The 57,671-nt window shown below is 72.0% G+C and carries 47 protein-coding genes (1 of these 47 running past the window's edge); 24 read left to right on the top strand and 23 right to left on the bottom strand.

Annotated features, from left to right (window positions below; all coding sequences use genetic code 11):
* Both AB0J86_RS20185 and AB0J86_RS20180 read left to right on the top strand, forming a co-directional pair.
* Nucleotides 1-302, top strand: the 3' portion of a protein-coding gene (locus tag AB0J86_RS20185; RefSeq protein ID WP_363859094.1) for an ROK family protein. The gene continues 682 nt to the left of window position 1, outside the view; only the last 302 of its 984 coding nucleotides appear in the window; the start codon falls outside the window, past its left edge; its stop codon occupies nucleotides 300-302.
* Between the two features lie 229 nt (nucleotides 303-531).
* Nucleotides 532-1,785: a DMT family transporter gene (locus AB0J86_RS20180; protein WP_363859093.1), complete on the top strand. Its 1,254-nt coding sequence runs from the start codon at nucleotides 532-534 to the stop codon at nucleotides 1,783-1,785.
* Here the strand turns inward: AB0J86_RS20180 and AB0J86_RS20175 are convergent.
* From AB0J86_RS20175 to mfd, 3 genes are all read right to left on the bottom strand, one after another.
* Complete coding sequence (locus tag AB0J86_RS20175; RefSeq protein ID WP_363859092.1) at nucleotides 1,737-2,720, bottom strand: nucleoside triphosphate pyrophosphohydrolase; 984 nt, start codon at nucleotides 2,718-2,720, stop codon at nucleotides 1,737-1,739. The two genes, AB0J86_RS20180 and AB0J86_RS20175, sit on opposite strands and share 49 nt — an antisense overlap.
* On the bottom strand, nucleotides 2,717-3,433 hold the full coding sequence (locus AB0J86_RS20170; RefSeq protein ID WP_363859091.1) for a hypothetical protein: 717 nt from the start codon (nucleotides 3,431-3,433) through the stop codon (nucleotides 2,717-2,719). Before AB0J86_RS20170 ends, AB0J86_RS20175 begins: the two co-directional genes overlap by 4 nt.
* A 182-nt stretch (nucleotides 3,434-3,615) precedes the next feature.
* On the bottom strand, nucleotides 3,616-7,248 hold the full coding sequence (mfd, locus tag AB0J86_RS20165) for a transcription-repair coupling factor (RefSeq protein ID WP_363859090.1): 3,633 nt from the start codon (nucleotides 7,246-7,248) through the stop codon (nucleotides 3,616-3,618).
* 302 nt (nucleotides 7,249-7,550) lie between these two features.
* Between mfd and dndB the strand changes: the two genes are divergently transcribed.
* Together dndB and AB0J86_RS20155 are read left to right on the top strand one after the other, a co-directional pair.
* Complete coding sequence (dndB, locus tag AB0J86_RS20160) at nucleotides 7,551-8,612, top strand: DNA sulfur modification protein DndB (RefSeq protein ID WP_363859089.1); 1,062 nt, start codon at nucleotides 7,551-7,553, stop codon at nucleotides 8,610-8,612.
* 135 nt (nucleotides 8,613-8,747) lie between these two features.
* Complete coding sequence (locus tag AB0J86_RS20155; protein ID WP_363859088.1) at nucleotides 8,748-9,368, top strand: NYN domain-containing protein; 621 nt, start codon at nucleotides 8,748-8,750, stop codon at nucleotides 9,366-9,368.
* Nucleotides 9,369-9,569: 201 nt separating this feature from the next.
* Here AB0J86_RS20155 and AB0J86_RS20150 read toward each other — a convergent pair whose 3' ends face one another.
* Nucleotides 9,570-9,776, bottom strand: coding sequence for a hypothetical protein (locus AB0J86_RS20150; protein ID WP_363859087.1), 207 nt, complete (start codon nucleotides 9,774-9,776; stop codon nucleotides 9,570-9,572).
* Nucleotides 9,777-10,093: 317 nt separating this feature from the next.
* On the opposite strand from AB0J86_RS20150, the gene AB0J86_RS20145 reads away from it, so the two are divergent.
* Nucleotides 10,094-10,318, top strand: coding sequence for a winged helix-turn-helix domain-containing protein (locus AB0J86_RS20145; RefSeq protein WP_363859086.1), 225 nt, complete (start codon nucleotides 10,094-10,096; stop codon nucleotides 10,316-10,318).
* Between the two features lie 61 nt (nucleotides 10,319-10,379).
* Here the strand turns inward: AB0J86_RS20145 and AB0J86_RS20140 are convergent, their stop codons facing one another.
* A complete protein-coding gene (locus AB0J86_RS20140) occupies nucleotides 10,380-11,129 on the bottom strand; it encodes a DUF4253 domain-containing protein (RefSeq protein ID WP_363859085.1) in 750 nt (249 codons plus the stop codon).
* Nucleotides 11,130-11,389: 260 nt separating this feature from the next.
* Between AB0J86_RS20140 and AB0J86_RS20135 the strand changes: the two genes are divergently transcribed.
* Nucleotides 11,390-12,613: a DUF418 domain-containing protein gene (locus AB0J86_RS20135; RefSeq protein WP_363859084.1), complete on the top strand. Its 1,224-nt coding sequence runs from the start codon at nucleotides 11,390-11,392 to the stop codon at nucleotides 12,611-12,613.
* A gap of 161 nt (nucleotides 12,614-12,774) precedes the next feature.
* Here the strand turns inward: AB0J86_RS20135 and AB0J86_RS20130 are convergent, their stop codons facing one another.
* Entirely contained in the window at nucleotides 12,775-13,815 is a 1,041-nt protein-coding gene (locus tag AB0J86_RS20130) for a S66 peptidase family protein (protein ID WP_363859083.1), read from the bottom strand.
* A gap of 53 nt (nucleotides 13,816-13,868) precedes the next feature.
* Here AB0J86_RS20130 and AB0J86_RS20125 point away from each other — a divergent pair, with 53 nt between their 5' ends.
* Nucleotides 13,869-14,909: a hypothetical protein gene (locus AB0J86_RS20125; RefSeq protein ID WP_363859082.1), complete on the top strand. Its 1,041-nt coding sequence runs from the start codon at nucleotides 13,869-13,871 to the stop codon at nucleotides 14,907-14,909.
* Between the two features lie 247 nt (nucleotides 14,910-15,156).
* Nucleotides 15,157-17,943, top strand: a complete 2,787-nt coding sequence (gene ppc, locus AB0J86_RS20120; protein ID WP_363859081.1) for a phosphoenolpyruvate carboxylase — start codon at nucleotides 15,157-15,159, stop codon at nucleotides 17,941-17,943.
* A gap of 108 nt (nucleotides 17,944-18,051) precedes the next feature.
* Here ppc and AB0J86_RS20115 read toward each other — a convergent pair whose 3' ends face one another.
* Both AB0J86_RS20115 and AB0J86_RS20110 read right to left on the bottom strand, forming a co-directional pair.
* Nucleotides 18,052-18,762, bottom strand: coding sequence for an ABC transporter permease subunit (locus AB0J86_RS20115; protein WP_363859080.1), 711 nt, complete (start codon nucleotides 18,760-18,762; stop codon nucleotides 18,052-18,054).
* Between the two features lie 2 nt (nucleotides 18,763-18,764).
* Nucleotides 18,765-19,676, bottom strand: a complete 912-nt coding sequence (locus AB0J86_RS20110) for an ABC transporter ATP-binding protein (RefSeq protein ID WP_363859079.1) — start codon at nucleotides 19,674-19,676, stop codon at nucleotides 18,765-18,767.
* 155 nt (nucleotides 19,677-19,831) lie between these two features.
* On the opposite strand from AB0J86_RS20110, the gene AB0J86_RS20105 reads away from it, so the two are divergent.
* On the top strand, nucleotides 19,832-21,040 hold the full coding sequence (locus AB0J86_RS20105) for an RNA-guided endonuclease TnpB family protein (protein ID WP_363859078.1): 1,209 nt from the start codon (nucleotides 19,832-19,834) through the stop codon (nucleotides 21,038-21,040).
* A gap of 14 nt (nucleotides 21,041-21,054) precedes the next feature.
* Here the strand turns inward: AB0J86_RS20105 and AB0J86_RS20100 are convergent, their stop codons facing one another.
* Both AB0J86_RS20100 and AB0J86_RS20095 read right to left on the bottom strand, forming a co-directional pair.
* Nucleotides 21,055-22,002: an ABC transporter permease gene (locus AB0J86_RS20100; RefSeq protein WP_363859077.1), complete on the bottom strand. Its 948-nt coding sequence runs from the start codon at nucleotides 22,000-22,002 to the stop codon at nucleotides 21,055-21,057.
* A complete protein-coding gene (locus tag AB0J86_RS20095; protein ID WP_363859076.1) occupies nucleotides 21,989-22,924 on the bottom strand; it encodes an ABC transporter ATP-binding protein in 936 nt (311 codons plus the stop codon). Before AB0J86_RS20095 ends, AB0J86_RS20100 begins: the two co-directional genes overlap by 14 nt.
* Nucleotides 22,925-23,213: 289 nt before the next feature.
* Here AB0J86_RS20095 and cysC point away from each other — a divergent pair, with 289 nt between their 5' ends.
* Complete coding sequence (cysC, locus tag AB0J86_RS20090; protein WP_363859075.1) at nucleotides 23,214-24,743, top strand: adenylyl-sulfate kinase; 1,530 nt, start codon at nucleotides 23,214-23,216, stop codon at nucleotides 24,741-24,743.
* 183 nt (nucleotides 24,744-24,926) lie between these two features.
* Nucleotides 24,927-26,006 (top strand): galactose-1-phosphate uridylyltransferase, encoded by a 1,080-nt coding sequence (gene galT, locus AB0J86_RS20085; RefSeq protein ID WP_363859074.1) that lies wholly within the window; start codon nucleotides 24,927-24,929, stop codon nucleotides 26,004-26,006.
* Between the two features lie 32 nt (nucleotides 26,007-26,038).
* Here galT and AB0J86_RS20080 read toward each other — a convergent pair whose 3' ends face one another.
* Nucleotides 26,039-27,532, bottom strand: coding sequence for a helix-turn-helix transcriptional regulator (locus tag AB0J86_RS20080; protein ID WP_363859073.1), 1,494 nt, complete (start codon nucleotides 27,530-27,532; stop codon nucleotides 26,039-26,041).
* 273 nt (nucleotides 27,533-27,805) lie between these two features.
* Here AB0J86_RS20080 and AB0J86_RS20075 point away from each other — a divergent pair, with 273 nt between their 5' ends.
* Entirely contained in the window at nucleotides 27,806-28,051 is a 246-nt protein-coding gene (locus AB0J86_RS20075) for a hypothetical protein (protein ID WP_363859072.1), read from the top strand.
* Nucleotides 28,052-28,448: 397 nt separating this feature from the next.
* Here the strand turns inward: AB0J86_RS20075 and AB0J86_RS20070 are convergent, their stop codons facing one another.
* Nucleotides 28,449-29,666 carry an NADP-dependent isocitrate dehydrogenase gene (locus AB0J86_RS20070; RefSeq protein WP_363859071.1) on the bottom strand — a complete coding sequence of 406 codons (1,218 nt, stop codon included), beginning with the start codon at nucleotides 29,664-29,666 and terminating at the stop codon, nucleotides 28,449-28,451.
* Between the two features lie 232 nt (nucleotides 29,667-29,898).
* Here AB0J86_RS20070 and AB0J86_RS20065 point away from each other — a divergent pair, with 232 nt between their 5' ends.
* Nucleotides 29,899-31,572 carry an alkaline phosphatase D family protein gene (locus AB0J86_RS20065; protein WP_363859070.1) on the top strand — a complete coding sequence of 558 codons (1,674 nt, stop codon included), beginning with the start codon at nucleotides 29,899-29,901 and terminating at the stop codon, nucleotides 31,570-31,572.
* Nucleotides 31,573-31,827: 255 nt separating this feature from the next.
* On the opposite strand, the gene mdh is transcribed toward AB0J86_RS20065, so the two are convergent.
* Entirely contained in the window at nucleotides 31,828-32,778 is a 951-nt protein-coding gene (gene mdh / locus AB0J86_RS20060) for a malate dehydrogenase (protein ID WP_363859069.1), read from the bottom strand.
* 153 nt (nucleotides 32,779-32,931) lie between these two features.
* Nucleotides 32,932-33,798, bottom strand: coding sequence for a bifunctional methylenetetrahydrofolate dehydrogenase/methenyltetrahydrofolate cyclohydrolase (locus AB0J86_RS20055; protein WP_363859068.1), 867 nt, complete (start codon nucleotides 33,796-33,798; stop codon nucleotides 32,932-32,934).
* Between the two features lie 449 nt (nucleotides 33,799-34,247).
* Between AB0J86_RS20055 and AB0J86_RS20050 the strand changes: the two genes are divergently transcribed.
* The 6 genes from AB0J86_RS20050 to AB0J86_RS20025 all read left to right on the top strand — a co-directional run bounded on the left by AB0J86_RS20050 (nucleotide 34,248) and on the right by AB0J86_RS20025 (nucleotide 40,588).
* Nucleotides 34,248-35,882 carry an ABC transporter substrate-binding protein gene (locus tag AB0J86_RS20050; RefSeq protein WP_363859067.1) on the top strand — a complete coding sequence of 545 codons (1,635 nt, stop codon included), beginning with the start codon at nucleotides 34,248-34,250 and terminating at the stop codon, nucleotides 35,880-35,882.
* 109 nt (nucleotides 35,883-35,991) lie between these two features.
* Nucleotides 35,992-36,930, top strand: coding sequence for an ABC transporter permease (locus tag AB0J86_RS20045; RefSeq protein WP_363859066.1), 939 nt, complete (start codon nucleotides 35,992-35,994; stop codon nucleotides 36,928-36,930).
* The gene (locus AB0J86_RS20040; RefSeq protein WP_363859065.1) at nucleotides 36,923-37,873 is read left to right on the top strand and encodes an ABC transporter permease; all 951 of its coding nucleotides are present in this window, start codon (nucleotides 36,923-36,925) and stop codon (nucleotides 37,871-37,873) included. Before AB0J86_RS20045 ends, AB0J86_RS20040 begins: the two co-directional genes overlap by 8 nt.
* Nucleotides 37,874-37,879: 6 nt before the next feature.
* Nucleotides 37,880-38,917: an ABC transporter ATP-binding protein gene (locus tag AB0J86_RS20035; protein WP_363859064.1), complete on the top strand. Its 1,038-nt coding sequence runs from the start codon at nucleotides 37,880-37,882 to the stop codon at nucleotides 38,915-38,917.
* Nucleotides 38,904-39,932, top strand: a complete 1,029-nt coding sequence (locus tag AB0J86_RS20030; RefSeq protein WP_363859063.1) for a dipeptide ABC transporter ATP-binding protein — start codon at nucleotides 38,904-38,906, stop codon at nucleotides 39,930-39,932. Before AB0J86_RS20035 ends, AB0J86_RS20030 begins: the two co-directional genes overlap by 14 nt.
* A gap of 50 nt (nucleotides 39,933-39,982) precedes the next feature.
* Nucleotides 39,983-40,588 carry a hypothetical protein gene (locus tag AB0J86_RS20025; RefSeq protein ID WP_363859062.1) on the top strand — a complete coding sequence of 202 codons (606 nt, stop codon included), beginning with the start codon at nucleotides 39,983-39,985 and terminating at the stop codon, nucleotides 40,586-40,588.
* Between the two features lie 82 nt (nucleotides 40,589-40,670).
* On the opposite strand, the gene AB0J86_RS20020 is transcribed toward AB0J86_RS20025, so the two are convergent.
* From AB0J86_RS20020 to purN, 3 genes are all read right to left on the bottom strand, one after another.
* Nucleotides 40,671-41,585 (bottom strand): alpha/beta fold hydrolase, encoded by a 915-nt coding sequence (locus AB0J86_RS20020; RefSeq protein WP_363859061.1) that lies wholly within the window; start codon nucleotides 41,583-41,585, stop codon nucleotides 40,671-40,673.
* Between the two features lie 209 nt (nucleotides 41,586-41,794).
* Nucleotides 41,795-43,414 carry a bifunctional phosphoribosylaminoimidazolecarboxamide formyltransferase/IMP cyclohydrolase gene (gene purH, locus AB0J86_RS20015; protein WP_363859060.1) on the bottom strand — a complete coding sequence of 540 codons (1,620 nt, stop codon included), beginning with the start codon at nucleotides 43,412-43,414 and terminating at the stop codon, nucleotides 41,795-41,797.
* 31 nt (nucleotides 43,415-43,445) lie between these two features.
* A complete protein-coding gene (gene purN, locus AB0J86_RS20010) occupies nucleotides 43,446-44,066 on the bottom strand; it encodes a phosphoribosylglycinamide formyltransferase (protein WP_363859059.1) in 621 nt (206 codons plus the stop codon).
* 260 nt (nucleotides 44,067-44,326) lie between these two features.
* Between purN and AB0J86_RS20005 the strand changes: the two genes are divergently transcribed.
* Both AB0J86_RS20005 and AB0J86_RS20000 read left to right on the top strand, forming a co-directional pair.
* The gene (locus tag AB0J86_RS20005; protein ID WP_363859058.1) at nucleotides 44,327-44,626 is read left to right on the top strand and encodes a CD225/dispanin family protein; all 300 of its coding nucleotides are present in this window, start codon (nucleotides 44,327-44,329) and stop codon (nucleotides 44,624-44,626) included.
* A gap of 20 nt (nucleotides 44,627-44,646) precedes the next feature.
* Complete coding sequence (locus tag AB0J86_RS20000; protein ID WP_363859057.1) at nucleotides 44,647-45,378, top strand: DUF4190 domain-containing protein; 732 nt, start codon at nucleotides 44,647-44,649, stop codon at nucleotides 45,376-45,378.
* Between the two features lie 118 nt (nucleotides 45,379-45,496).
* Here AB0J86_RS20000 and AB0J86_RS19995 read toward each other — a convergent pair whose 3' ends face one another.
* The 5 genes from AB0J86_RS19995 to AB0J86_RS19975 all read right to left on the bottom strand — a co-directional run bounded on the left by AB0J86_RS19995 (nucleotide 45,497) and on the right by AB0J86_RS19975 (nucleotide 50,910).
* A complete protein-coding gene (locus AB0J86_RS19995) occupies nucleotides 45,497-46,819 on the bottom strand; it encodes a DUF6350 family protein (RefSeq protein ID WP_363859056.1) in 1,323 nt (440 codons plus the stop codon).
* A gap of 257 nt (nucleotides 46,820-47,076) precedes the next feature.
* Nucleotides 47,077-47,964: a succinate--CoA ligase subunit alpha gene (gene sucD, locus AB0J86_RS19990; protein WP_363859055.1), complete on the bottom strand. Its 888-nt coding sequence runs from the start codon at nucleotides 47,962-47,964 to the stop codon at nucleotides 47,077-47,079.
* Nucleotide 47,965: 1 nt separating this feature from the next.
* Nucleotides 47,966-49,144: an ADP-forming succinate--CoA ligase subunit beta gene (sucC, locus tag AB0J86_RS19985; protein ID WP_363859054.1), complete on the bottom strand. Its 1,179-nt coding sequence runs from the start codon at nucleotides 49,142-49,144 to the stop codon at nucleotides 47,966-47,968.
* Between the two features lie 183 nt (nucleotides 49,145-49,327).
* Nucleotides 49,328-50,140 (bottom strand): hypothetical protein, encoded by an 813-nt coding sequence (locus tag AB0J86_RS19980; RefSeq protein ID WP_363859053.1) that lies wholly within the window; start codon nucleotides 50,138-50,140, stop codon nucleotides 49,328-49,330.
* 365 nt (nucleotides 50,141-50,505) lie between these two features.
* On the bottom strand, nucleotides 50,506-50,910 hold the full coding sequence (locus AB0J86_RS19975; protein ID WP_363859052.1) for a cobalamin B12-binding domain-containing protein: 405 nt from the start codon (nucleotides 50,908-50,910) through the stop codon (nucleotides 50,506-50,508).
* A gap of 432 nt (nucleotides 50,911-51,342) precedes the next feature.
* On the opposite strand from AB0J86_RS19975, the gene AB0J86_RS19970 reads away from it, so the two are divergent.
* A complete protein-coding gene (locus AB0J86_RS19970; protein ID WP_363859051.1) occupies nucleotides 51,343-52,068 on the top strand; it encodes a M23 family metallopeptidase in 726 nt (241 codons plus the stop codon).
* 306 nt (nucleotides 52,069-52,374) lie between these two features.
* Here AB0J86_RS19970 and pcrA read toward each other — a convergent pair whose 3' ends face one another.
* The gene (pcrA, locus tag AB0J86_RS19965) at nucleotides 52,375-54,822 is read right to left on the bottom strand and encodes a DNA helicase PcrA (RefSeq protein WP_363859050.1); all 2,448 of its coding nucleotides are present in this window, start codon (nucleotides 54,820-54,822) and stop codon (nucleotides 52,375-52,377) included.
* A gap of 332 nt (nucleotides 54,823-55,154) precedes the next feature.
* Between pcrA and AB0J86_RS19960 the strand changes: the two genes are divergently transcribed.
* Both AB0J86_RS19960 and AB0J86_RS19955 read left to right on the top strand, forming a co-directional pair.
* Nucleotides 55,155-57,008, top strand: a complete 1,854-nt coding sequence (locus AB0J86_RS19960; RefSeq protein WP_363859049.1) for a bifunctional metallophosphatase/5'-nucleotidase — start codon at nucleotides 55,155-55,157, stop codon at nucleotides 57,006-57,008.
* Between the two features lie 236 nt (nucleotides 57,009-57,244).
* A complete protein-coding gene (locus AB0J86_RS19955) occupies nucleotides 57,245-57,631 on the top strand; it encodes a chorismate mutase (protein ID WP_363859048.1) in 387 nt (128 codons plus the stop codon).
* Nucleotides 57,632-57,671 lie beyond the last annotated feature (40 nt).

Here is a 57,671-nt window from a genome sequence, read left to right as displayed (position 1 = left end):
TCTGGGACGCCGCCACGCTCGCGCTGGGTACCGCGCTGGCCACGCTGACCCTCACGCTCGACCCGGCCCGCATCATCCTCGGCGGCGGGCTCGCCGGGGCGGGGGCCCAGCTCTTCGACCCGGTACGCGAGGCGCTGCGCGCGGCGCTGGCCTGGCGCAGCGCCCCCGAGATCCACCCGTCCGCGTTCGGGGCGGTGGCCGCGCAGGTCGGTGCCGCCATCCTGGCCCGGCGCGCGGCCGGCCTGCCGGTACCGGACGGCTGGGGCGCGCCGGTGCCCCGGGCCGAGCCGGTCACCCACTGAGACGTCCGGCGGCCGGCCACCGTGCCTGGCCGCCGGACCCGGTCCGCCGGCACCCGCTTCGCTTGCGCCCGGTTCGCCGGCGCGCGGTCCGCTTGCGCCTGGCCCGCCGGCGCCCGGTTCGCTGAGTCGCAGCTCAGCCGGGCAACGAGCCAGTTGCCGGGCCAATCCGTCTTAAGTGGACGGGACTCACGTTCTGCATCGAACCAGTACGACCTCTACTGTCGACACCGTGAAGCTCTCGAACCCGGGCGCCGTCCTGCTCTGTGTCGGCAGCATGGCGATCGTGGGCAGCTCGGTCTCCCTCAGCCAGCTGATCCTCGACTATCCGCCGCTGACCGGGCAGGCCGGCCGGTACGCGGTCGCCGCGCTCGCCCTGGCCGCCATCGCGGGACTCTTCTCCCGGTTCGGCGCCGGCGCCCAGCCCCGGCCCGGCCTGCCGACCGGCCGGGAACTGCTCATCCTCACCGGTCTCGCGGCGACCGGGCTGGCCGCGTTCAACGTCTGCGTCCTGATCGGACTCGCACACGCCGACCCGCCCGTGGTCGGTACGTTCATCGGGGCCGCGCCGCTCGGCCTCGCGCTGATCGGTCCGCTGCTGCGGGGCAGCCCCCCGGCGACCCGGCTGGTCTTCGCGGCCCTGGTCGTGGCGGCCGGTACCGCGCTGGTCGAGGGGACCGGCCACTCCGACACCGTCGGGCTGCTCGCCTCGCTCGGGGCGCTCGGCGGCGAGATCGCCTTCTCACTGCTCGCCGCCGCCGTGCTGCCCCGGCTCGGCCCGGTACGGGTCTCCGCCTACAGCTGCGCGCTGGCCGTACCGCTGCTGCTGGCGGCGGCGGTGCCGGCCGGCGAGCTGGCGCGGCTGCGCCCGCCGACCCCGGTGGAGGCGGCCACCTTCGGCTACCTCGCCGCGATGCTGACCGTGGTGGCGTTCGTCGCCTTCTTCACCGGACTGAACCACCTCGGGGTCGAGCGGGCCGGGATGATCGTCGGCATGATGCCGCTGGCCACCCTCGTCACGTCGGCGGTGCAGGCCGGGCAGCTGCCCCCGTACGGGCAGAGCGTCGGGGTGCTCGTGGTCGCGCTCGGCCTCGGCGTCGGGCTGACCCGCGGCCGGCGGGGACGGCACGCCGCGGGTCAGGGCATCCGGGGGTACCGGCCGGGCCGGCGCGACGCCGGGCGGCCGGCCCCGACGGGCGCGCTGGAGCCGACGGGCGCGCTGGAGCCGACGGAGCTGCTGGTACCCGCGGTCGGTCCGGGCGGCGGACCGGAGGCCACGGGCCGGTTGGCGGCGGGGTCACCCGCCCGGCTGGCGCTGCCGGACGGCCCCGGCGACCACGACCGGCTCGACGGGTACGACGGGCTCGACCGGCCCGGTCCCCCGCCGCCGTGGCGGCCGGGGAGCCCGCTCGACCCGTGGGGACCGGGCGGGGCGGATCAGTCGGCGGCAGCCGCGCGTTCGGCGGCGCGGACCGCGTCGGCGTAGCCGAGGGCGGCCCGGCGCAGCGCGGCCTCCGCGTCGAGCCCGGCCGTACGGGCGTCGGCGACGATCGCGAGCAGTCGCGCGCCGAGCCGGTCCTCGGCGTCGGCCGGGTCCGCCGCCGGGGGCGGTACGTCCAGTCCGGCCCGCGCGGAGCGTTGGAGGATCTTCGCGGCGAGCGCCAGCGCCGGCTGGACCAGCGCGATCCCGTCCAGCACCGAGTCGCGGGCCTTCTCCTCGCGCTTGATCCGCTCCCAGTTCTCGGTGATCTCCTCGACCGTGCCGGCCCGGGTACCGGCGAAGACGTGCGGGTTGCGCCGCACCATCTTCTCCACCAGCCCGCCGGCCACGTCGTCGATGTTCCAGCGCTGCGGTTCGGGCAGCTCCTGCGCCAGCCGGGCGTGCAGCACGATCTGGAGCAGCACGTCGCCCAGCTCCTCGCGGAGCGCGACCAGGTCACCCGAGGCGATCGCGTCATACGCCTCGTAGCACTCCTCCAGCAGGAACTGCGCGAGGGTGGCGTGGGTCTGCTGCCGCTTCCACGGGTCGCCACCGGGCGACATGAGCCGGTCCATCACCGCGACCGCGTCCAGCAGCCGGGCGCCCGGCGGGTCCCACGAGCCGTACATCAGCTCCAGCTCGGCCAGACCCGGCTCGCGGGCCAGCCGCAGCCCCAGCTCCCGGGCGAGCCGCTCGTCGCCGCACGGCCCGGCCAGCCAGACCACGGTGCCGTGCGCGGCGGCCGTGGCGAGCAGCGCGTCCACCGCCGCGCCGTCGGCGACGACGGTGACGTCGGCACCGGCGGCCCGTACGGCGGTGGACAGCTCGCTCTCCGCCGCCGCGAGCACCGGGCTGGCGCGTACCAGGTCCCAGGCCGCCGCGGTCAACAGACCCGCCGGCAGCCGCGGCGAGGTGACCAGCAGTACGACCCGGGCCGTCATTCCGGCTGTTGCGGCGAGGGCTGCGCGGGCTGCACGACGGTGACCTCGGAGACGAGCCCGTCGTCGTCGCCCAGCGGGACGCCCAGCCACGACTGCGCCTGCTGCTGGATGGAGACCGGAACCTGGAAGACCAGGTCACCGTAGCGGGGGTTGACCGTGACGTCGGCCTGCTCGATCGCCTCGCGGAGCGCGTTGCGGAGGCCGACCGCCCGGCCGATCTGCTGCTCATTGAGGAATTCCCGCACGTCCTCGAAGGAGCCCGAGACGGGCCGGCCGCCCACGGTGATGTGGGCGAACACCTCGCGCTGGTCCGCCTCGCTCGGCGCCACCGAGGCGGCGGACTGCTGGATCGCCCGCAGCACACCCTCGTAGCCGGCCACCACCTCGGTGTACTGGAGGTTCGGCGGCAGGTTGTTCTCCTGCGCGAAGGCGTTGGCGTCGACCGACGGTACGGAGATGTTGTGCCGCTCGGCGTAGCCGCGCGCCACGTCCCGGACGACCAGCATCCGCACCACGTCCTGTCGGATGCCGGCCAGCATCTCGGGCCGGGCCAGGGGCTCGACCTCGTCCATGATCCCGTCGACGTAGTCCTGGGAGTAGCTGTGGCCCGCGACGTAGGCGGCGGTCGAGGGGTTGGAACGGCAACCGGTGAGGGCGACGGCGCCGAGGGCGGCGATGACCGCGATCGAAGCCAGACGGCGAGCACGCTGCATGGGCGACACTCTCTCACGGCCGGCTGGCCGGCGCGGGACAGGGTGCGACCGTACCGGCGCGTCACGGTCCCGCCGCGCCGAGCCGTACGGCGTGGGCCGACCGGCGGCGCTGGAGAGGCCGCCGCCCGGCCGGCGTCCCGTCGACGCCCGCGCGGCGCGGGCGTCGACGGGATCCGGGCGGGTCAGCGGGGTGCGGCGGCGGTCGCCGGCTCGCCGAGCACGTCGGAGAGGAGCTGGGCGCACCAGTCCAGCAACGCCTGGTCGCGCAGCGGCTCGCCGCCGACCCGCCGGGTGCTCGGCCGGGGGACGCTGACCTGGTCGGTCGCCGACTTGTAGACCGCGTCCGGGTGGTACCGCTTCAGCCGCAGCTGCTTCGAGTCCGGCAGCGACAGCGGGCCGAACCGCACGTGCCGGCCCTGCACCGAGACGTCGGTCAGCCCGTAGGCGCGGGCGAGCAGGCGGAACCGGGCCACCGCGACCAGGTTCTGCACCGGCTCCGGCGGCTCGCCGTACCGGTCGGTCATCTCGGCGACGACCTCGCGCAGCCGGTCGGTGTCCCGGGCCTCGGCGAGCTTGCGGTACATCTCCAGGCGCAGCCGCTCCACCCCGACGTAGTCGTGCGGCAGGTGCGCGTCGACCGGCAGGTCGATCTTCACGTCGACCTCCTCCTCCGGGCGCTCGCCCTTGAAGGTACGGACCGCCTCGCCGACCATCCGGACGTAGAGGTCGAAGCCCACCCCCTCGATGTGCCCGGACTGCTCGCCGCCGAGCAGGTTGCCGGCGCCGCGAATCTCCAGGTCCTTCATGGCCACGTACATGCCGGCGCCCAGCTCGGTGTGCTGGGCGATGGTGGCGAGCCGCTCGTGGGCGTGCTCGGTGAGCGGCTTCTCCGGCGGGTAGAGGAAGTAGGCGTAGGCCCGTTCCCGGCCCCGGCCCACCCGGCCCCGGATCTGGTGCAGCTGGGCCAGGCCGAGCAGGTCGGCGCGCTCCACGATCAGGGTGTTGGCGTTCGGGATGTCGATGCCGGACTCCACGATGGTGGTGCAGACCAGGACGTCGTACTCCTTCTCCCAGAAGCCGACCATCACCTTCTCCAGGGCCTCCTCGCCCATCTGGCCGTGCGCCACCGCGACCCGCGCCTCGGGCACCAGCTCCCGCAGCCGCCGGGCCGCCCGGTCGATCGACTCGACCCGGTTGTGCAGGTAGAAGACCTGGCCGTCGCGGAGCAGCTCCCGGTGGATCGCCGCGGCGACCTGCTTGTCCTCGTACGCGCCGACGAAGGTGAGCACGGGGTGGCGTTCCTCCGGCGGGGTGGCGATCGTCGACATCTCCCGGATCCCGGTGATCGCCATCTCCAGCGTGCGCGGGATCGGGGTGGCCGACATGGTCAGCACGTCGACCGAGGTCCGCAGGCTCTTGAGGTGCTCCTTGTGCTCGACGCCGAAGCGCTGCTCCTCGTCCACGATGACCATGCCGAGAGACTTGAACCGGGTCGCCGCCTGCAACAGCCGGTGCGTACCGATGACGATGTCGGCGCTGCCGTCGGCCGCCGCGGCGAGCGTCGCCTCGGCCTCCTTCGGCGTCTGGAACCGGGAGAGCTGGCGGATCTCGACCGGGAACTGGGACATCCGCTCGGCGAACGTGTTGTAGTGCTGCTGGGCCAGGAGCGTCGTGGGTACCAGCACGGCGACCTGCTTGCCGTCCTGCACCGCCTTGAACGCCGCGCGAACCGCGATCTCGGTCTTGCCGTAGCCGACGTCGCCGCAGATCAGCCGGTCCATCGGGGCCGACTGCTCCATGTCCCGCTTGACCTCCTCGATCGCCGCGAGCTGGTCCGGCGTCTCGGTGTACGGGAAGGCGTCCTCCAGTTCACGCTGCCACGGCGTGTCCGGGGCGAACGCGTGCCCCTTGCTCGCCTTGCGGGCGGCGTAGAGCTGGATCAGCTGGGCGGCGATCTCGCGTACCGCCTTGCGGGCACGGGCCTTGGCCTTCTGCCACTCGGCGCCACCCATCTTGTGCAGGGTGGGGGTCTCCCCGCCGACGTAGCGGGAGAGCTGGTCCAACTGGTCGGTCGGGACGAAGAGCCGGTCGCCCGGCTGCCCCCGTTTCGCGGCGGCGTACTCGATGACCAGGTACTCCCGCTCGGCACCGTTGACCGTACGCTGCACCAGCTCCAAATAGCGGCCGATGCCGTGCTGCTCGTGCACCACGTAGTCGCCGGTCTTCAGCTCCAGCGGGTCGATGGTGTTGCGCCGCCGGCTCGGCATCTTGCGCATGTCCCGGGTCGAGGAGCCGCGCCCCCCGGTGATGTCGTTGCCGGTCACCACCGCGAAGCGGGACGCCTCGTGCAGGAAGCCGTGGTTCAGCGAGCCGCAGGCGACCACCAGCTGTCCCGGCTCGGGGCGGGACGGCACGCCCTCGCTGGTCGCGGCGCCGAGGCCGGCGTCGCGCAGCACCTCGACCGCGCGCTGGGCCGGACCGTGCCCCTCGAAGACCAGCGCGACGGCCCAACCGTCGCCGATCCAGCGCTTGAGGTCGTCGACGACCCGGCTGGTCTCGCCGTGGTAGAGCGGAGTCGGCTGGGCCGCCAGCGCCAGCGACTCGCCGGCGTCGGGGGTGACCGTCACCGGCTCCGGGTCGTCCAGCCACGGCTCGTCGCCGGCCGCCGGCTCCGACTCCACCAGACCGAACGGGGAGAGCGACCACCAGGGCTGACCCAGCCGGCCGGCGGCGGCGCGTACGTCGGCCAGGGTCCGGAAGGCGGCGGCGCCGAGGTCGACCGGGGCCTTGCCGCCGACGGCCGCCGCGGCCCAGCTGGCCTGGAGGAACTCCTCCGAGGTACGCACCAGGTCGTGCGCCCGGGTCCGGATCCGCTCCGGGTCGCATAGCAGCACGTGCGTGCCGGCCGGCATGCAGTCCAGCAGCAGCTCCATGCTCCCGGTGCCGTCCAGCAACGCCGGGGCCAGCGACTCCATCCCCTCGACCGGGATGCCCTCGGCGAGCTTGTCGAGGATCTCCGCCAGCTCCGGGTGCTCGGCGGCCAGGGCGGCGGCCCGCTCGCGTACCTCGGGGGTGAGCAGCAGTTCCCGGCAGGGCGGCGCCCACAGCGACGGTACGGCCTCGATGGTCCGCTGGTCGGCGACGGCGAAGGTACGGATCTCCTCCACCTCGTCGCCCCAGAACTCGACCCGGGAGGGGTGCTCGTCGGTCGGCGGGAAGACGTCGAGGATGCCACCGCGGACCGCGAACTCGCCGCGCTTGGTGACCAGGTCGACCCGGGCGTACGCGAGGTCGGTCAGCCGCCGGGCCACCGCCTCCAGCTCCGCCTCCCCGCCGACGGCAAGCTGCACCGGTTCGAGTTCGCCGAGCCCCTTGAGCTGCGGTTGCAGCGCCGAGCGCACCGGCGCCACGACCACCCGCAGTTCCCCGCCAGACTCCGGGATCTCCGGGTGCGCCAGCCGGCGCAGCACGGCCAGCCGGCGGCCGACGGTGTCGGCGCGCGGGGAGAGGCGCTCGTGCGGCAGCGTCTCCCAGGCCGGGAAGACGGCGACCTGCTCCGGCGGCAGCAGGCTGCCCAGCGCGGCGGCGAGGTCGTCGGCCTCCCGGGTGGTGGCGGTGATCGCGAGCACCGGGCGGCCGGCGCCGCCCTGCCCGGGCCGCGCAGCGACGGCGGCGACCACGAACGGGCGCAGCGCCGGCGGGGCGGTCAGGTCGAGTCCGTCGGCCTGGGCGGCACCCGCCCGGGCCAGGTCACGGGCCCGGGTGAGCGCGGGATCGCCCAGGGCCGCCTGGAGCAGACCGGCGAGCGTAGACATGATCACAACCTCTGGGTGGGCGCACGAAAGATTGCCCCGCGCCCAGGCTGGACGGGGGTGCTCGGCCCAGCGTAACGCGCAGACGGCGATCACCCGGCGACGCTAGGAGCAGCCGCCGAGAGCAATCGATCACCAGGCTCACTGGCAGTGAAACCCGTAGTACGTCCGAAAGTCATTCACGTTGGAACGTACTTTTGCCCTTGTACGTCGTTGACTCGGCCAGATTAACAGCGTACTCTGCCGTCCCGGCCGTCCATCTAGGCTCAACAAGTCGAGTTGGACAACGAGCACGAGGAGTAGTTGTGGCGATCGGCGGCACACTGAAAATCCCCGCAATCCGAGGACGGATGGGTGCGCGTGACTACTACATAGCCATGTTCCCGCTCGATTCAGTGGCACGGCTTTTCACCCGCACCAGGGGGGACCTGCCACCAGAACAGCGGGCACAACGCAGGTTGATCGAAAAACGTGTACCAGAAATCACCAAGTACCTACTCGATCATGAAATGGATTGGGTGTTCTCGAGCCTGACAGTCTCCTACAACGGCGATGAGACATTCCATCCCAGCCCCGACGACGGCGATATCGGATCTCTCGAGCTTCCACTCGACTGCCGATTCCTGATCAACGACGGGCAACACCGGCACGCCGGCATCCAGGCCGCCCTCCAAGAGAACCCGCAGCTCGGTCGACAGACAATCAGCGTCGTCCTGCTACCCGAAGAGGACATCGAACGCAGCCAACAGGTCTTCAGCGATCTGAACCGAACAGTCCAAAAGACCAGTCGGTCGCTCGATATTCTCTATGACCACCGCGATCCCCTGAACCAGCTCGTCATGGCAACAATTCCGAGAGTCCCGCTATTCAAAGGCCGGGTGGAGAAGGATGCCGTCTCCCTACCGATGAGGTCCGCCAAGCTGGTCACGCTCTCCGCCCTGTACGACGCGACCCGCCAGCTCCTCGACAACCCCATCCCCTCCGACGACATCGCCCTTGCAGCCGCCGAACAGCGAGCCGTTGACTTCTGGAACGCCTTGACCGACGCCATTCCACAGTGGCGCGAGATCCGCGATGGCTCGTTGCGCCCAGCCGAGGTACGAGCCGAATCGATCTCTACCCACGCGGTCACCATACATGCACTCGGAGCAACGGGACGGCGACTACTCGCTCATGCCGGCAGCGATTGGGCGGATCCCTTGAAGCGGCTCGGCGATGTCGACTGGTCGAAGACTAATCGCGAGTGGCAGGGGATCTGCATGATCGGCCCAGATGTCATCACACGACGACAAACCCGCGCGGCGCTAGCCGACTTGCTGAGCTGGAAGATCGGCATCGCCGACACCCGGCCAGAGCAGGTGCTCTAGCCGTCGCGGCGGCGCGCCGCCGCAACTCCAGCAATAGAAACGGCCCCCGAGAGGGGGCCGTCAGGCCAGAGCTACTCGCCCTGGCGGAGTGCCTCAAGCCTACCCGCTCAACTTGAAGATCGCCAGGAAGGTGCCGTGAACAGGGTCATCGTCTACGTGGACGGGTTCAACCTCTACCACGGCCTCAAGGACAAGCACGCCCGCAAGTACCACTGGCTTGATCTTGAGACCCTGGCAACCTCGCTGCTGCGCCCAGGTCAGACACTCGTCCAGGTTCGTTACTTCACGGCACGTATACGCAACCAACCGGCAAGCGAGCGACGCCAGAACGACTACCTGTCAGCTCTAGCCGCGCACTGTCCGAACATCCAGATCGTGGAAGGACGTTTCCAGGAACGCCTGAGCATCTGCCGCTCATGCCACGCCAGCTGGACGACCTATGAGGAGAAGGAGACAGACGTCAACCTCGCCCTCGCCATCGCGCAGGACGCAGCGCTTGACCGATTCGATACCGCAATCCTGATCTCCGGCGACGCGGATCTCCGTCCCGCGCTCCGTGTCGCGCGAGAACTTGGTGGGAGCAAACGGATTATCGTCGCTTTTCCGCCGCGACGACGATCCGATGCCTTGCGGGAGGAGGCTGACGCCTGCTTCACCATCGGCGACGCCAAGATCAGGAATGCCCAGCTTCCCGAGAAGGTCATGCTGAAGACCGGGCTGCTGATCGAACGGCCGGCATACTGGCGCGGGCGGTAATCAGACGCCTGGACCCACGAGCGGAGAGATCAGCCGCGGTCCAACAGGCAACGTCGGCAACAGCATGATCGTGTTGTCGACGGCGGTCGATGGGGTCTCCCATAATGACCCGAATCGATTGGGGCGGATCGATTGTACCCACTGACTTGGCACGCCAGATACGTCAAACCGCCCGAATGACGCCTCTGGCGTGCCAGTCACTCAGGCGGCGGGCGACAGCGCGGCGTCCGCCCGCCTCAGCAACCTCTGAAGTACGGGCACGAGCGCACGCGACTGTGCGAGGTCGACCGGCCAGCGTTCGATGTGCTCGCCGACCGACAGCTCTAGAAGTACACCTTCGGGCGTCGCGGGACCGACATCCATTCGCCAGAGGCCGGCTGCCACCTGGATCACTTCGTCACCACGCACCGCGACGCACGTCAGGTCCGACAGGTGCAGGCCAGGCGGGCTCGCGCAGTCGCCGCCACGGCGACACCACGTCGGATGGGCAGGGTTCGATAGTTTGTAGACGGGCCGGGCTCCTTCCCGGTCAAGGCCCGGGGAGCGGAGCTGCAACTCCACCCCGGGCCGCCTATTCCGCCGCTACCCACCCGGTTGCGAGCCAGGGAGGGCAGCGCCAGCCTATAGCGGAGCGTCAACATTGTCGACACTGTCGACACTGCCAACTTTATAGACGCTGTCGACTTCGCAGTGATCTACTTGGCTCCGCGAGCCAGGGAGACACCGTGAACACACCGAAGTACGAACGCGTGGCAGCCGCCATCCGCGACCAGATCCGCTCCGGTCAGTTGAAGCCGGGCGACCAGCTGCCGACAACACAGGGACTGATCGATGAGTACGGTGTCTCCTACGGGTCGGTCCGCACCGCCCTGCTGATCCTGAAGGCCGAGGGGCTGATCGAGGGCCGCCAGGGCGAGGGCGTGTTCGTACGCGAGCGGACCGGGCAATAGACGCCCGACCCCCGGCTCCAGTCTTCAACCCTGGGCGCGCCCCGATTCTGGGCGCTCCCGGTCAGTCCCACCAGGCGAGCCAGAGCGGGGCGCCCAGCAGGCTCGCCGCCAGCTTCGTCACGCCGTCGGCGTCGTAGAGGTCGGCCGCCCCGTCGTTGTAAGCCCAGTAGTCCCAGGCGGCGGCCAACGCCTCGGGCCGGGTGGTCGGCGGGCGGTCCACCATCAGCTCGACCGTGGTGCCCGTCATCGTCATCAGCTCGATCCCGTACCGCCGCTGCCAGTGCCGCAAGATCGCCCCGTGCTCGCTGGGCGACGGGTGGTCGTTCCAGCCGCCGTACGCCAGCACCGCCGGCACCTGCCAGCCCGCGACCGCCGGTACGAGGGCAACCGTCACAGGGCGGGGCTCGCGCCGCCAGGTGAACGGCAGACCGAGGTCACGGCGTACCGGCTCGGTCGGCCACTCGCCCTCGCCCCGCAGCTCGGCCTGAATCTCCGCCGCCAACTCCGGACCGTAGATCTCTAGCTTCGCCCTGGCGCGGGCGGCCAGGGTCGCCGCGCCGTCGAGCGTTCCGGCGCGGTGTAGCAGGTACGACGGGTTGGGGTGCTCCCGCGCCTCCGCGAGGTACTCCGGCGTGTCGTCGTCCATCAGCACCGGCCAGAGCCCGGTCTCCGGATGGGCCGCCCGCAGCCGCTGCCACCAGTTCGTCGCCGCCTTGCCGGCCGCCCGGAACGCGAACACCGGCCGCCCGGCCGGGGTACGCGACAGCTCGTGCCGCGGCGGCAGGTCCGGTACGGCCTCGTCGAGAGTCATGTCGGTCCGCTCCAGTGGTTTCGAGGGAAGCCACCCGTCGGGTCGCCCGCTGGGGTTCCCTCGGGTGGGGGTGCGGCGAGGCTAGAACAGGGCGCCGACAGGCCAGCCCTACCGGCGATGCTCCGGCCCGCCGGACGCCCGGTCCGGTGGCCTGCCGGATGTTCGACCGACGCCGATCTCCGTAGCGTCGACGGTGCAATCACGCACCGTTTCCGTCGTCGCTTCCCGAGCGGAGCGCCGGGTATTCCAGGAGGGGCATCGTGACGTTCTCGGGGCGCGTACCGCGCGACGTACAGGGGTCCGTGGGCGACCCGCCCGCGACCCCGCCGGACGGCGGCAACCGCATTCCGGACGTGGACGCGCTGCGCGGTCTCGCGCTGCTCGGGATCTTCCTCGTCAACATCGCGTACTTCGCCTCGGGCCACCCGTTCCACCTGGTGTCGGACCCCGCGTACGACTCGTGGCTCGACCACGCCGTGACCTGGCTGGTCGAGATGCTCCTCGCGATGAAGGCGTATCTGCTCTTCTCCTTCCTGTTCGGGTACAGCTTCACCTTGCAGCTGGAATCCGCCGCCCGGCGCGGCGTGGAGTTCGCCCCCCGATTCCGGCGCCGGCTCATCGGGCTCTTCGTAATCGGCTGCCTGCACGCCGTCCTGCTCTTCCACGGCGACATCCTGACCACGTACGCCCTGCTCGGCCTGGTGCTGCTGGCCGCGCGCCGGGCCGCGCCGCGTACCGCGCTCGTGGCGGCCGCCGCGGTGACCGGCGCCGTCGCCCTCGCGGTCGGCCTCGGCGCGGTGCACGGCACGACGCTGGTACCGGATCCGGCCGCCGCGCTGGCCGCCGGTTCCGCCTCCACCGAGGCGCTGGGCGGCGGTCTCGGCTCGGTGATCGCCGAACACCTGCGTTCCCTGCCGGCCATGCTCGGCGCGCTGGTGGTGCAGGGACCGCTCGCGCTCGCCGCCTTCCTGGTCGGGCTGGCGGCCGGGAAGCGACGGGTGCTGGCCGACGTGACCCCGCACCTGCCCACGCTGCGCCGGATCGAGCTGGTCGGCTACCCGGTCGGACTGGCCGGCGGTCTGCTCTTCGCCACCGGCGGCGGCACCGGGAACCTGACCGGGTTGATGGCCAGCATCGTCACCGCGCCGGCGCTGGCCGCCGCGTACGTCGCCACCGCGCTGCGCGCCTTCCACACGCCGGCGGGTCAGCGGGTCGCCCGCGCGCTCGGACCCGCCGGCCGGATGGCGCTCTCCAACTACCTCGGTCAGTCGCTGCTCGGCGTACTGATCTTCACGGGGATCGGGTTCGGGCTGGTCGGCCGGGTCTCCCCGGCGGTCGTACTGCTCGTCGCGGTCGCGGTCTTCGTGGGACAGGTCGCGGTGAGCGGCTGGTGGCTGGCCCGGTTCCGGTACGGGCCGGCGGAGTGGCTGCTGCGCGCCTGGACCAACCGCGAGCGGCCGCCGATGCGGGTGACCGCCGGGTAGGCACCGTGGCGCCGCCCGCGCAAATACCGGGGGCCCGCGCAAATACCGCGGGCCCGCGCAAATACCGGGAAAGAGTGGCCTCGCGCGCGGTACGCGGGGCCTCTTTCCGAGCAGTTGTGCGGATCTTGCGCAGGCGCGCGGGCGGGTTGGTGGCGGACGGGTCAGTAGCGGACGGAGATGCGGCGAGCCTCGGCGTCGACCCGGACGAACCCGCCGTACGGGATGATCAGCTGCGGGTCGGTGTGCCCCACGTCGAGGTCGAGGACGACGACCGCGTCCGGGGCGTACTCGGCCAGGGCGCGGAGCACGGCGGCGCGCTGGGCGGCCCGGTACGCCGCCTTCCGCTCCGAGTCGTTGGGCTTGGCGTGGTCCCACGCCTTCGCCCGGCCGACCAGTACCGCCGGGAAGCCGGCGAGCAGGCCGCGCTCGCCGAGGTTGCGCAGCATCCGGTAGACCTCGACGTCCGGCGGCAGTTCCTCGGAGGTCTCGATCAGCAGCACGCAGCCCGCGTACGCCTCGTTCGGCCCGACCCGGCCCGCGGCCAGCAGCCAGTGCAGGATCTCCAGATTGCCGCCCCAGACCCGCCCCTCGACCAGTCGGCTCGGGCCGGACCAGCGCCAGCCGTCGACCGGGAACATGGTCGGCGGGCCGGCGAAGTACGACGCCTCGCGCCAGTCGCCCGGTTCGTCGGTCGACTCGCCCGGCTCGCTCAGCTCGTACCAGCCGCTGGTGAAGAGCGCGGCGCGCAGCGAGTCGGCGGTGAGCGGGTGCATCGCCCCGCCGCGCCCGAGGTGCACCAGCACGGAGCCGCCGTGGTACGCGACGATGCCGAGGTCGAAGAGGCGGGCCAGCACGTTCGTGTTGTCCGAGTAGCCGTAGTACGGCTTCGGGTTGGCGCGCAGCACCGCGTCGTCCAGGTACGGGGTGACGGTGATCAGGTCCTCGCCGCCGACCGTGGCGAGCACCGCCGCGATCGACGGGTCGGCGAAGGCGGCGGTGAGGTCCCGGGCCCGGTCACGCGGGTCGGCGCCGAAGACCCGGGTGGTCGGGTACTCGACCGGGACCAGCCCGTACTCCTCGCGCAGCCGGCGCAGTCCGAGGTCGTACACGTCGGGAAAGATCGCGGGGAGGCCGGCGGAGGGCGAGACCACGGCGACCCGGTCGCCGGGTCGGGGCTTGGCGGGATAGATCGGTTCTCCCATGCGGTGAGGCTATCGGCCGGACCAACCGACTAAATTCCCCATAAGCTGACGAAATGGACTACGGCCAGACGGGGCTCCAGCGACCGGAACCCGCCCGGGAGGAGCCCTGGCGCCGCCGGCTCGTACGCGGCGCGGCGCTGCTCTTCGGCACGCTGGTGCTCGCCACCGCGTTCGTCGCGGCCTACGTCGGCGCCCTGCACCAGCCGGCCCCGAGGGACGTACCGGTCGCCGTGGCCCGTACCGACCAGCCCGCGCGGACGCTGCTCGACGCGGTACGGGCGCAGACCAAGGCGCTCAAGGCCGTCGAGTACGCCGACCCGGCCGCAGCCGACGCCGCGCTGCGGTCCCGCGGCGTCTACGCCGTGCTCGCCTCGGGCACCGGCGCCGCCGGCACCCCCGCGTTGACCCTCACCACCGCCAGCGCCGGCGGGCCCGCCGCCACGGACGTGATCGTCCAGACGCTGCGGGTCGCGGCGCAGCGGGCCCAGGTGCCGCTCACGGTCACCGACGCGGTACCGGTCGCCGGCGCCGACCCGCGCGGGCTGGCACCGTTCTACCTGGCGGTCGGGCTGGTGCTCGGCGGCTACCTCGGGGCCGCCTCGCTCGGCGTCACCCTCGGCACGGTCCCCCGCACCTTCACCCGGGCGGCCGTACGCGTCGGCGGGCTCGCCGTCCACGCCGCCCTGCTCGGGCTCGCGGGCGCCCTCGTCACCGGCCCCGGGCTGGAGATCTGGCACGCGCACCTCGCCAGCCGGGTGGGGGCCGGTGCGCTGATCGCCTTCGCCGCCGCGATGGCCGCCGCGGCCGTCCAGGGCTGGCTCGGGCTCCCCGGCACCGGGCTGATCATCCTGCTGCTGGTGGTTCTCGGCAATCCCGGCTCGGGCGGCATCTACGCGCCGGAGCTGCTCCCCGACTTCTTCCGGGACATGCACCTCTGGAACATCCCCGGCCTCGCCACCGACCTGATCAAAGCGGTGGTCTACTTCAACCCGGACGCCACCGGCTGGCCCGCCGCCAAGCTCGCGATCTGGGTGGTGGCCGGCGCGCTGGCGCTGCTCGCGGCGACCGCCGTGCTCGGTCGCCGCCGCCCGTGACGACCCGGCCGGCCGCGTCGTCCGCCCCGCCGGTCACGCTTACCCGGCCGGCGGACACACCGGCTGGGCCGGCGACCGGGCCGGCGGGCCCGGCGGCGAGGGCGGCGGGCACACCGGCGGGGCGCACGGCAAGGGGCATGACGACAGCGCCACACTCGGCGCCGCGTGGGTCAATCCGTAAGTCGGTTCGGATACGATCCAGTCAGTCGGACAGCGCTGTCCTCCGTACTCAGGCAAGGAGCGCACGGTGACCGACCAGCACGACCACGACGGACCCGACGCCGCCCTCCGCGCAGACATCCGCCGCCTCGGCACGCTGCTCGGCCAGACCCTGGCCCGGCAGGAGGGGCCGCCGCTGCTCGACCTCGTCGAGGAGATCCGGGCCCTGGTCCGCTCCGACGCCGGGGCCGCCGCGGTACGGCTCGCGGCCATGGACGTGACCACCGGGACCAAGCTGGCCCGCGCCTTCTCCACCTACTTCCACCTGGCCAACATCACCGAGCAGGTGCACCGCGCCCGCGACCTGCGCCGACGCCGGGCCACGCACGGCGGCTGGCTGGACCAGGCGGCCAAGATGATCGCCGAGCGGGGGGTGCCGGCCGAGGAGATCTCCGCCGCGGCCCGCCGGCTCGCGGTACGCCCCGTCTTCACGGCCCACCCCACCGAGGCGGCCCGCCGGTCGATCCTGTCGAAGCTGCGCGCCGTCGCCGACGAGCTGGACGCCGAGGCATCGGCCGCGATCCTCTACGGCGCCACCGACGAGGGGCCGACCAACCGGCGCCTGGCCGAGCTGCTCGACCTGCTGTGGCAGACCGACGAGCTGCGGCTGGACCGGCCCGACCCGACGGACGAGGCCCGCAACGCCATCTACTACCTGCGCGACCTCTACGCGGCCGCGGCCCCGCAGGTGCTCGACGACCTCGCCGACACGCTCCGCGCCCTCGGGGTGGAGACCGCGCCGACCGCGCAGCCCCTGACCTTCGGCAGCTGGATCGGCGGCGACCGCGACGGCAACCCGTTCGTCACCCCGCACGTGACCCGCGAGGTCCTGCTGATCCAGTACGAGCACGGCATCCAGGCCACCGAGGCGGCGCTGGAGGACCTGATCACGGAGATCTCGGTCTCCCGGCGGCTGCGCGGGGTCTCCCTCGACCTCTCCGCCAGCCTCGCCAAGGACCTCGACGCGCTGCCCGAGGTCGCGCCCCGGTTCCGGCGGGTCAACGCCGAGGAGCCGTACCGGCTCAAGGCGCGCTGCATCAAGGTCAAGCTCGCCAACACCCGGGCCCGGCTGCGCAACGGCACCGCGCACGTGCCCGGCCGGGACTACCGCGGCTCGGCCGAACTCCTCGCCGACCTGGAGCTGATGCGCGCCTCGCTGGCCCGCAACTCCGGGCAACTCACCGCCGTCGGCCGGCTCGCCTCGGCGATCCGTACCATCTCCGCCTTCGGGCTGCACCTGGCCACCCTCGACGTGCGCGAGCACGCCGAGGCACACCACGCCGTGCTCGCCCAGCTCTACGCGCAGGTCGGCGAGGTGACCGACTACCCGTCGCTGACCCGTACCGAGCGGACCAAGCTGCTCGCCGAGGAGTTGGCCGGCCGTCGGCCGCTGTCGAGCGTGGACACCCCGCTGACCGAGTCGGCCCGGCGCACCTTCGACGTCTTCGCCACCATTCGCGAGGCGCAGGAGCGGTTCGGCACCGAGGTGATCGAGTCGTACATCATCTCGATGACCCTCGGCGTGGACGACGTGCTCGCGGCCGTCGTCCTGGCCCGGGAGGCCGGCCTGGTCGACGTGCACAGCGGGCGGGCCCGGATCGGGTTCGTGCCGCTGCTGGAGACCCCGGCCGAGCTGAACGCCGGCGGGGAGATCCTCGACGAGCTGCTCTCGCTGCCGGCGTACCGGGCGCTGGTCGCCGCCCGGGGCGACGTGCAGGAGGTGATGCTCGGCTACTCCGACTCCAACAAGGAGGCCGGGATCACCACCTCCCAGTGGTCGATCCACCGGGCCCAGCGGGCGCTGCGCGACGTGGCCGCCCGGCACGGCGTACGGCTGCGGCTCTTCCACGGCCGGGGCGGTACGGTCGGCCGGGGCGGCGGCCCGACCCACGAGGCGATCCTGGCCCAGCCCTACGGCACGCTCGACGGCGCCATCAAGGTGACCGAGCAGGGCGAGGTGATCTCCGACAAGTACACCCTGCCGGCGCTGGCCCGGGAGAACCTGGAGCTGACCGTCGCGGCCGTGCTCCAGGCGACGCTGCTGCACACCGCGCCGCGGCAGCCGGCCGAGCAGTTGGAGCGCTGGGACTCGGCGATGGACGTGGTCTCCGACGCGGCCTTCCGCTCGTACCGGGCGCTGGTGGAGAATCCGGACCTGCCGGCGTACTTCTGGGCCTCCACCCCGACCGAACTGCTCGGCGCGCTGAACATCGGCTCCCGGCCGGCGAAGCGCCCCAACACCGGCGCCGGGCTGGGCGGCCTGCGCGCGATCCCGTGGGTCTTCGGCTGGACGCAGACCCGGCAGATCGTGCCGGGCTGGTTCGGCGTCGGCTCCGGGCTGGCGGCGGCGCGCGAGGCCGGGCTCGCCGACATCCTCGCCGAGATGCACCGCAACTGGCACTTCTTCCGCACGTTCCTGTCGAACGTGGAGATGATGCTGACCAAGACCGACCTGAACATCGCCCGGCGGTACGTGCAGACGCTGGTGCCGGAGCCGCTGCACCCGATCTTCGAGGTGATCCAGGAGGAGTACGAGCGGACTAAGCAGGAGGTGCTCGCCATCACCGCCTCGCCCGCGCTGCTGGAGAACTCGCCGGTGCTGCAACGGACCCTCGCGGTCCGGGACACCTACCTGGAGCCGCTGCACCACCTCCAGGTGGCGCTGCTGCGGCAGTACCGGGACTCGGGCGCGGCGGGCCGGGCGGTGGCCACCGCGCCGGGGGCGCGCCGGGCGCCCGGGGACGGTACGGCGCTGGAGCGGGCGCTGCTGACCACCGTGAACGGCATCGCCGCCGGCATGCGCAACACCGGCTGAGCGCCCGCCGACCCCACTACCCGCCCACCCGCCCGTCGATCTAGGGCAAATCGTCGTGATTGGAGATCAATCAACGAGGATTTGCCCTAGATCGACGCGAGGGGCGGGTCAGCTGGTCTCGCCGGCGACGCTGAACGCGCGGAGCCGGTCGATGGCCAGCACGGTGAAGACGATCGTGAGGATCACGCTCATCACGATCGCGACCGGGGTCGAGACCGTGGTCGCGAGCATCGGGCTCGGGGCGATCCGGTCGGCGATCGCGATGACGTACTGCTCGATCGAGAGCACCCGGGTACCCCGGATCAGGTTGCCGAGCAGCCCCTCCCAGATCAGGACGTAGACCAGGCCGAGCAGCACCGGCCGCCGGGTCACCAGGCTCAGCGCCAGGAAAAACGCCGAGTACGCCAGCGCGCCGACCACGCTGGCGACCGCGAGGGCCAGCCCGAGGCGTACCGAGTGGGCCAGCACCCCGGCCACGTAGAGCCCGATCGCGGCGGTCAGCGCGGTCACCCCGGTCGCCACGGCGAGCTTCGGCAGCACGATCTGCCAGCGCGGCAGGGGCTTGGTGAGGATGTGCACCACGGTGCCGTCGTCGATCTCGGAGCCGAGCACGCCGGTACCGACGATCAACGCCACCACCGGCAGCACCACGGCGAGGCCGAGGCCGACGATGACGGCGGGCCCCCACTCTCCCGGGGCCACCCCGGCGGACCGGGCCAGCACGGCGAGGCCGACCAGCAGCGCCGGCAGCGGCAGCAACAGCAGGAACCGGCGCCGGCCGAAAAGTCCCCGCGCGGTGATCCAGGAAATGGTCGACATGATCAGGCCTCCAGGAGGTAGGAGAAGACGCTCTCCAGGGACTCGTCCGAGGGAAGCAGTCGCCGTACCCGGATGCCGGACTTGAGCGCGATCTTGGGCAGGGCCCGGGTGAAGCTGCCATAGTCGCCGGCGCGTACGGTCAGCCCGGTCCGGTCGACCTCGATGCCGCTCACCGACGCCTCGCCGATCAGCGCGACCGCCAGCCGCCGGTCGTCGCTGGACTGCACGGCGAAGACGTGCGGCCGGTTGGTCATCAGCCGCCGGATCTTGCGGAAGTCCCCGGAGGCGGCGAGCCGACCCGCCACGATCACCTGTACCGTCCCGGAGACCTGCTCCACCTCCTCCAGGATGTGCGAGCTGAACAGGATCGTCCGCCCCTGCGCGCCGAGGGAGTGCAGCAGCTCCATCATGTGCAGTCGCTGCCGCGGGTCCATGCCGTTGAACGGCTCGTCGAGCAGCAGCACCTGCGGGTCGTGCACCAGCGCCGCCGCGACCCGGGTCCGCTGCCGCATGCCCTTCGAGTAGGTGCCGATCCGCCGGTCCTGCGCCCCGGTCATCTCCACCAGCTCGATCGCCCGGCGGGCCGCCTGTTCCGGCTGCGGCAGCCGGTGCAGCCGGGCGCTGGCCAGCACGAACTCGTACGCGGTCAGGAAGCCGTACACCGCCTCGCGCTCGCTGACCAGGCCGAGCTTGCGGTAGACGGCGGGGTTGCGCCAGGTGGGCGTACCGCCGACGGTGACCGTGCCGCGCGACGGGGCCAGGAACCCGGCCATCATGTGCAGCACCGTCGTCTTGCCGGCGCCGTTCGGGCCGAGCAGCCCGGTGACCCCGGGGCCGAGGCGCATGGTCACGTCGTTGACGGCGACCACGTTGCCGTACCAGCGGGACACCCCGCTCAGTTCCACGTCCGTCATCGGATTCCTTCCGTGGATGCTCCGGCTTTCAGGTCGGAGAGGAAACGGAACTCCTGCGGGGCAGGGCAGGGATAGCCGGTCCGTCGCGGATGCGGATAGGCGTCTACCCGCGCGCCACCGCAAGGCTTACCGGCTGGTGCGTTAACGTGTGAGCCTTGTCCAGGACCGTGAAACGGGCGTTCAAGTACCGCTTCTACCCGACCGAGGCGCAGGCAGCGGAACTGTCGCGCACGTTCGGATGCGTGCGGGTGGTCTACAACCTGGCCCTGCAGGCCCGCACCGAGGCGTGGGTTCTGCGGCGGGAACGGATCAACTACAACACCACCAGCGCGATGCTCACGGCGTGGAAGAAGACCGAGGAACTGGCGTTCCTCAACGAGGTGTCGTCCGTGCCATTGCAGCAGGCCCTGCGGCACCTGCAAGGCGCGTTCGGGAACTTCTTCGCCAAGCGCGCCCGGTACCCGAGCTTCAAGTCGAAGAAGAAGTCGCGGAAGTCGGCGGAGTACACCACCAGCGCGTTCCGCTTCCGCGACGGCCGGCTTACATTGGCGAAGCTGGCCGAGCCGTTGGACATCGTGTGGTCGCGGCCGTTGCCCGAGGGTGCGTCGCCGTCCACGGTGACGGTGTCGCAGGACGCGGCTGGGCGTTGGTTCGTGTCCCTGCTCTGCGTCGATGTGATCGAATCGGTTCCGGCCGTCAACACGGCCGTCGGGGTGGACGCCGGACTGGACAGCCTGCTCACGTTGAGTACCGGTGAAAAGCTCACCAACCCGCGCCACGAACGCGGGGACCGGTCCGCGCTGGCCCGCGCCCAGCGCCAACTCGCACGCAAGGAGAAGGGGTCGGCGAATCGGGCCAAGGCCCGGTTGAAGGTGGCCCGGATCCACGCTCGGATCACCGATCGGCGCCGGGACCACCTGCACAAACTGACCACTCGACTCGTTCGTGAAAACCAAACGATCGTGATCGAGGACCTGACCGTGCGTAACATGGTCAAAAACCACACGCTGGCCCGCACTATCAGCGATGCGGCCTGGCGGCAATTCCGCACCATGCTCGAATACAAGGCCGACTGGCACGGCCGGAACCTGGTCGTGGTGGACCGTTGGTTCCCGTCGTCCAAGCTGTGTTCGACGTGTGGTGTTCTCGTTAAGCGGATGCGGCTGGACGTGCGGACGTGGACCTGTCGATGCGGCACCGTCCACGACCGCGACGTCAACGCGGCCCGCAACATCCTGGCGGAGGGGCTCTCCGTTACGGCCTGTGGAGCTGGTGTAAGACCTCAACGGGCGGATGCCCGGACGAGGCAGTCGGTGTCGAAGCAGGAAAACCCAAGGGCGACCAAGGGAATCCCCGCCTTTTAGGGCGGTGGAGGATGTCAAGAGGTGGCGACCTTCCGGTAGCGGGCGAGCAGCAGTGCGACGCCGGCGACGACGAGGGCGAGGGCGACGGCGCCGTAGAGCGGACCGAAGCCGCCGATCGCGATCCCGCCCCTGCCGTCCGCCTCGAAGAGCCAGTCCCCGACCCCGCCGACCAGCGTGATCGGGCTGGCCAGGCCGGCGAGCCGGGTGGCGTCCTCCGACGGCAGCACCGTGAGCACGCCGACCACCGGCGTGGTGAGCAGGAAGGCCGCGACCACCGCGCCGGCGGCGATCGCCCGGCGACGGACCAGCGACGCGACCGGCAGCGCCACCGCCGAGAAGACCAGCGCGTGGATCGCGGCGTACGCGAGCGCGGGCAGGTAGTCCCCCAGCTCCGTACCGACGCCGCGCAGGTTCGGCGCGGAGAAGGCGGCGCCCGCGAACATGACCGTCAGCGGGCCGGCCAGCAGCAGGAACGCGGCCGAGACCAGGGCGGCGAACTTGGCCAGCGCGTAGTCGGCCCGGCCGAGCGGGCGGGCGAAGTAGAGCGGCAGCACGTTGTTGTGCAGGTCCCGGGAGACCAGCTCGGGCGCGACGATCGCGCAGAAGAAGATGATCAGCAGGACGACCTGCTCCAGGAAGCCCGCGTACGTCAGCAACGCCTGGCCGGTCTGCGCCCGGACCGCGGTCAGCACGGCCGCGATCACGGTGACCAGGCCGACGATGGCCCACGGGAAGATCTTCGCCTTGGCGCTGCGGCCCAGCCCGAAGGCGGTACGCAGCCCGTGCGCGTAGAGCCCGGCGACGATGTGCCGGCGACCCAGCCGCGCCCCGGTGTACCGCTGGTAGCCGATGTCGTGGATGACGCCGCCGCTGCCGCCCGGGGCGGCGTTCGTCCCGGCGCTGGCGCCGGAACGCGGTACACCGCCACCACCCGGGGTGGCCGGGGTCTCAAGCGTGGACATTGCTCGCCTCCCTGGTGGTGTCCTGCCCGGCGGCGAAGAGTTCGGCCACCCGGTGGCGGCGCTGGTCGAGCCGGTGCAGCGGCAGGTCCAGCTCGGCCACCGCGGTCAGGATCAGGTCGTACGTCCGCTCCTCGGCCAGCGGTACGAGCAGCAGCCGCCCGTCGCGCCGTACCGGGAGTTCGAGGGCCGCCAGCCGCGCGGCCAGCTCGTCGGTCCCCTCGCTCACCTCGACGGCGAGCACGTCCGTGGCGGACGTCATCGCGGAGATGTTGTCGGCGCGCAGCAGCCGCCCGCCGTCGATCGCGACCAGCGCCGTGCAGATCCGCTCGACCTCGCCGAGCAGGTGCGAGCAGACCAGTACGGAGATGCCGAACTCGGTGCCGATCCGGTGGACGAGGCCGAGCATGGCGTCGCGCCCGGCGGGGTCGAGCCCATTGGTCGGCTCGTCGAGCAGGAGCAGGTCGGGGTCGTGCACCAGCGCCTGGGCGAGCTTGACCCGCTGCTTCATGCCGGTCGAGTAGCCACCGATCTGCCGGTATCGCTCCTCGTAGAGGCCGACGTGCCGCAGCGCCTCCGAGGCCCGCTCGCGGGCGGCGGTGCGCGGCAGGCCGCTCATCCGCCCGAGGTGGGTGACGAACTCGGCGGCCGAGAGATCCGGCGGCAGGCAGTCGTGCTCCGGCATGTAGCCCACCCGGGCGCGGACGCCCGCCGCGTCGGTGGTGGGATCCAGGTCGAGCACCCGGGCCTGGCCGCTGGTCGGCGGGATCAGCCCCAACAGGATCTTTATGAAGGTGGACTTGCCGGCGCCGTTGGCGCCGACCAGTCCGACGATGCCGGGCTCGACGTCGACCGTCAGGTCGGCGAGCGCGGTCACCCGCCCCCCGTACGTCTTGGTGAGCGATTGGGTCGCGATCAGGGTCACGCGGTTCAGCGTATGGACCGCGGGCGACTCCCGGGATCCGGTTCGGCCCGGGAAATCCCCTGATCCTTCCCCGACCCGGGCCGGGCGGCGCGGCTCGCGGCCGGCACGCGGGCCCGGCCCGGCCGGCGACCAGCCGGAACAGGCGGTCGGCCCGCCGCCTCCGGTCGGCGCGTACGCCGGCGCGACCCGGCGGCGGCCCCGGGCCGACCGCCGCCGGGGTGGAGTGGCACGCTCGACCGATCCGCGCCAGGCTGCGAAACTGGTTGCCGACCGGGGAGTTGGGGGTGCGATGAGCAACGGGTGGGTGCTGCCCGACGAGGTGCTGCGTGACGCTCCGGCGTACACGCCACGCCCGTACGAACTGGCCGATCTGGAACTGCTGCTCAGCGGGGCGTACGCGCCGCTGACCGGCTTTCTCGGGCGGGACGACCTCGCGTCGCTGGCCCGGCGCGGCCGGCTCGCCGACGGGACACCCTGGCCGGTGCCGGTCACCCTGCAGGTGCCGTCGAGCGTCGCGGACGACCTCGACCTGGACAATCCGCTGCGCCGGGCGCTCGTCCTCACCGACCCGGAGGGCGCCCCGGTGGCGCTGCTCGACGTCGCCGATGTCTGGCCGGTACGCGAGGGCGTGACCGGGATCGGCGGCCCCGTACGCCGCCTGGGCGACGGCGGTCACGGACCGTTCCAGCGGCTCCGGCGCAGCCCGGAGGAGGTCACGGCGCTGCTCCCGCCCGGCCGGGTGCTCGGCGTGGTGGCCGAGCGACCGCTGCACCGACCGCAGCTCGCGCAGATCGCGCACGCCGCCCGCACCCTCAACGCCCACGTGCTCGTGCTGATCCCGGTCGGCGAGCCGGGCACCGACGGCCTGCCGCCCGAGGTGCTGGTCCGCAGCATCTTCGCGGCGCGGGACCGGATGCCCCCGGCGACCCTGGTCGCGGTGCCGATGGCGCGCCGGGGCGACGAGATCCGGGACGCCCTGCTGCGGGCCCGGGTCGCGGCGGCGTACGGCGTGACCCACCTGCTCTCCACCGGCGAGATGCTCTCCGGCGGCGGCCCCCGGGTGCTGGTGCCCCGGGAACTCGCCTACGACAACCGGGACGGCCAGTGGCGCTGGCGGGAGGACATCCCGCCGCGCAACCGCCGGCTGGCGCTGCGGTCCGAGGAGATCGAGGACCTGCTCGACCGGGGTTTCCCGCTGCCGGAGTGGCACACCCCGCCCGCGGTGGCCAAGGAGTTGTCCCGGGCCCGCCCGCCGCGCCGGCACCGCGGGCTGGTCGTCTTCTTCACCGGGCTCTCCGGCTCGGGCAAGTCCACCATCGCCCGGGGCCTCGCCGACGCGCTGCGGGAGAGCGGCGACCGGACCGTCACGCTGCTCGACGGGGACGTGGTACGCCGCGAACTCTCCGCCGGGCTCGGCTTCAGCCGGACCGACCGCGATCTGAACGTACGGCGGATCGGCTGGGTGGCGGCCGAGGTGGCGCGCCACCGGGGCGTGGCCCTCTGCTGCCCGATCGCCCCGTACGCCCAGGCCCGCTCGCTGGCGCGGCAGATGGCGCTCGCCGCCGGGGCCGGTTTCGTGCTGGTGCACGTCGCCACCCCGCTGGAGGTCTGTGAGCAGCGGGACCGCAAGGGTCTCTACGCCCGGGCCCGGGCCGGCCTGCTCACCGGGATGACCGGCGTCGACGACCCGTACGAGGAGCCGACCGACGCGGACCTGCGGCTGGACACCAGCGACCTGACCGTCGAGGAGGCGGTCCAGGCCGTGCTGGCGCACCTGACCGAGACCGGCTGGGTGGAGCCTCGCCTGCAACCGGCCTGAGCGACTCGCGGTGGTGGGCCGCACGTCCGTCCGGCCCGGCCAGGGGTGCCGGGGGCGTAACCGTGCTCTCAGCCGGCCCGGGCCGGGTCGCTGGGCTGCGGTGTGCGCGCTAGTGTTCGTATCTGTTGGATTTCGTGCGGACCGGTCCGATGGCCGGGCCCGCCCGGGACAGAGGACACCCCCATGAAGCGCACCGCCGTCGAACTGGCCGACGGACGTGAACTGATCTACTTCGACGAGCGGGACGACGCGGTCCGCGAGGGGCTGGACCGGCGCGACCTCCCCCCGCCACCGCCCGCGTCCCAACTGCGCCACGACCCGCTGCTCGACGAGTGGGTGGCGGTCGCGGCCCACCGGCAGCAGCGGACCTTCCTGCCCCCGGCCGACGAGTGCCCGCTCGACCCCTCCACCCCCACCCGGTCCACCGAGATCCCCGCCTACGACTACGACGTGGTCGTCTTCGAGAACCGGTTTCCCTCGCTGAGTGAGCGGCCCGGGGCGCCGGCCGGCGAGATCACCCCGTTCGTCCCCACCCGGCCGGGTGTGGGGCGGTGCGAGGTCGTCTGCTTCACCTCGGACCACAACGCGTCGTTCTCGACGCTGCCGCCGTCGCGGGTGCGGACCGTGCTGGAGGCGCAGATCGACCGGACCCTCGCCCTGTCCGAACTGCCCGGCGTCGAGCAGGTCTTCTGCTTCGAGAACCGGGGCGTCGAGATCGGCGTCACCCTGCACCACCCGCACGGGCAGATCTACGCGTACCCGTTCGTCACGCCGCGGACCAGGGCGATGCTCGCCGCCGCGGAGCGCCACGCCGAGCGTACGGGTGGGCGGAACCTCTACGCGGACGTCCTCGCCGCGGAGCGCGCCGCCGGCGAGCGCGTGGTCGCGACCAACGAGCACTGGACCGCGTACGTGCCGGCCGCCGCCCGCTGGCCGTTCGAGGTGCACGTCGCGCCGCACCGGGCGGTGCCCGACCTGCCCGCCCTCGACGAGGCGGAACGGGACTCGTTCGGCCCGCTCTACCTGGACGTGCTCCAGCGCTTCGACGCGCTCTTCGACCGCCCGATGCCGTACATCTCGGCCTGGCACCAGGCCCCGGTGCACACCGGCCGGGACCTGAGCCACCTGCACCTGCAGTTGTTCAGCATCCGGCGGGCCGCCGACAAGCTGAAGTTCCTGGCCGGCTCGGAGTCCGCCATGGGCGTCTTCATCAACGACATCGCGCCCGAACGCTCCGCCGAACTGCTCCGCCAGGCCCGCTGACCGCGCCCGGCACCGATCCTCGGCCGGCGGGCTCAGCTCCGGTCGAGGATCGCGCGGCGGTGTTGCCAGGCGAGTTCGAGGCACCCGGCGGCGGCCGGAGCCAGGCGACCGCCCGCGAGCAGGTCCTCGATCACCTGACGGGTGAACGGCAGCGCCGAGGTGGGCTTCGTCCTGCCAGTCTGCACCACCGCGCCCTCGTCATTGACGCGGACCATGTCGGCGAAGAGCCGGTCGTATGCCGGGCCGTCGAAGACGGCCACGGTCAGGATCTCGCCCCAGAGGGTCAGCGCGTCCCGGGCGACACCCAGGCAGAAGGCGCGAACCTCCCCATCCGCGTACGCCCGTTGCAGCGCGGCGAGCGGTGGCGCGTCGAAGTCGGCCGGCTCGCCCTCACCGCCGTGCTCGGCGTTGCCCAGAAACTCCTCGCTGTACTCCCGAACCATGTTCCGCCACAGGTCGAAGTCGGCGAGCTGGGCCGCAGGCAGGACGCTGGAGGGCTGGAAGACGCCCGAGGGCATGATGTGCAGCATGCCGCCGGCCACCGCGACCCGGCCGGAAGAGCGGTTGTGCAGTACGAACGAGACGCCGTCCTCGTCCCGGCGCAGGGTCAGTGTGTCGACGGACGCGATCACGGGGGTCCGGAGCAGAGACAGCGGATCGCCCAGCAACCGCCGGAAGGCGAGCCCTCGCCAAGTCGCCGGCCGCGTACCGCCACCGTCACCCATCAGGTGGGAGGCAGCCATCTCGTGCGCCAGCGTCTCACCAATATCCAACCCGCTGAAGTACGTGCCGATGCCGAACGACAGCGTCGAATCCCGTGCCGACCAGCCGACGCCCGTCAACCGCCAGGCGAGCCGGTTCTCCAAGAGGCGAGGCTGCTCGACGTCGCGAAGCGCCAGGCTGTAACGCTGGTGACGACGCCCGTCGCCGCTCAGAGGCCAGGTCTTCGCGGCCGCGTCCTCGGTACCCAAGATCTCGGGCTCCGGCACGTCGGGCGATCGGGTGATCCGTAGATCCCGTAATTCAACCGGTGATCGTGGTAGCCATTCCGGCGCCGCGAGCAAGCCGGTCTCCCCGACCCGCACCGACGGGTCATACAACCGCGCCGCCTCGCGGGCCAGGTGTGCCCGGTGCTGGTTCAACCCCCGACGGACCGCCCGCCACTGGGCCTGGCTGCGCTCGACGTCCGGTCCCGGCGCCATCTGGCCGTCCTCCTGCAAGCTGAAGGCTTCGACGCCCGGCTCCCGGGTACCGATCGCAGGGACAATCATCCGTGGCCGGGTGAGGCCGAGCTGCTCCAGCGATACGCCGAAATGCTCGGCGAGAAGTTGGCGGTGCAGCGGCGATGGATAGGTGACACCTCTCTCCCAGCGGCTCACCTGGTTGGCGGTGATCACTCCGCCGCGCTTCCTGTGCACCGCCAGCCTATTGATCGCGTCCGCGACATCCTGCTGGGTCTGACCGGCGGCGTCGCGCAGGTTGTGCAGGACGTCGTTCGGTACCGCGTTCCGGGCACGGGAGACCATGCCCGCCAGCCTGCCCTATTCGACGATCCGTCACCAGTCCATCACCGACGCGTCGCCACCGTGCCTGCCAGATGCCTAGAAGGCCGCAGCCCGATGCCGAGAACATGTCGTTCAGATGCGAGCCACCTCCTGATGTGCTGATGAGATCCAACAAGCGGGAGTGTGGAGATGAACGAACCTGTCAGGCACCCATCGTGGTGCGAGCCGCCGTGCGAGGTTACGGCCGACCATCCGGCGAGAACGCACCTGTCGAGGGTGCTCATGGTCCAGGCCGTGGGCCACGAACCGCTCCGGTTTGCCGCGATCTTGAGTGGCGCGACCGTGCCGAAGGAGGCACGGGCAACGATGCTGATCGAAGCGTACGACGACGCGGAAGACCCCACGGAACCCTACGCGGTACTCGTGCTCTCGCTCCGGCAGGCCGCCGAACTGGTGCGGAACCTGCAACAACTGCTTGGCGCGGTCCTGCCCGTGGCCGAGCGCCCTGAATCACCGGCGAGCCTCATACCGGCCGCGTGATCAGAACCGGCGGGCGGGATCGGCGGAAGTTCGTGGAACGTAGGTCGGTCCTCGGCCAGCGCGGGCACCGATTTCCAGCAGTAGCGCGAGTGGTCGGCACCCGGACAGGGTCGGGCCGGGCGGAAATGGGCGCGGGGGGCCCGGGACAGGGCCCCCCGCTGGGAAGGGACGGCTGGCTGTGCGCAACAGCCGGGAAGAACGTCCTGCCGGCGCCCACGTCCGGGGGCCGCCCTGGCTGGTCGATCTTCCTGGACGCGACTGGCATCACGTCCACCCAGTTCAACGACGCGGGCCGGGCGGCGGTGACGCGTGCCCGGACGTCGGCGTGGCGTTACCCGGATACGGCACGGCCCACCGGTACGGGTACCGGCGGGCCGTGGCGTTTCGCGAACCGGACTCAGGCGGCGAGCTTCTTGGCCAGGTTGGCGTCGAGCGCGGCCATGAACTCGTCGGTGGTCAGCCACGGGGCGTCGCGCGAGATCAGCAGCGCGAGGTCCTTGGTCATCTGGCCGCCCTCGACGGTCTCGATGCAGACCCGCTCCAGCTTCTCGGCGAAGTCGGTGACCGCCGGGGTGCCGTCCAGCTTGCCCCGGTGGGCCAGACCGCGGGTCCAGGCGAAGATCGACGCGATCGGGTTGGTCGAGGTCTTCTCGCCCTTCTGCCACTGCCGGTAGTGCCGGGTGACGGTGCCGTGCGCCGCCTCGGCCTCGACCGTGCGGCCGTCCGGCGTCATCAGTACCGAGGTCATCAGGCCGAGCGAGCCGAAGCCCTGCGCCACGGTGTCGGACTGCACGTCACCGTCGTAGTTCTTGGCGGCCCAGACGAAGCCACCCTCCCACTTCAGCGCCGCGGCGACCATGTCGTCGATCAGCCGGTGCTCGTACGTGATGCCGGCGGCGTCGAAGTCGGCCTTGAACTCGGTCTCGAAGATCTCGGCGAAGATGTCCTTGAACCGACCGTCGTACGCCTTCAGGATCGTGTTCTTGGTCGACAGGTAGACCGGGTAGCCGCGGTCCAGGCCGTAGCGGAACGAGGCGCGGGCGAAGTCACGGATCGACTCGTCGAAGTTGTACATGCCCATCGCGATGCCGCCACCGGGGAAGTTGGCGACCTCCAGCTCGATCGGCGCGCTGCCGTCGGCCGGCGTGTAGCTGATCGTGACCGTACCTGGGCCGGGGACCACAAAGTCGGTGGCCTTGTACTGGTCGCCGTGCGCGTGCCGGCCGATGATGATCGGCTTGGTCCAGCCCGGCACCAGGCGCGGCACGTTCGACATGATGATCGGCTCGCGGAAGACGACGCCGCCGAGGATGTTGCGGATCGTCCCGTTCGGCGACCGCCACATCTTCTTGAGGCCGAACTCCTCGACCCGGGCCTCGTCGGGGGTGATGGTCGCGCACTTCACGCCGACGCCGTGCTGCTTGATGGCGTTGGCCGCGTCGACCGTGACCTGGTCGTCGGTCTGGTCGCGGTACTCGATCGAGAGGTCGTAGTAGTGCAGGTCGACGTCGAGGTAGGGCAGGATCAGCTGCTCCCGGATCTGCTTCCAGATGATCCGGGTCATCTCGTCGCCGTCGAGTTCCACGACCGGGTTGGTTACCTTGATCTTCGCCATCGGCCGGCGCTCCTTCTCGGGGGACATCTGCTCAAGCAGTACGAGCGTACTGGATTCGAACGGGGAGCCACACGCGGGCCGGCGCCCGCCACCCCGACTGCCACCACCAGGAGTTCGACCGTCTACTCGATCATGAATGGAGGTTAGGTGAACCTTTGCCGGCGGTGAATTCATGTCGATGTCGACTACCGCCCCTGGCGCGCCCCCGTACCGGCTGACCAGCATCGATGGCATGCCTACTTCGTACCCCTTCAGCCGCCGCCGGTTCGTCGCCGCCGCCGGGGCCGCGGGCGCCGGGCTCGTGGCCGGACCGATGCTGCTCGCGCCGGACGGCGCCGAGGCGCACATCCCGTCGAGCGCCGGCGGGCCCCTTCCCACCGGCCTGTTCACCCTCGGCGTCGCCTCCGGCGACCCGCTCCCCGACGGCGTGGTGCTCTGGACCCGCCTCGCGCCGCAGCCGGTGGCGGGCGGCGGCATGCCGGCCCGACCGGTGCCGGTCGAGTGGGAGGTCGCCGACGACGACCGGTTCCGCCGGGTACGCCGCCGCGGCGTCGCCGTGGCGCACCCGGACCTCGGCCACTCGGTCCACGTCGAGGTGGGGGGCCTGCACCCGGACCGCGAGTACCACTACCGCTTCCGGGCCGGACGGGAGATCTCCCCGGTCGGCCGTACCCGCACCGCCCCGGCGCACGACGCCCGGCTGCGCCGGCTGCGCTTCGCGTTCGCCAGCTGCCAGGACTACCAGGCCGGCGCCTACACGGCCTACCAGCACCTGGCCGAGGAGGAGCTCGCCTTCGTCGCCTTCCTCGGTGACTACATCTACGAGAACCGCCCCAACCCGGCCGCCCCTCGGCTGCACGAGGGCATCGACGAGCCGTACTCGCTGACCGACTACCGCAACCGGCACGCCCAGTACAAGACCGACGCCGACCTCCAGCGCGCCCACGCGGCCTTCCCGTGGATCGTGACGCTGGACGACCACGAGATCGACAACAACTGGGCCGACGAGATCCCGCAGGACCCGGACCTGCAGACCCCCGAGGCGTTCCTGGCCCGCCGCAGGGCCGCCTTCCAGGCGTACTATGAGCACATGCCGCTGCGCCGGGCGTCGATCCCCCGGGGCCTGGACCTGCGGCTCTACCGGCGGCTGCGGTTCGGCCGACTGGCCAGCGTGCACGTGCTGGACACCCGGCAGTACCGCAGCGACCAGCCGGCGACGCTGGCCGACGCCGCGAACCCGCGGCTGAGCATGACCGGCCCCGAGCAGGAGCGCTGGCTCGTCGAGGGGCTGCGCTCCTCGGGTACCGGCTGGAACCTGCTCGCCAACCAGGTGATGTGGGCCTCGAACGACCGCCAGGCCGGCGCCGGGCAGACCTTCGACCTGGACAACTGGGACGGGTACCGGGTACAGCGGCGGCGCCTGCTGGAGTTCTTCGGCTCCGGACAGGTCGCCAACCCGGTGGTGCTCACCGGCGACCGGCACTGCACCTGGGTCTGCGACCTCAAGCCCGACTTCGACGACCCCGCGTCGCCGGTCGTCGGCGCCGAGATCACCGGTACGTCGATCACCTCGGGCGGCAACCCGGACGTCGCCGGCTTCCACCGCACGTACGACCCGATCATGGCGGAGAGCCCGCACTGGAAGTACATCGACAACCAGCGCGGATACGTGGTCTGCGACGTGACCGAGGAGCGGATGCTCAGCTCGCTGCGGGTCGTCGACACGGTCTGGGCGCCGACCGCCTCGGTCCGTACGGCCGCCGAGTTCGTGGTCTCGGCCGGGCGGCCGGGCATCTCCGTGGCCAGCCAGGAGTCGCCGGCCGTGACGGCCGCCACCCGGGCCCGGGTGGCGGCCGGCCCGATCTACGCGATCGAGGACGACCAGGACTCCCACCCGCTGCGCTGACCCCGCCGAGCCCGCTGGCCGTAGGGACCCGGACCGGACCGGGTCGGGGCTGGAGTTCGGGTCAGGGCTGGGGCCGGATTGCCCGCGGCGGGATCAAGCCTGACCGCCCAGAGCGGGTAATCCGGTCCCAACCCCGACGACGCGCGGCCCCAGCCCCCACGACGCGCGGTCACCACCCCACGACGGCGGTCTCCAACAGGCACGACGCGGGAGCGCGGGGGCCCGAGTTTCGGGCCCCGCGCTCCGCACGCGTGATCAGAGGTTCGCGACGTCGCCCTGCTTGGCCCGGACCGCCTCGGCCGCCGCCTTGAGGCTGGCGATCTCGTCGTCGTCGAGCGGGGTGGTGACGACCCGGCGTACGCCCTCGCGGCCGATCTCGGCCTCGACGCCCAGGTAGACGCCGGAGATGCCGTACTCGCCGTCGACCCAGGCGCAGACCGGCATGACCTCGCCGGAGTCGGTGGCGACGGCCTTGGCCATCCGCGCGGCGGCGGCCGACGGGGCGAAGTACGCCGAACCGGTCTTGAGCAGCGCGACCACCTCGGCGCCGCCGTTGCGGGTCCGGACGACCAGCTCCTCGATCTGCTCGTGCGACATGACCTCGCGCAGCGGCTTGCCGTCGACCGTGCTCTGCGACGGCACCGGCACCATGGTGTCGCCGTGCGAGCCGAGCGTGAGGGTCCGCACCGAGGCGACCGGTACGTTGAGCGCCTCGGCGACGAAGTTGCTGAACCGGGCGGTGTCGAGCATGCCGGCCTGGCCGAGCACCCGCTGCTTCGGGAACTGGGTGGCGATCTGGGCCAGCGCGGTCATCTCGTCGAGCGGGTTGGATACGACGATGACCACCGCGTTCGGCGCGTACTTGGCCACGTTCTCGGCGACCTGCCGCACGATCTTGGCGTTGGTCTCCAGCAGGTCCATCCGGCTCATGCCCGGCTTACGCGGCAGGCCCGCCGTGATGACGACGACGTCCGAGCCCTCGATCCCCTCGTAGCCCTCGCCGTTCTTGCCGGTGGTCAAGCCGACAATCTTGGTCTCGAAGCCCTCGATCGGCCGCGACTGGTTCAGGTCCAGCGCCAGCCCTTCGGGCTTGCCCTCGATGATGTCCGTGATCACGACGGTGTCGAAGATGTCGTACTCGGCCAGGCGCTGCGCGGTGGTCGAGCCGTAGAAGCCGGCGCCGACGACGGTGACCTTTTTACCCATGCCGTCCCACTCCCTGATACCAGTCGGTTTTTCCGGACCGTATCAGTCATGGTGGCACCGATCGGGTCAGGGGCGACGGCCGTTGGCCGGATCACCGTTTCGTCGATCTAGGGCAAATCGTCGTGATTGGAGATCAAACAGCGGGGATTTGCCCTAGATCGACGGGCGCTCGGCGCGTTCGACCACGTTGGTCAGCAGCATGGCCCGGGTCATCGGCCCGACGCCGCCGGGCATCGGGGCCAGCGCGCCGGCCACCTCGGCCACCTCGGCGTCGACGTCGCCGGTGTACCGGCCCTTGCCGTCCGGCCCGATCACGCGGGTGATGCCGACGTCGACGACCACGGCGCCGGGGCGGACCATGTCCGCGGTGAGCAGCCCGGGTACGCCGGCGGCGACGATCACGATGTCGGCCCGGCGGGTGTGCGAGGCGAGGTCGAGGGTGCCGGTGTGGCAGAGGGTGACCGTGGCGTTCTCGCTGCGCCGGGTGAGCAGCAGCCCGAGCGGACGCCCGACGGTGTTGCCGCGGCCGACGACGGCGACCTCGGCCCCGCGCAGCGGCACGTCGTGGCGGCGGAGCAGCTCGACGATGCCGCGCGGCGTGCAGGGCAGCGGGGCGGGGTAGCCGAGCACCAGCCGACCCAGGTTCACCGGGTGCAGCCCGTCGGCGTCCTTCTCCGGGTCGATCAGTTCCAGCACCCGCTGGGTGTCGATCTGGCTCGGCAGCGGCAGCTGCACGATGTACCCGTGGCACGCCGGGTCGGCGTTGAGTTCGGCGACGACGGCGTCGACCTGCTCCTGGGTCGCGTCGGCCGGCAGCTCGCGCCGGATCGAGGCGATGCCGACCTCGGCGCAGTCGCGGTGCTTGCCGTTCACGTACGCCTGGGAGCCGGGGTCGTCGCCGACCAGGACCGTACCGAGCCCGGGAACGATCCCCCGCTCCGCGAGCGCCTTCACCCGGGCCCGCAGCTCGTCCTTGATGTCGGCCGCGGTCGCCTTGCCATCCAGAAGGGTCGCCGTCACGAACAGATCGTCTCACGACCGGCGCGCCGCCTTTCCGGCTACCCGATACCGACCTGCCCGCGACCCGTGAAGCATCGATCTTATGTGACTTTGCGTAACCGTGTAATTCGTCACTCTGCGTGAGGACAACGGGAGCGCAGGCGCCCGGGGCGGCACGGACGGGCACGGACGAGCCCAAATCTCCCGGCCCACCCCCGGCCCGGTCTGGCCGGAACGACGCCCAGCCAGCGCCGCTTTTGACCGGATTACCCCACACCCGAGCCCGTCGCTGGCCGCCGCGCCCACTACCAAGAAGGAGAAGAAGAAACAAGACCATGACGGGTGCACTGTTATGCAGTCGTGATCGTGACGTGGACGAGGGCGATATTCCGGCCTACCTTTGCCCAGCGTTGCGCAGCGTTACCTTCCCTGGCCTGCGACTGCGCATCGTGAGGAGATGAGGAGACCCAATGCAGGTTCGTAGGCTGGCTGCCTGGACCGCGCTCCCGGTCGCCGCGACCCTCGGCCTGGCGGCCTGTGGTGGCGGCAACGGTGGCTCCGGCGGGGGCGGCGCCAATCAGGCAGTTTCCATCGCGATCGTCGAACCCCAGCACCTGGTGCCGACGAACGTCACCGAGGTCAACGGCAACCAGGTACTCGCCGCGCTGTTCGCCCCGCTGGTCGACTACGACGCGCAGAGCAAGCCGTACGAGGTGGCCGCGCAGTCCGTCACCACGACCGACAACAAGGTCTGGACGATCAAGCTCAAGCCGGGCTTCACCTTCCACAACGGCGAGAAGGTCACGGCCGAGAGCTACATCGACGCCTGGAACTACGGCGCCTACGGCCCGAACGGCCAGGACACCAACACGTTCTTCGACAAGATCGCCGGCTACGACGACATGCAGTCGGTCGACCCGGACGGCGATGGCCCGCAGCAGGCACCGGCCCCGAAGGCCAAGACCCTCTCCGGGCTGCGGAAGGTCGACGACAACACCTTCACGGTGACGCTCTCGGCGCCGTACGCCGACTTCAAGACCGTGCTCGGCTACAACGCGTTCTACCCGCTGCCGCAGGCGGCGTTCTCCGCGCCGGGCGTACTCAAGGACGGCTACGAGAACGCGCCCATCGGCGACGGCCCCTTCAAGATGAAGGGCACCTGGCAGCACGACTCGAAGATCGAGGTCGAGCGGTACGACGCGTACCCGGGCGACAAGCCCAAGGTGGGCGCGATCGAGTTCCGGATCTACCAGCAGCTCACGGCCGCCTACGCGGACCTGCTCTCGGACAACCTGGACGTGCTGCCGACGATCCCGACCGAGAACCTGAGCACCGCGCAGACCGACCTGGGCGACCGGTACCAGACCAGCCCGATGTCGGCGTTCCAGTTCCTGGAGTTCCCGACCTTCCAGAAGGAATTCAGCAACCCGGACGTGCGCAAGGCCGTGTCGATGGCGATCGACCGTGACGCCATCGTCAAGTCGGTCTTCAAGGGCTCGCAGACCGCGGCCCGGTCGTTCGTCTCGCCGGTCGTCTCCGGCTACCGGGACGACACCTGCGGCGAGGCCTGCACCTACGACCCCGCCAAGGCGAAGGCGCTGTACCAGCAGGCCGGCGGCCCCGCGAAGATCCAGATCACGTACAACGGCGACGGCGGCCACAAGGACTGGGTCGACGCCACCTGCAACCAGCTCAAGGCCAACCTGGGCGTGGACTGCGTCGGTACCGCCGAACCGAAGTTCGCCGACCTGCTCACCAAGCTGCAGAAGAAGCAGCCGGTCGGGCTGTTCCGCAGCGGCTGGGTGATGGACTACCCGTCGATGGAGGACTACCTCGGCCCGCTGTACTCGACCGGCGGCTCCTCGAACTACTCCGGGTACAGCAACCCGCAGTTCGACAAGCTGGTCAAGGAGGGCAACGCGGCGCCGACGCCGGAGGCGGCCCAGAAGAAGTACCAGCAGGCCGAGGACATCCTCGCCAAGGACCTGCCGGTCATCCCGCTGCGATTCGGCGAGAACGTCTTCGGCTCCTCGACGAAGGTCAGCAACGTGCACGTGGACCTGTTCCAGCGGGTGAACCTCCTCCAGCTCCAGGCCAGCAACTAACGGAGCCACGCCTGGCACGCGCGGTTCGGGCCACCCGGTGATCCGGGTGGCCCGACCGTAGGCGCCGGAGCCGCCACCGCTACCGCCCCCTTGGGAGAGATCGCTAGAAATGTTGCGCTTCATCGTGCGGCGCCTGCTCCAGATGGTCGTGGCGTTCTTCGGCACGACGCTGATCGTGTACGCGCTGATGTTCGCGGGCCAGGGCGACCCCATCCAGGCCCTCGCCGGGGAGCGCCCGGTCAGCGCGGCACAGCGGGCGTACCTGACGGAGAAGTACCACCTCGACGCGACCGGGGTCGGCGGGTTCTTCTACCGCTACTGGGACTACCTCACCAACCTGCTCAAGGGAAACCTCGGGCAGTCGCTGACCGGACGGCCCATCGGCGGGATCCTCGCCGACGCGTGGCCGGTCACCGTCGAGCTGGCCTTCATCGCGCTGGCGGTGGCGGTGGTGCTCGGCGTCACGGCCGGCGTCATCGCCGGCATCCGGCGGGGCAGCATCTTCGACAACTCGACCCTGCTGCTCACGCTGCTGGTGCTCGGCATACCGACGATCGTGCTGGCCCCGCTGGCCCAGTACCTGCTCGGCGTGAAGTGGCAGATCTTCCCCGCCACGGCCGGGGCCGACCCGACCGTGTACGCGTTGCTGCTGCCCGGCATCGTGCTCGGCTCCCTCTCGCTCGCCACCGCGCTGCGGCTGACCCGTACCTCGGTGGCGGAGAACCTGCGCGCCGACTACGTACGGACCGCGCGCTCGAAGGGGCTGCGGCGGCGGCGCGTGGTCAGCGTGCACGTGCTGCGCAACTCGTTGATCCCCGTCGTCACGTTCCTCGGCGTGGAGCTGGGCAACCTGATGAGCGGCGCGATCATCACGGAGGGGGTCTTCAACATCCCCGGCGTGGGCTTCAACCTCTTCCGCGCCATCCGGACCGAGGACGGACCCCTCGTGGTGGGGATCGTCAGCGTGCTGGTCCTGGTCTACCTCCTCTCCAACCTCGTCGTTGACGTCCTCTACGCCGTACTCGACCCCAGGATCCGCTATGAGTGACTTCGAAACGGTCGCCGCCACCGAGAACCCCGCCGCCCGGCCGGGCCCGACCGGCGAGCCCGGCGATGCGCGACGGGGCGGCACCGCCGCGCGCAGCCTCGCCGGCGACGCCTGGCGCGACCTGCGCCGCAACCCGATCTTCTGGATCTCGCTGGCCCTGGTCGTGGTGGTCGCCGCGATGGCCGCCGTCCCGGCGCTCTTCACCGGCAGCGACCCGAACGACTGCGTCCTGTCCCGGCAGCACGCCGGGCCGTCCGGCGCGGCCATCTTCGGGTACGACTTCCAGGGCTGCGACGTCTACGCCCGGGCGGTCTACGGCGCCCGCGCCTCGCTGCTGGTCGGCGCCCTCTCGGCGCTGCTGACCGGGGTCATCGCGGTGGTCGTCGGGATGCTCGCCGGCTACTTCGGCGGCTGGGTCGACTCCGCGCTCTCCCGGGTCATCGACATCGTCCTCGGCATCCCGCTGCTGCTCGCCGCCATCGTGCTGCTCAAGCGGGTCAGCAGCGACAGCCCGGGGCTGCGCCTGGCCGCGGTGATCCTGGTGCTGGCCGTCCTCGGCTGGACCACGGCCGCCCGGGTGGTCCGCTCCTCGGTGATCACGGCGAAGGGGCAGGACTACGTGGCGGCGGCGCGGATGCTCGGCGCCGGCCACGGCCGGATCATGTGGCGGCACATCCTGCCAAACGCGCTCGCGCCCGTCCTGGTGGTACTGACGATCGCGCTCGGCTCGTTCATCGCCGCCGAGGCGACGCTCTCCTTCCTGGGCATCGGGCTCAAGGCGCCGACCATCTCGTGGGGCATCGACATCGACGCCGGCCGTACCCACATGCGGGAGTCGGCCACCCCGCTGGTCGTACCGTCCGCGTTCCTCGCCCTGACCGTACTGGCGTTCATCATGCTCGGCGACGCGATCCGCGACGCCTTCGACCCGAAGCTGCGGTGACCTGCGATGACGACAACCTCCGTACAGCCCACCCCGGCGCCGGCGCCCGCCGGCGGTGAGGGGCACCTGCTCGACGTCCGCGACCTGCACGTCGAGTTCCGCACCCGCGAGGGCGTGGCCAAGGTGATCAACGGTGTCTCGTACCACCTCGACGCCGGCGAGACCCTGGCCGTGCTCGGCGAGTCGGGCTCGGGCAAGTCGGTGACCGCGCAGGCGATCATGGGCATCCTCGACATGCCGCCGGCCGTCATCACCTCCGGCGAGATCCGCTACCGGGGCGAGGACCTGCTCGGCATGCCCGAGGGCCAGCGCCGCCAGGTACGCGGCAAGGAGATCTCGATGATCTTCCAGGACGCGCTCTCGGCGCTGAACCCGGTCTTCCCCGTCGGCTGGCAGATCGGCGAGACGCTGCGCGAGCGCGAGGGTCTCTCCCGGGCCGAGGCCCGGCGGCGCGCCGTCGAGCTGATGGAGCTGGTGAAGATCCCGGCGGCCCGGCAGCGGGTCGGCGACTACCCGCACCAGTTCTCCGGCGGCATGCGGCAGCGCGTCATGATCGCGATGTCGCTCGCGCTCAACCCGCGGATCCTGATCGCCGACGAGCCGACCACCGCGCTCGACGTCACGGTCCAGGCGCAGATCATGGACCTGCTCAGCGACCTGCGCCGCGACCTGAACATGGCGATGATCCTGATCACCCACGACCTCGGGGTGGTCGCCGGCGTCGCCGACCGGATCGCGGTCATGTACGCCGGCAAGATCGTCGAGCACGCCGACGTGCGCTCGCTGTACCGCAGCCCGGGGCACCCGTACACCAAGGGGCTGCTGGAGTCGATCCCGCGCCTGGACCAGCGCGGCCAGCAGCTGGCGACCATCAAGGGCCTGCCGCCGAACCTGATGCGCATCCCCTCGGGCTGCCCGTTCCACCCGCGCTGCCCGTTCGCCCAGCCGGTCTGCGCCGACGTCGCCCCGCCCGAGGTGGCGCTCGGCGACGGCCGGACCAGCCGGTGCCACTTCGCCGAGGAGGTCCGCGATGGCCGGATCTGAGCAGAGCAAGGTACGAGGCGAGACGATCCTGGAGGTCGACCACCTCGTCAAGCACTTCCCCATCACCCAGGGCGTCGCGCTCAAGCGCCGCACCGGCGCCGTACAGGCCGTCGACGGGGTGAGCTTCGAGCTGCGCCGGGGCGAGACGCTCGGCGTGGTCGGCGAGTCCGGCTGCGGCAAGTCCACGCTGGCCAAGCTGCTGATGCGGCTGGAGACGCCGACCTCCGGGCGGGCGCGGCTCGACGGGCGGGACATCTTCAAGGTCTCCGGTGCCGAGCTGCGCCGGCTGCGCCGCAACATGCAGATGGTGATGCAGGACCCGTACACCTCGCTCAACCCCCGGATGACCGTCGGCGACATCGTCGGCGAGCCGTTCGAGATCCACCCCGAGGCGGCGCCCAAGGGCGAGCGACGGCGGCGGGTGCAGGAGCTGCTGGAGGTGGTCGGGCTCAACCCCGAACACATCAACCGGTACCCGCACCAGTTCTCCGGTGGTCAGCGGCAGCGCATCGGCATCGCCCGGGCGCTCGCCCTCCGACCGGAGATCATCATCTGCGACGAGCCGGTCTCGGCCCTGGACGTCTCGATCCAGGCCCAGGTGATCAACCTCCTGGAGCAGCTCCAGGACGAGTTCGGGCTCTCGTACATCTTCATCGCCCACGACCTGTCGGTGGTGCGGCACATCTCCGACCGGGTCGCCGTCATGTACCTCGGCAAGATCGTCGAGATGGGGACCCAGGAGGAGATCTACGAGCGGCCGAGCCACCCGTACACCCAGGCGCTGCTCTCGGCCGTGCCGGTGCCGGACCCGGAGGCCCGGGAGGAACGGGAGATCATCCGGCTGACCGGGGACGTGCCGAGCCCGGCCGACCCGCCGTCGGGCTGCCGGTTCCGTACCCGCTGCTGGAAGGCGCAGGAGATCTGCGCCCAGCAGGAGCCGCTGCTGGTCCGGCGCGCCGCCGAGCCGCACCCGTCGGCCTGCCACTTCGCCGAGCCGAAGCACCTGGTGGGCTGAGCCCGCGACCGCGCCGGGAACCCGGCGCGGTCGTGGCGGCTCGTCCCGGTGTGGAGACGAACCGGGGATCCCGCCCTGCCCACCCCGGCCGCACCGCCCTGGTCGGATCGATCGCGCTGACCGTGCTGGCGGGTTGCGACGGGGGTACGCCCATCGCGCCCGCCGGCGGCGGGCGCGGCACCCCGGCGGCGGGAGGATCCGCGAGCGGGCGCGGCGCCCCGCCGGAGCCGACCGCGAGCGGTCCGAGCGCCCGGGCGCCGGACGGTCCCGCGAGCCCCGACGCCTGCCCGCCCGGCGACCGCTTCCCGCCACCGTCGGCGACCGGGGTGTCCGAACTCGCCGGCACCAGCCCGGACGCCACGCTCTGGGCGCTCTTCTTCCCGACCGAGGGCGGCCGGATGCGGGCGGGCGCCGAGCTGAAGGTCGTCTGGCGGATGACCGGTACCGGTGACCTGACCATGACGGCGAGCGGCCCGGGCGGCGCCACGGTGCGCCCGGTCTGGGGGCCGGAGCCGCACGACGGCAGCAGCTGGCACCGCCCCGGCGACGAGTGGGGCACCGGCTGGTCCTTCCCGACCCCGGGCTGCTGGACGGTACGGGCCGTCCGCACCGGCGGCGCCACCGGCATCCGCACCCTGCGGATCGGCCCGGCCTGACCGCGCCCGCCCGGCCGCCCGGCCGACGGGTGCACGGCCCGGGGACCGGGCGACCACGTCCGGGGACGTCAGTGCGGCGACGTCAGTCCGGCCGGGCGGGGTTGGTCAACACGAGGTCGGCGATCCGCCGGGGCAGTCCGGGCGAGAAGAAGCCGTGCCCCATCCCCGGTACGAGCTCCAGCCGCGCCCCCGGCACCTGGGCGGCGATCGCCCGGGCGTGCGGCACGGCGAAGATCGGGTCCTCGGTGCCGTGTACGACCAGGGTCGGTGCCGTGATCCCGGAGAGCGGGACGAGCCGGTCGGGGGTGAGCCGTCGCCCGGCCAGGTCGTGGTTGCCGGCGGCGGCGGGGTTGCGGGCCCGCTCGTGCGAGCGCGCGACGTACCGCCGGGCCGCCGGTTCGTCGAACGGCAGCGCGGGCCCGTTGAGCACCCGCAGGGTCGCCAGGTCCGCCTCGATCCGTTCCTCGGCGGTGGCCCGGGGCGTGGTCGCGGCCCCGAGCACGTGCCGGAGGAACTCGGCCGTGGGTGGTGGCAGTTCGTCCGGCGCGGGTGGCTGGCCGGCCATCGCGCGCGCCCAGGCGGGCCCGGCGTTGTTCCCCATCGGGGAGGTCATGAGGGTGGTGAGGGTACGCACCCGCGCCGGGTGGTGCACCGCGAGCCACTGGGCGATGGCGCCGCCCATCGAGGCGCCGACGACGTGGGCCGCCTCGACGCCGTACCCGTCGAGCACCGCGAGGCTGTCCGCGGCCATCTCGGCGAGCGTGTACGGCCGCGTCGCGAAGTCGACGTGGTCGGACCGGCCGGTGTCGCGGTGGTCGAAGCGGATGACCTGCCGACCGCCGGCGACCAGCCGCGCCACCAGCTCGTCCGGCCAGCCGATCGCCTGGGCGGCGGTACCCATGATCAACAGTGTCGAAGGGTGGTTCGGATCCCCGGAACGTTCGGTCCAGAGCCGCAGCTCTCCCGAGTTCACGTATCTCTCGTCGGTAACGGACATGCCGGCAACGTAGCGGGGTGCTCCGGGCCGGGAAGCGGCCACCACCTGCGGCTACGTAAATATAGAATGGTATAATAATACCGAGATCGGGCGCGGGGAGCGCTCCGGCGACGGGCGCCGCCGGAGACGACCCGGGCGCCGGTCCGCTGGACCGGCGCCCGCCGCTGTGACGATGAAACCCCGCCGGGGCCGTGGAAACCGCTGGCGGATCAGTGGAAGAAGTGCCGGGTACCGGTCAGGTACATGGTGATCCCGGCCGCCCGCGCGGCGGCGACGACCTCCTCGTCCCGTACCGATCCGCCCGGCTGCACCACCGCGCGCACCCCCGCCTCGGCCAGCACCTGCAGCCCGTCGGGGAACGGGAAGAACGCGTCCGAGGCCCCGACCGCGCCACGGGCCCGGTCGGCACCGGCCCGGGAGACCGCGAGCTGGGCCGCGTCGACCCGGTTGACCTGACCCATGCCGACCCCGACGGTGGCGCCGTCGGTGGCGAGCAGGATGGCGTTGCTCTTCACGGACCGGACGGCCCGCCAGGCGAAGGCCAGGTCGCGCAGGGTTTCCGGGTCGGCGGCCTCGCCGGTCGCCAGCCGCCACGTCGCCGGGTCGTCGCCCGCGGCGTCGATCCGGTCCGCGCTCTGGGCCAGCAGGCCGCCGGTGACCTGCCGGAACTCCACCGGCGCCGGCTGCCAGGCCGGCGCGCGCAGCAGCCGCAGGTTCTTCTTCGCCGTCAGCACCTTGAGCGCGGCCTCGTCGAAGGCCGGCGCGACGACGACCTCGGTGAAGATCTCCGCGACCTGCTCGGCCAGCTCGACGGTGACGGTGCCGTTGACCGCGATCACGCCGCCGTACGCCGACACCGGGTCGCAGGCGTGCGCCTTGCGGTGCGCCTCGGCGACGTCGGCGCCGACCGCGATCCCGCAGGGGTTCGCGTGCTTGATGATCGCCACCGTCGGGGTCTGCGGCCCGAAGTCGTTGGCCGCCCGCCACGCCGCGTCCGCGTCGACGTAGTTGTTGTAGGACATCTCCTTGCCGTGCAGCTGCTCGGCCTGGGCCAGGCCGGCCGGCGCCGCCGGGTCCAGGTAGAGCGCCGCCCGCTGGTGCGGGTTCTCGCCGTACCGCAGCGTCGCGGACCGGCGCAGCGCGAACCCGGCGAAGTCCGGCCACCGCGTGCCGCCCTCGGTGGTGACGGCCTCCTCGGCGGCGTCCGTCCCGTCCGCCGCCACCAGGGTCTCGGCGCACCAGCGGGCCACCGCGACGTCGTACTCGGCGATGTCGGCGAACGCCCGCGCCGCGAGCCGGCGCCGCTGGGCGAGGGTGGTGCCGCCGGCCTCGATCGCGGCCAGCACCTCCGGGTACGCCGATACGGCGGTGACCACCGCGACCGAGGCGTGGTTCTTCGCGGCGGCGCGTACCATCGCCGGCCCGCCGATGTCGATCTGCTCGACGCAGGCGTCCACGTCGGCGCCGGAGGCGACGGTCTCGGTGAACGGGTACAGGTTGGAGACGAGCAGGTCGAACGGGCGGATGCCGAGCTCGTCCAGCTGCGCCACGTGGCGGTCGAGCCGCAGGTCGGCGAGGAGGCCGGCGTGCACCTTCGGGTGCAGCGTCTTGACCCGCCCGTCCAGGCACTCGGGGAATCCGGTCAGCTCCTCGACCCGGGTCACCGGTACGCCGGCCCCCTCGATGGTCGAGGCGGTGCTGCCGGTCGAGACGATCTCCACCCCGGCCCGGTGCAGCGCCTGGGCCAGCTCGGTGAGTCCGGCCTTGTCGTAGACGCTGACCAGCGCCCGCCGGATCGGGCGGCGTCCCTCGGTGACCCCGGCGCTCATGCCGCCACCTCGACTCGCGCACGGTACTGGGTCATGGGATCGAGACCTTCCTTCCGCTGATGGTCCAGCCTTCGCGTACCAGGCGGCCGACCTGCTCGACGAGCTGGCGCCGCTCGGCTTCCTTGATGCGTTCGGTGAGCGTCTCCTCGTCGTCGGTGTCGAGCACCGGCACCGCGACCTGGGCGATGATCGGTCCGGTGTCGACGCCCGCGTCGACGAAGAAGAGGGTGGCCCCGGCGAGCTTCACGCCGTAGGCGAGCGCGTCCCGCGGCCCGTGCATGCCGGCGAAGGCGGGCAGCAGCGAGTTGTGGGTGTTGATGTACCGGTCACCGAAGGCCGCGAGGAAGTGCGGACCGACCAGCTTGAGGAACCCGGCCGAGACGACCAGGTCGGGCCGGTGCTCGGCGACGTGCGCGGTGAGCGCGGCGTCCCAGTCGCCCCGGGACGGGTAGTCCTTCACCCGGTCCACGAAGGTCGGTACGCCCGCGGCGGCGGCCCGGTCCAGACCGGCGATGCTGTCCCGGTCGGCGCCCACGGCCACGACCCGCGCCCCGTAGCCGGGATCGGCGCCCGCGTCGAGCAGGGCCTGGAGGTTGCTCCCACCGCCCGAGACGAGTACGACGAGGCGGGCGGCTGGCGCGGCGTCAGTCACCACCGCACCCTATCGGGCAGCTCAGACCGGGTCTCAGGCGGCTCGACCCGGCGGTACCGGCGTCGATGCGGGCCGCGCCAGGGCCGGGGCGGAGAGATCGTGACGGATTTGTCGGCATGTCGGCGCACGGCAGGGCAGCCCACGGTGGATTCGGGCAGGTACGCTGCCGGACGCTCGGGCAACGACAGCCCGTGCGCCAACACCCTTCCATACTGCCCCCGCATGCCGCGCGGGTGGCGCTCTCAAGGAGTCATTCCGACATGCAGCCTGGATACCCCTCCCAGCCGCCGCCGCAGATCGACAACAACATGACGATGTCGATCGTCTCCATTTTCCTCTTCTGGCCGCTGGCGATCCCTGCGATCATCAACGCGTCCAAGGTGAACCCGCTGCTGCAGCAGGGTGACTGGGCGGGCGCGCAGGCGGCGGCCGCCGAGTCCAAGAAGTGGTCGAAGCTGGCGCTGATCATCGGTCTGATCGGCTGGGCCATCTCGATCATCTGCTGCATCATCTACGTCGTCGTGATCGCCGCGGCGGCCAACTCCGGCAGCAGCTACTAAGTCCCACAAGGAGGCAGCACATGCAGCCCGGCCAGCCCGGCCAGGACCCGTACGGCCAGCAGCAACCCGGCCAGTCGGATCCGTACGGCCAGCAACCCCCGCCCCCGGACCCGAACGCGCCACAGCCGCCGGGTTCCTACGGGCAGCAGCCGTACGGACAACAGCCGACGTCGGGCCAGCCGTACGGGCAGCCGACCTCGGGCCAGCCGGCCTACGGTCAGCCGCAGTACCAGGACCCGTACGCCCAGCAGCCCACCTCGGGCCAGCCCTACGGACAGCCCACCTCCGGGCAGCCGTACGGGCAGCCCACCTCGGGCCAGCCGGGCTACGGTCAGCAGCAGCCCACCTCCGGGCAGCCGTACGGCCAGCAGCCGGGCTACGGTCAGCCGCAGTACCAGGACCCGTACGGTCAGCCCGGCTCGGGCCAGCCGTACGGGCAGCCGGGCTACCCGGCCGGGGCGTACGGGCAGCCGGCCTCCCAGCAGAACAACACGCTGGGGCTGGTGGCCATGATCCTCGGCATCGCGGCGTTCCCGCTGCTCTGCTGCTACGCGGCCATCCCGGTCGGCATCGCGGGGGTGGTGACGGGATACCTGGGCAAGAAGCGGGCGGACCAGGGCCAGGCGACGAACCGGGGGCAGGCGATGGCCGGCCTGATCTGTGGCGCCATCGCGGCGGCCCTCGGCATCCTGCAGATCATCCTGATCGTCGTCTTCCAGGTGGGGATGGCGGGAGTGCCGGGCACCAGCTGATCCTCCCCGCCGGCCGTGTCACCGGCCGGACGCACCGCCGTCGGGCGCCCCGGAACTCCTCCGGGGCGCCCACGTCGTTCCCTCCCCGGCCGCCCGGGCCCCGAGTCCCGGGTCGGGTTCAGTCCCGGGGCGAGTTCGGCATCGGGGCGGCGACGGCCCGGCTTCCGGCCGCGCCAACCGTCGCGCCCACCGCGACCACGATCGTCGCCATCGCCGCCACCTGCCAGCCGACCGGCCCGATCTCGGCCAGTCGGCCCCCGGCGAGCGGCCCGCCCGACGCCAGCGCCGCGCAGCCGAGCAGCACGCCCGCGACGGGCCCGCTGACCATCGCGGCGCCGATCAACCGACCCCACCCGACCCCGGTCCGCTCGCGGTCGGCCGACCGGAGCAGCCGGCGGGTGTAGAGCCATCCCGCGCTCATCCCGGCGAGCACGGGCACGGTCAGCAGCGCGGCCCCGAAGCCCTCGACCGGCCCGTGTGGCAGGCCGGCCAGCAGCGGGACCGCCGGCAGCGCGCCGAGCGACACCTCGGTGGTGCGCACGACCGTGCCGGTCCCGACGGCGAACCCCGGCCCGAGCAGGTAGGCGGTCGACCAGACCGCGGCGTTCGGCGCGTACGCCGCGCTGACGAGCGTGATCCCGGCCTGGCCGGGAACCCCGGTCCGGTAGGCGCCGATCATGTCGCTGGCCGCGCCGCCGCCGGTCGCGACGGCCAGACCGGCCGCTCCCGCGCCCGCGCCGATCAGCAGCAGGGCCGCCACCACCCCGGTCCGGATCCCGTCGCGCAGCACGGGCGGCAGCGCGCGGGCCACCGGGCCCAGCGCCCCGGTGGTACGCAGGGCGCCGACCAGCGCGGCGAGCGTACCGAAGACGGTGAGGGTGAGCCCCGCCCGCAGCGGGGAGGCGTCCGGGCCGCCCGCGGAGACGACGGTCGCGGCGAGCGCGCCCAGGACCCCGTACCCGACACCGATCGTGCCGGCGACGGAGAGCGCCTGGCCCGGCGTGCCCCGGTGCCGCGCGCCGATCGCGCGGCTGACGTGCACCCCGGCGCGGGACACCCGCCAGGCCGCGAGCACGGCGAGCGCGAGCGGCGGCAGGCCGAGCGGCCCGGCGGCGGTGCGCAGCGGTACGCCGTGCCCGAGCAGCCATCCGGCCAGCCCGACCCGGACGGCGCCGGCGAACGTGGCGGCGTGCTCGAAGAGCGGCGCCAGGCCGGTCACCACGGCGACGGGCAGGAACGAGACGATCGCGGCCCAGGCGGTCGCCACCGAGGCAGCCACCCAGAGCGGGGCGCGTCCGGAGCGGCCCCGGTCACCGCGCCGCTGAGCCGGAGGCCGCGCCGGCACGCGGGAACCCCGAGGCGTTCCGGCGAAATCTCGGCTGGCGACCTCGGCGGGCGGTGGAGCACCGCTCTGCGGTTTGTCAGGGATGGCTGCCATCAACCACTACTCTTGCATGACCGAACCGGACAGGAACATCGACACCCACGGTCGGATAACGAATAGCCCTCGTCCGCGCGCGCTGTACCGGGTGCGTCCATTGACATATTCCACATCGTCGCCGGAATTGTCGCGACCGGAGCCGCATTCGACGTTCTTCTCGGAAGCGGTGAGGGCCCGAGAACGCTCGGTGGTCACACACCACGAAGGGGCCCGGCCGCACGCCGGCCGGGCCCCTCACGTATTCGCGGTTCGCCGGCTCAGCTGCCGGACATGATCTCCCGCATCAGCTTGGCGGTCTCGGTCGGCGTCTTGCCGACCTTGACGCCGACCGCCTCCAGCGCCGCCTTCTTCGCGTCGGCGGTGCCGGACGAGCCGGAGATGATCGCACCGGCGTGGCCCATCGTCTTGCCGGGCGGGGCGGTGAAGCCGGCGATGTAGCCGACCACCGGCTTGGTCACGTTCGCCTTGATGAACTCGGCGGCCCGCTCCTCGGCGTCGCCACCGATCTCACCGATCATCACGATCGCGTCGGTCTCGGGGTCGTCCTGGAAGGCCGCGAGGGCGTCGATGTGGGTGGTCCCGATGATCGGGTCGCCGCCGATGCCGACGCAGGTGGAGAAGCCGATGTCGCGCAGCTCGTACATCATCTGGTAGGTCAGCGTGCCGCTCTTGCTGACCAGGCCGATCCGGCCCGGGCCGGTGATGTCGGCCGGGATGATGCCGGCGTTCGACGCGCCCGGGGAGGCGATGCCGGGGCAGTTCGGGCCGATGATCCGGGTGCGCCCGCCCTGCGCGAGGTTGTACGCCCAGAAGGCGGCGGTGTCGTGCACCGGCACGCCCTCGGTGATCACCACGGCGAGCCCGATGCCCGCGTCGATCGCGTCGAGCACGGCCGACTTGGTGCCCGCCGGCGGCACGAAGATGACCGTGGCGTCCGCCCCGGTCTCCGCCATGGCGTCGGCCACGTTGGCGAAGACGGGCAGCTCGACCCCGTCGAAGTCGACGCGCTGGCCGGCCTTGCGGGGGTTCACCCCGCCGACCACGTTGGTGCCGGCCGCCAGCATCCGGCGGGTGTGCTTGGAGCCCTCGGCGCCGGTCATCCCCTGGACGATGACCTTCGAGTCCTTGGTGAGCCAGATTGCCATGTCAGACCCCCGCAGCCGCGAGCTCGGCGGCCCGCTTGGCCGCTCCATCCATCGTGTCGACCCGCTCGACCAGCGGGTTGGCGGCCTCGTCGAGGATCGCCCGCCCCGCCTCGGCGTTGTTGCCGTCCAGCCGGACGACCAACGGCTTGACCACCCGCTCGCCGCGCTGTTCGAGCAGCGCGAGGGCCTGGATGATCCCGTTGGCGACCTCGTCGCAGGCGGTGATGCCGCCGAAGACGTTGACGAAGACGCTGCGTACCGAGGGGTCGGAGAGGACGATCTCCAGGCCGTTGGCCATCACGGCCGCGCTCGCGCCGCCGCCGATGTCGAGGAAGTTCGCCGGCTTCACGCCGCCGAACTCCTCACCCGCGTACGCGACCACGTCGAGCGTGGACATGACCAGGCCCGCGCCGTTGCCGATGATGCCGACCTGGCCGTCGAGCTTGACGTAGTTGAGGTCCTTCTCCTTCGCCCGCTGCTCCAGCGGGTCGACCGCGGCCTGGTCCACCAGCGCCTCGTGGTCCGGGTGCCGGAAGGCGGCGTTGCCGTCGAGCGTCACCTTCGCGTCGAGGCAGAGCACCTCGCCGCTGGCGGTCTTGGCCAGCGGGTTGACCTCCACGAGCGTGGCGTCCTCGGCGACGAACGCCTGCCACAGCTTGAGGGCGATCTCGACCACCTGGTCGGCGACCTCGGCCGGGAAGTTGGCCTTGGTGACGATCTCGCGCGCCTTCGCCTCGTCGACCCCGACGCTGGCGTCGATGGCGACCTTGGCCACCTTCTCCGGGGTCTCGGCGGCGACCTGCTCGATGTCCATCCCACCGGCCACGCTGGCGATGGCCAGGAACGTACGGTTGGCCCGGTCCAGCAGGTAGGAGAAGTAGTACTCCTCCGCGATGTTCGCGGTCACGGTGATCATGACCTTGTGGACGGTGTGCCCCTTGATGTCCATGCCGAGGATGTCGTCGGCCCGGGCGGTCGCCTCGTCGGCGCCCTCGGCGAGCTTCACTCCGCCCGCCTTGCCCCGGCCACCGACCTTCACCTGCGCCTTGACGACCACCCGGCCGCCGAGGCGCTCGGCGATGGCGCGGGCCTCCTCCGGGGTCGTGGCGACGCCGCCGGCGAGCACGGGCAATCCGTGCCGCTCGAACAGCTCGCGCCCCTGGTATTCGTACAGGTCCACGATTACGCGTCCCGTCCCGTCTCCGCGGCGCGCCGTCGCGCCGCCGCCAGCGTGAATTGAGTTGACGCCTGTCGACAACGAAAACAGGCCTTCGGCCGCAGCCTAGCGAGGTAGGCACCAGCGGCAACCGACCGGGTGCGCGGTGTGCGGTAATGCACAGGATGCCAGGGTCGGGGGCGCGGGCTAAGAGATCCGGCAGCGGCCCGCCGAAAAGTGGGTGATCGCCTGCATGATCTCCTGCTCCGAACGGTCCGCGAAGTTGACCGTGGCGGTGAGACCGGTACCGAAGACGACCTGTTGCATCCCGGAGTCCAGCGCCGTGAAGGCGCCGAGATTGCTCCCGGTACGCGGGTCACGCGGTTTCACACAGACCATCTTCTCCAACGCCCAGCGACGCCGGTAGATCTGGTCGATCGCCTCCCAGGGCAGCCAGATCGCCTGTCCCCGGGTCGGGCGGGTTTTGATCCACAATCCGGCCGGGCCGACCGCCAGCACGGGACCGCCCGAGGTCACCAGCCAGAGCTGGAATCCGAGGGGCAGGCCGACCAGGAGGGCGAAGAAGGCGAGCCCGCCGAGCAGGACGATGAGGCCACCGTCGTTGCTGGCCGCCAGCCCGAGCGGACAGGCCAACATCAGCAGTACGAACAGCAGCAACCCGCCGAGGAACAGCGCCCGCTTGCGGACGCTCGGTCGGGCGACGAACGGCTGGTCCTCCGGGATCCGGTTGGTCACCGGCAACTGCGGCGGCGGTGGCGCCCAGCCGCCCGGCGGCGGTCCTGGCTGCCCCGGCCAGCCCCCGGGGGACGCCCACTGCGGGTTCGGCGGCTGCGGGGCCCAGCCCGGCTGCGGCGGCACCGGCTGCTGCGGCCAGCCGGGCTGGGCCGCGTCGGGCTGCGGCGGGCCGGGCTGCGGCGGCGGGCCGGACGGACCGGGCACGCCCGAGGGCTGCTGCCACCCGGCGGGCGGTCCTGGCGGTTGCTGCGGGGGAACGGTCACGGTCGGCTCCGGGCGGACGTACGCGAATGGTGATCGGGAGACCCGAGAGTACGGCCGCCGTCACCGCCGGGCCGTCCCGTCCGGGCCCAATTCCGGGATCTTTTCCTCGGGCCGCGTAACCACTCCCGGCAGGCGTCGTTGAGTCAAGTGTCAGAGCGCGGGAGCGCGATGACGGGAGACGGCCGATGCCCTGTCGGTCGAGGGGTGGCGGCGGGGCATCGCGCATAGAGAGGCCGGGCGTGTGAGGGGTGCGTCCGGCCTCTCCCCCGTCTCCGGGCACCCTCCCCGGCCGGGCGAGGCGTCCCCGGACGTTCGCGGGTGACCCGAGTACCCGTACGCGGTGCTCGTACGCGAGCCGAACCGTCTCAGACGGTCTGCGCCGAGATGTTCTCCCGTACCCACTCGACGATCGACTGGGTGGTCGCTCCGGGCGTAAAGATCTTGGCAACGCCGAGCCGTTCCAGTTCGGGGATGTCGGCGTCCGGGATGATCCCGCCGCCGAAGACGACGATGTCCCGGGCGTCGCGCTCGGCGAGCAGCTCGATCACACGCCGAAAGAGGGTCATGTGCGCCCCGGAGAGCACGGAGAGCCCGATCGCGTCGGCGTCCTCCTGGATCGCCGCCTCGACAATCTTTTCGGGCGTCTGGTGCAGCCCGGTGTAGATGACCTCCATGCCGGCGTCCCGCAGCGCCCGCGCGACCACCTTGGCGCCGCGATCATGCCCGTCGAGACCGGGCTTGGCGACGACGACGCGAGTACGAGAACTCATCAGCGCAACATCCCTTCCAGGCCGGCCGCGGCAGCCACCTGAACGAACGGTAACCCGGGCACCCCACTTCCCGACATCCGGGATCGCGACGCGGGCCGGGCCCTCCCTGACACCCCTAGGGACCCCTTAGGGAGCCCCGATTCGGGCGACGACGAAAAGGCCGGTTCGGCTACGTTCCGTAGCAGCCGGGGTGACCAAGCGCCATTAACGAGCCTAGTCATAAATCGTTACGACACGCCGCAATCCACAGCGGACACGCACAGATCGTCGCGGCATTTTCGCGGGGCGGCTTGTGACTCGCCTAGGGGTTGGTTACCGTGGCCCACGGTTGTCATCTAGCCGACGGCGTGATGACGACGCGGTCGACCAGCTCCGGCAGGACCCGCCGGCGCCGGCACCGGCCACATCATTGACCCGATACGGAGGATGTGCGTGCGTCAGCGCTTGTCGTCTGAGCCCGACCGATATCGCGGGCGCCGTCGCGTACCCACACCCCCTCGCAGCCGCTACGCGGTCGTCGTCACCACCGCCTTCGTCGGCGCCGGCGTGGTCGCGCTGGGCGCCCAGGCGATGCCCGACGCCAAGACCGTCAGCCCCTCCGCGCTCGCGGCCGACCTGCAGAACGCCTCGGCGACCAGCCAGGACGTGGCCGACCGTGCCGCCGACGCCGACCGCGCCTCCCGCGACACCGATCGCGGCGCGCTCGAGTCGACGCTGGCCAACACCGAGGACACCTGGTTCCTCCCCCTCCGGGGCTACACCTTCACCGCGCCCTACGGCCTGCGCTGGGGCAAGTTCCACGCGGGCGTCGACCTGGCCGCCACCGAGGGCACCCCGTACCGCGCGATCCACGACGGCACGGTCGAGAAGGCCGGCTGGTACGGCGGCTACGGCAACTGCGTGATCATCAGGCACACGGACGGCACCGAGTCAATCTACGGCCACTCCTCGCGGCTCCTGGTCAAGGAAGGCCAGCAGGTGAAGGCCGGCGACACGATCGGCCTCGTCGGGAGCACGGGCCACTCGTACGGCTCCCACCTGCACCTGGAGATCCACGTCAAGGGCGAGCCGACCGACCCGATCCCGTGGCTGCGCAACAAGGGCGTCGACATCCAGATGGAGACCCAGCCGATCGCGGCCGACGCCGCCGCCTCCTGAGCACCCCAGCTTCCCGTCGTCGCCTCCCGGGCGACGTACGCTGATCCGGCCCGCCAACGGCGGGCCGGACGCGTTTCCGCCCCGGGGCAGAGACCGACGCAGGACCAGCCCGCTCCCGCCCCCGGGCAGCGCCGCAGGGCCGACCCGGGCTCAGCCCGCTCCCGCCCCGGGCAGGGCCGAGGCGCGGGCACGTGACCGGTCGGGCGACTGGCACGGTCCACGGCCCCGCTCCGGACGGCTCTGGCCCGCCCGGAGCGGCGGTCGGAACTCTTTCCCGCCCGGGCGGGGCTACAGCTTCTCGGGGGGCTACAGCTTCTCGATCGGGGCGTGCCGGAGCACGAGCCACATCGTCTCGGCGCCGAAGTCGATCTGGGCGCGCGCGCCCGGCCCGTGCCCCTCGACCGCGAGCACCCGGCCCAGGCCGTATCGCTGGTGGTTGACCCGGTCGCCGACGGCCACCTTCGGGGCCTGCGGCAGCTCGCTGGCCGTGGCGAGCCGGCTGCCGTCGATGCCGAGCCGCTGCGCGAGCTGCGCCGCCTTCGGCGTACCCCCGGCGAAGCCGCCGCCGCGCCCGGCCGCCGCGCGGTCGGCGCCGCCGGCCCGGCCTCCCACGCCGCCGCCCGTACCCGACCACGACGTGTAGGCGCCCTCGGTGCGCTCCCAGCGCACCAGGTCGCCCGGCAGTTCCTCGGTGAAGCGCGAGGGCGGGTTGTAGGAGGGCTGTCCCCACGCCGACCGGGTCACCGCCCGGGAGAGGTAGAGGCGCTGGCGGGCCCGGGTGATGCCCACGTAGGCGAGCCGCCGCTCCTCCTCCAGTTCCCGGGCGTCCCCCAGCGAGCGCAGGTGCGGGAAGACGCCGTCCTCCAGCCCGGTGAGGAAGACCACCGGGAACTCCAGCCCCTTGGCCGTGTGCAGGGTCATCAGCGTGACCACGCCCTGGTGGTCCGGGTCGTCCGAGGGGATCTCGTCGGCGTCGGCGACCAACGCGACCTGCTCCAGGAAGCCCGCGACGGTCGCCACGACCTCCTCGGACTCGGCCTGCGCCTCGGCCCGCTCGGTGTACTCGCGTGCGACGCTCACCAGCTCCTGGAGGTTCTCGACCCGGCCGGCGTCCTGCGGGTCGAGGCTCTCCTCCAGCTCGCTGAGGTAGCCGGAGCGGGTCAGCGCCGCTTCGAGCACCTCCTCCGGCGGCGCGGTCGCGGCAAGTTCGCGCAGCCCGTCGAGGAGCGCGACGAAGTCGGCGATACCGTTCGCGGCCCGGGTGGAGATCCCGGGCGCGCCGTTGGCCCGCCGCAGCGCGGCCCCGAACGAGATCCGGTCGCGGGAGGCCAGCGCCTCCACGCACGCCTCGGCCCGTTCCCCGATGCCCCGGCGAGGGGTGTTCAGGATGCGCCGGAGGCTGACCGTGTCGTCGTCGTTGACCACGGCGCGCAGGTAGGCCAGCGCGTCGCGGACCTCCTTGCGCTCGTAGAAGCGGACCCCGCCGACCACCTTGTACGGCAGCCCGACCCGGATGAACACCTCTTCGAAGACACGGGACTGCGCGTTGGTGCGGTAGAAGACCGCCACGTCGCCGGGACGCGCCTCGTCGGCGTCGCAGAGCCGGTCGATCTCGCGGGCCACCCAGTCGGCCTCGGCGTGCTCGGTGTCGGCCACGTAGCCGACGATCTGCTCGCCGGCGCCCTGCTCGCTCCAGAGCCGCTTCGGCTTGCGGGACGCGTTGTTCTCGATAACGGCGTTCGCCGCGCTCAGGATCGTCTGCGTCGAGCGGTAGTTCTGTTCGAGCAGGATGGTCCGGGCGTCGGTGAAGTCGCGCTCGAACTCCAGGATGTTGCGGATGGTCGCGCCGCGGAAGGCGTAGATCGACTGGTCCGCGTCGCCGACCACGCAGAGCTCCGCCGGTTCGAGACCCGGCGTGCCGCCGACCAACTCCTTGATCAGCATGTACTGCGCGTGGTTGGTGTCCTGGTACTCGTCGACGAGCACGTGCCGGAACCGCCGGCGGTAGTTCTCCGCGACGTGCGGGTGCGACTGGAGCAGGTGGACCGTCGTCATGATCAGGTCGTCGAAGTCGAGCGCGTGCGCCTCGCGCAGCCGCCGCTGGTAGAGCGTGTACGCCTCGGCCAGCGCCCGCTCGTTGGGGCCCTTCGCCCTGGCCGCGAACTCCTCCGGGTCGACCAGCTCGTTCTTGAGGTTGGAGACCTGGGCCGCGAGCCCGCGCGCCGGATAGCGCTTCGGGTCCAGATCGAGTTCCCGGGCGACCAGCTGCATCAGTCGCCGAGAGTCGTCCGCATCGTAGATCGAGAACGTCGACTTCAGCCCGGCGTGCTCGTGCTCGGCCCGCAGGATCCGGACGCAGGCGGAGTGGAACGTCGACACCCACATCAGCCGGGCCCGGGGCCCGACCAGCGCGGCGACCCGCTCCTTCATCTCGCCGGCGGCCTTGTTGGTGAAGGTGATGGCCAGGATCTGCCCCGGGTGCACCGGCTCACCGTCCAGCCCGGTCCGCGTCGCCAGCAGGTACGCGATCCGGTGGGTCAGCACCCGGGTCTTGCCCGAGCCGGCGCCGGCCACGATCAGCAATGGCGAGCCGGAGTGGGTCACGGCGTCGCGCTGCGGTCCGTTCAACCCGGTGAGCAGGGCCTGCGGGTCGAGCCCGGCCGTCGGCCGGGGACGGGTCGAAGGGTGCACCGGCGGGGTCGACTCACCCGGCGGAGTCGGTTGGACCGGCGGGATTTCGAAGAGAGCATGCATCGCTAGCCGAGTCTATGTCGCCGGACCGACATGCCGGCACCGCGCCGCCCCCGAAGGCCGCGCGGCGCGCTCGCGGGGCACCGCCCCGGCGCGACGCGGCACGTCGGCGGCCGGCGCCGGCGGGGCGCCGAGCCCGGCACCGCCACGGTCGCCGCCGCCGTGGACACCCCGCCATGATCGGCCCCGCCGTAACGGCGCCGGGCCGTCCTCGCCGGGTGGCAACCGTGCCGTCATCCGCCGGTGGTGGCGTCGCCGTGCCCGATCGAGAAGCATGTCGGGATAGCAACGTCGACACCCGTTCCCTGCCCGCCCGGCCTGATTGCGAGGATCCGATGAGCCGACCCCGTACGCGCCCCTGGGCCCTGCTCCGCTTCCTCGCGGCTCCGGCCCTGGCGGTGGCGGCCGTCGTCGCCGCCCTCCCGACCCATCCAGGTCCCGCCACGCCGCCACCGGCACCGGCCGGTGCCGGCCTGCGCCCGGTCTCGGTCTCCTCCGGCCTGCCGGCGGCCAGCCCGGTGAAGGGGAACTTCCTCAGCTACAACGACTTCCACGGCGCGATCGACCCGCCGACCGGCAGCGGCGCGACCGTGAACGGCACCCCCGCCGGCGGCGTCGAGTACCTGGCGACCTGGCTGGAGCGGCTGCGGGCGCAGGCCCGGGACGAGGGGCGTACCAGCATCACCGTGGGCGCGGGCGACCTGGTCGGCGCCAGCCCGCTGGTCAGCGCGGCCTTCCACGACGAGCCGACGATCGAGCTGATGGACCAGATCGGGCTGGAGGTCAGCTCGGTCGGCAACCACGAGTTCGACGAGGGCGTCGCCGAGCTGCTGCGGCTCGACCGGGGCGGCTGCCACCCGGTGGACGGCTGCCAGGACGGCGACGGGTTCCGTGGTGCCCGCTTCTCGTACCTCGCGGCCAACACGGTCAGCAGGACGACGGGGCTGCCGGTCCTCCCGCCGGTCGACATCCGCCTCGTCAACGGGGTACCGGTCGGGTTCGTCGGGGTGACCCTGGAGGGGACCCCGGGCATCGTCAACCCGGCCGGCATCACCTCGGTCACCTTCACCGACGAGGTGGAGACCGCGAACAGGTGGAGCGCGCTGCTCAAGCTCTTCGGCGTGAAGGCCCAGGTGCTACTGATCCACGAGGGCGGCGCGCAGTCCGCCCCGCCGAGCACCCCCGGCGTCTCCGACTGCGCGAACTTCTCCGGTCCGATCGTGCCGATCGTCGCCGGCCTGCGCCCCGAGTTCGGCCTGGTCGTCTCGGGCCACACGCACCGCTTCTACTCCTGCTCGCTGCCGAACTCCTCGGGGGCGGGCACCGTGGTGACCAGCGCGGGCAGCAACGGACAGCTGGTCACCGACGTCGACTACACGCTCGACCGGCGGTCCGGGCGCTTCACCGACATCACGGCCCGAAACGTGGTCGTCGAGAACGGCGTACGCAACCCCGACGGCAGCTGGCAGCAGACCACGCCGGGCAGCTACGTGCGCAACCCGGAGCTGGTGGACCCCGGCGCGAAGGCGCTGGCGGACCGGTACCGCGCCGCGGTCGCGCCGATCGCGAACCGGGTCATCGGCCGGATCACCGGCGACATCGTCCGGGACCCCGGCCCCAACCAGGAGAGCCCGTTGGGGGATGTGATCGCCGACGCCCAGCTCGCCTGGACCCGGGGCGACGGGGCCCAGCTCGCGCTCATGAACCCCGGCGGCATCCGGGCGTCGCTGCCGTACGCCAGCTCCGCCGGGGGCGAGGCGGACGGTGAGATCACCTACGGGGAGGCCTTCACCGTCCAGCCGTTCAACAACCTGGTGGTGACGCAGACCCTGACCGGCGCACAGCTCAAGGACGTGCTGGAGCAGCAGTTCCCCGGGTACGAGGGGCAGACCACGCAGCGGGTGCTCCAGGTCTCCGCCGGCTTCGGCTACTCGTACGACACCCGGGCGCCGGCCGGCCAGCGGGTAAGCGCGCTGACGCTGGGCGGTACGCCGATCGACCCGGCCGCTACCTACCGCGTCACCACGAACGACTTCCTCGCCAACGGCGGCGACGGTTTCACCCTGCTGACCCGCGGTACCGGACGGACGACGGCGCCCGGCTTCGACATCGACGCGCTGGTGGGTCACCTCGGGGCCGGCGCGCCCGTCGCACCGGGACCGGCGGACCGGATCACCCGGCTCGGCTGACGTGGCGTGTCCCGCTCCACACCCGCGAGGAGCTTGCGCCACCCGAGGCGGGCTGGGCATACTCGACCACGTGATCCAGCCGACCACCTGTTACTACTTTTACTACGGCCCCGGGAGTCCGGCAGCCGTAGGTCGCGCTTGATCGACAAGCCTACGAAAGCCCCGGGCTCCTGGAGCCCGGGGCTTTTTCTTGCCCGGGATCGGGGGACCGGGGCCCGCGCCTCAGGGGGTAACCGATGATGACAGACGTGGTGGAACAGCCCGGCGAACCGAGCACCGGGGCCCGTGATGCCGTGGCCGGCGACGCGACGGGCCGGGCCGCGGACGCGGGCGACGACCGTCCCGCGGGCGGCCAGGAGACCGGTACGGAGGTACCGGACGCCGCCGAGCGCATCCTGGAGATCCGACGCCGGATCGACGAGATCGACAACTCGCTGATCGCGCTCTGGCAGGAGCGGGCCGCGCTGTCGCGTGAGGTGGGGGCGATCCGGCGGGCGGCCGGCGGTACCCGGCTGGTGCTCTCCCGCGAGCAGCAGATCCTCGAACACTTCCGGGAGGCGCTCGGTGCCGACGGTACCCAGTTCGCCATGCTGTTGCTGCGGGCGGGCCGCGGCCCGCTGTAGCACGGAGATCCCCTGCCCGCCGGCGCCGCGAGCGGCGCCG

The organism is Micromonospora sp. NPDC049559 (assembly GCF_040676675.1).
In the GTDB taxonomy this organism is placed as follows: Bacteria; Actinomycetota; Actinomycetes; order Mycobacteriales; family Micromonosporaceae; genus JBFAPK01.
Note: the sequence above shows the minus strand (reverse complement) of the source record. Positions and strands in the feature narration are given on the sequence as shown.

Bases quoted from the DNA above. Each gene is read 5' to 3' on its own strand.
- AB0J86_RS20130 (WP_363859083.1), bottom strand. From the start codon at position 13,815: ATGGGAGAACCGATCTATCCCGCCAAGCCCCGACCCGGCGACCGGGTC.
- purH (WP_363859060.1), bottom strand. From the start codon at position 43,414: ATGAGCGCCGGGGTCACCGAGGGACGCCGCCCGATCCGGCGGGCGCTG.
- AB0J86_RS20030 (WP_363859063.1), top strand. From the start codon at position 38,904: ATGGCCGGATCTGAGCAGAGCAAGGTACGAGGCGAGACGATCCTGGAG.
- galT (WP_363859074.1), top strand. From the start codon at position 24,927: ATGAAGCGCACCGCCGTCGAACTGGCCGACGGACGTGAACTGATCTAC.
- AB0J86_RS20100 (WP_363859077.1), bottom strand. From the start codon at position 22,002: ATGTCCACGCTTGAGACCCCGGCCACCCCGGGTGGTGGCGGTGTACCG.
- AB0J86_RS20115 (WP_363859080.1), bottom strand. From the start codon at position 18,762: ATGTCGACCATTTCCTGGATCACCGCGCGGGGACTTTTCGGCCGGCGC.
- AB0J86_RS20110 (WP_363859079.1), bottom strand. From the start codon at position 19,676: ATGACGGACGTGGAACTGAGCGGGGTGTCCCGCTGGTACGGCAACGTG.
- AB0J86_RS20175 (WP_363859092.1), bottom strand. From the start codon at position 2,720: ATGACGGCCCGGGTCGTACTGCTGGTCACCTCGCCGCGGCTGCCGGCG.
- AB0J86_RS20045 (WP_363859066.1), top strand. From the start codon at position 35,992: ATGTTGCGCTTCATCGTGCGGCGCCTGCTCCAGATGGTCGTGGCGTTC.
- pcrA (WP_363859050.1), bottom strand. From the start codon at position 54,822: ATGCATGCTCTCTTCGAAATCCCGCCGGTCCAACCGACTCCGCCGGGT.
- AB0J86_RS19960 (WP_363859049.1), top strand. From the start codon at position 55,155: ATGAGCCGACCCCGTACGCGCCCCTGGGCCCTGCTCCGCTTCCTCGCG.
- AB0J86_RS20080 (WP_363859073.1), bottom strand. From the start codon at position 27,532: ATGGTCTCCCGTGCCCGGAACGCGGTACCGAACGACGTCCTGCACAAC.
- AB0J86_RS20035 (WP_363859064.1), top strand. From the start codon at position 37,880: ATGACGACAACCTCCGTACAGCCCACCCCGGCGCCGGCGCCCGCCGGC.
- AB0J86_RS20005 (WP_363859058.1), top strand. From the start codon at position 44,327: ATGCAGCCTGGATACCCCTCCCAGCCGCCGCCGCAGATCGACAACAAC.
- AB0J86_RS20020 (WP_363859061.1), bottom strand. From the start codon at position 41,585: ATGTCCGTTACCGACGAGAGATACGTGAACTCGGGAGAGCTGCGGCTC.
- AB0J86_RS20140 (WP_363859085.1), bottom strand. From the start codon at position 11,129: ATGACTCTCGACGAGGCCGTACCGGACCTGCCGCCGCGGCACGAGCTG.
- AB0J86_RS19955 (WP_363859048.1), top strand. From the start codon at position 57,245: ATGATGACAGACGTGGTGGAACAGCCCGGCGAACCGAGCACCGGGGCC.
- AB0J86_RS20065 (WP_363859070.1), top strand. From the start codon at position 29,899: ATGCCTACTTCGTACCCCTTCAGCCGCCGCCGGTTCGTCGCCGCCGCC.
- AB0J86_RS19975 (WP_363859052.1), bottom strand. From the start codon at position 50,910: ATGAGTTCTCGTACTCGCGTCGTCGTCGCCAAGCCCGGTCTCGACGGG.
- AB0J86_RS20070 (WP_363859071.1), bottom strand. From the start codon at position 29,666: ATGGCGAAGATCAAGGTAACCAACCCGGTCGTGGAACTCGACGGCGAC.
- AB0J86_RS20000 (WP_363859057.1), top strand. From the start codon at position 44,647: ATGCAGCCCGGCCAGCCCGGCCAGGACCCGTACGGCCAGCAGCAACCC.
- sucD (WP_363859055.1), bottom strand. From the start codon at position 47,964: ATGGCAATCTGGCTCACCAAGGACTCGAAGGTCATCGTCCAGGGGATG.
- mdh (WP_363859069.1), bottom strand. From the start codon at position 32,778: ATGGGTAAAAAGGTCACCGTCGTCGGCGCCGGCTTCTACGGCTCGACC.
- AB0J86_RS20040 (WP_363859065.1), top strand. From the start codon at position 36,923: ATGAGTGACTTCGAAACGGTCGCCGCCACCGAGAACCCCGCCGCCCGG.
- cysC (WP_363859075.1), top strand. From the start codon at position 23,214: ATGAGCAACGGGTGGGTGCTGCCCGACGAGGTGCTGCGTGACGCTCCG.
- AB0J86_RS20170 (WP_363859091.1), bottom strand. From the start codon at position 3,433: ATGCAGCGTGCTCGCCGTCTGGCTTCGATCGCGGTCATCGCCGCCCTC.
- AB0J86_RS20125 (WP_363859082.1), top strand. From the start codon at position 13,869: ATGGACTACGGCCAGACGGGGCTCCAGCGACCGGAACCCGCCCGGGAG.
- AB0J86_RS20050 (WP_363859067.1), top strand. From the start codon at position 34,248: ATGCAGGTTCGTAGGCTGGCTGCCTGGACCGCGCTCCCGGTCGCCGCG.
- mfd (WP_363859090.1), bottom strand. From the start codon at position 7,248: ATGTCTACGCTCGCCGGTCTGCTCCAGGCGGCCCTGGGCGATCCCGCG.